Annotated in this window: 47 protein-coding genes (2 of these 47 cut by a window edge); 25 read left to right on the forward strand and 22 right to left on the reverse strand. The window is 72.7% G+C overall.

Annotated elements, in window-relative coordinates:
• From AB0M36_RS23125 to AB0M36_RS23165, 9 genes are all read right to left on the reverse strand, one after another.
• On the reverse strand, positions 1 to 368 hold the 5' portion of the coding sequence (locus tag AB0M36_RS23125) for a DUF1772 domain-containing protein (RefSeq protein WP_364160726.1). The gene continues 103 nt to the left of window position 1, outside the view; the window shows 368 of its 471 coding nt (coding positions 1-368); it begins with the start codon at positions 366 to 368; the stop codon falls past the left edge of the window.
• A gap of 3 nt (positions 369 to 371) precedes the next feature.
• Positions 372 to 830: an SRPBCC family protein gene (locus AB0M36_RS23130; RefSeq protein WP_364160728.1), complete on the reverse strand. Its 459-nt coding sequence runs from the start codon at positions 828 to 830 to the stop codon at positions 372 to 374.
• A 1-nt stretch (position 831) separates the two neighbouring features.
• Positions 832 to 1,095, reverse strand: coding sequence for an acyl carrier protein (locus tag AB0M36_RS23135; RefSeq protein WP_364160730.1), 264 nt, complete (start codon positions 1,093 to 1,095; stop codon positions 832 to 834).
• A gap of 25 nt (positions 1,096 to 1,120) precedes the next feature.
• Positions 1,121 to 2,365, reverse strand: coding sequence for a ketosynthase chain-length factor (locus tag AB0M36_RS23140; RefSeq protein ID WP_364160732.1), 1,245 nt, complete (start codon positions 2,363 to 2,365; stop codon positions 1,121 to 1,123).
• 55 nt (positions 2,366 to 2,420) lie between these two features.
• A complete protein-coding gene (locus AB0M36_RS23145) occupies positions 2,421 to 3,674 on the reverse strand; it encodes a beta-ketoacyl-[acyl-carrier-protein] synthase family protein (RefSeq protein ID WP_364160734.1) in 1,254 nt (417 codons plus the stop codon).
• On the reverse strand, positions 3,671 to 4,099 hold the full coding sequence (locus AB0M36_RS23150) for a cupin domain-containing protein (RefSeq protein ID WP_364160735.1): 429 nt from the start codon (positions 4,097 to 4,099) through the stop codon (positions 3,671 to 3,673). The genes AB0M36_RS23145 and AB0M36_RS23150 overlap by 4 nt, the downstream gene beginning before the upstream one ends.
• Positions 4,096 to 4,431, reverse strand: a complete 336-nt coding sequence (locus AB0M36_RS23155; RefSeq protein WP_364160736.1) for a TcmI family type II polyketide cyclase — start codon at positions 4,429 to 4,431, stop codon at positions 4,096 to 4,098. Before AB0M36_RS23155 ends, AB0M36_RS23150 begins: the two co-directional genes overlap by 4 nt.
• Before the next feature lie 29 nt (positions 4,432 to 4,460).
• On the reverse strand, positions 4,461 to 5,198 hold the full coding sequence (locus AB0M36_RS23160; RefSeq protein WP_364160738.1) for an SDR family NAD(P)-dependent oxidoreductase: 738 nt from the start codon (positions 5,196 to 5,198) through the stop codon (positions 4,461 to 4,463).
• Positions 5,199 to 5,353: 155 nt separating this feature from the next.
• A complete protein-coding gene (locus tag AB0M36_RS23165; protein ID WP_364160740.1) occupies positions 5,354 to 7,228 on the reverse strand; it encodes an AfsR/SARP family transcriptional regulator in 1,875 nt (624 codons plus the stop codon).
• Positions 7,229 to 7,934: 706 nt separating this feature from the next.
• Between AB0M36_RS23165 and asnB the strand changes: the two genes are divergently transcribed.
• The 5 genes from asnB (at position 7,935) to AB0M36_RS23190 (ending at position 16,859) form a co-directional block, all read left to right on the forward strand.
• Positions 7,935 to 9,803 (forward strand): asparagine synthase (glutamine-hydrolyzing), encoded by a 1,869-nt coding sequence (asnB, locus tag AB0M36_RS23170; RefSeq protein WP_364160742.1) that lies wholly within the window; start codon positions 7,935 to 7,937, stop codon positions 9,801 to 9,803.
• A 64-nt stretch (positions 9,804 to 9,867) separates the two neighbouring features.
• The gene (locus AB0M36_RS23175; protein ID WP_364160744.1) at positions 9,868 to 11,934 is read left to right on the forward strand and encodes a multicopper oxidase domain-containing protein; all 2,067 of its coding nucleotides are present in this window, start codon (positions 9,868 to 9,870) and stop codon (positions 11,932 to 11,934) included.
• Between the two features lie 4 nt (positions 11,935 to 11,938).
• Positions 11,939 to 13,414 carry an MFS transporter gene (locus AB0M36_RS23180; RefSeq protein ID WP_364160746.1) on the forward strand — a complete coding sequence of 492 codons (1,476 nt, stop codon included), beginning with the start codon at positions 11,939 to 11,941 and terminating at the stop codon, positions 13,412 to 13,414.
• 48 nt (positions 13,415 to 13,462) lie between these two features.
• Positions 13,463 to 15,034 carry a multicopper oxidase family protein gene (locus AB0M36_RS23185; protein WP_364160748.1) on the forward strand — a complete coding sequence of 524 codons (1,572 nt, stop codon included), beginning with the start codon at positions 13,463 to 13,465 and terminating at the stop codon, positions 15,032 to 15,034.
• Between the two features lie 343 nt (positions 15,035 to 15,377).
• Positions 15,378 to 16,859: a multicopper oxidase domain-containing protein gene (locus AB0M36_RS23190; protein WP_364160750.1), complete on the forward strand. Its 1,482-nt coding sequence runs from the start codon at positions 15,378 to 15,380 to the stop codon at positions 16,857 to 16,859.
• Positions 16,860 to 16,903: 44 nt separating this feature from the next.
• Here AB0M36_RS23190 and AB0M36_RS23195 read toward each other — a convergent pair whose 3' ends face one another.
• From AB0M36_RS23195 to AB0M36_RS23205, 3 genes are read right to left on the reverse strand one after another with little or no spacing between them, the layout of a single operon-like run.
• Positions 16,904 to 18,121 (reverse strand): cytochrome P450, encoded by a 1,218-nt coding sequence (locus tag AB0M36_RS23195; protein WP_364160752.1) that lies wholly within the window; start codon positions 18,119 to 18,121, stop codon positions 16,904 to 16,906.
• A gap of 27 nt (positions 18,122 to 18,148) precedes the next feature.
• Entirely contained in the window at positions 18,149 to 18,592 is a 444-nt protein-coding gene (locus AB0M36_RS23200; RefSeq protein WP_364160754.1) for a DUF1772 domain-containing protein, read from the reverse strand.
• A 3-nt stretch (positions 18,593 to 18,595) separates the two neighbouring features.
• Positions 18,596 to 18,976: a SchA/CurD-like domain-containing protein gene (locus tag AB0M36_RS23205; RefSeq protein ID WP_364160756.1), complete on the reverse strand. Its 381-nt coding sequence runs from the start codon at positions 18,974 to 18,976 to the stop codon at positions 18,596 to 18,598.
• Between the two features lie 211 nt (positions 18,977 to 19,187).
• On the opposite strand from AB0M36_RS23205, the gene AB0M36_RS23210 reads away from it, so the two are divergent.
• The gene (locus AB0M36_RS23210) at positions 19,188 to 20,066 is read left to right on the forward strand and encodes a DUF6410 domain-containing protein (protein WP_364160758.1); all 879 of its coding nucleotides are present in this window, start codon (positions 19,188 to 19,190) and stop codon (positions 20,064 to 20,066) included.
• On the opposite strand, the gene AB0M36_RS23215 is transcribed toward AB0M36_RS23210, so the two are convergent.
• Positions 20,044 to 21,129 carry a hypothetical protein gene (locus tag AB0M36_RS23215; protein WP_364160760.1) on the reverse strand — a complete coding sequence of 362 codons (1,086 nt, stop codon included), beginning with the start codon at positions 21,127 to 21,129 and terminating at the stop codon, positions 20,044 to 20,046. The two genes, AB0M36_RS23210 and AB0M36_RS23215, sit on opposite strands and share 23 nt — an antisense overlap.
• Before the next feature lie 761 nt (positions 21,130 to 21,890).
• Here AB0M36_RS23215 and AB0M36_RS23220 point away from each other — a divergent pair.
• From AB0M36_RS23220 to ptsP, 19 genes are all read left to right on the forward strand, one after another.
• Positions 21,891 to 23,033, forward strand: a complete 1,143-nt coding sequence (locus AB0M36_RS23220; protein ID WP_364160762.1) for a hypothetical protein — start codon at positions 21,891 to 21,893, stop codon at positions 23,031 to 23,033.
• Entirely contained in the window at positions 23,030 to 24,148 is a 1,119-nt protein-coding gene (locus tag AB0M36_RS23225; RefSeq protein WP_364160764.1) for a caspase family protein, read from the forward strand. The genes AB0M36_RS23220 and AB0M36_RS23225 overlap by 4 nt, the downstream gene beginning before the upstream one ends.
• Positions 24,141 to 25,574, forward strand: a complete 1,434-nt coding sequence (locus AB0M36_RS23230; RefSeq protein WP_364160766.1) for a hypothetical protein — start codon at positions 24,141 to 24,143, stop codon at positions 25,572 to 25,574. The genes AB0M36_RS23225 and AB0M36_RS23230 overlap by 8 nt, the downstream gene beginning before the upstream one ends.
• Entirely contained in the window at positions 25,564 to 26,625 is a 1,062-nt protein-coding gene (locus AB0M36_RS23235; RefSeq protein WP_364160768.1) for a MoxR family ATPase, read from the forward strand. The genes AB0M36_RS23230 and AB0M36_RS23235 overlap by 11 nt, the downstream gene beginning before the upstream one ends.
• Positions 26,618 to 28,879, forward strand: a complete 2,262-nt coding sequence (locus AB0M36_RS23240; RefSeq protein WP_364160770.1) for an SAV_2336 N-terminal domain-related protein — start codon at positions 26,618 to 26,620, stop codon at positions 28,877 to 28,879. The genes AB0M36_RS23235 and AB0M36_RS23240 overlap by 8 nt, the downstream gene beginning before the upstream one ends.
• Entirely contained in the window at positions 28,876 to 31,146 is a 2,271-nt protein-coding gene (locus AB0M36_RS23245) for a vWA domain-containing protein (RefSeq protein WP_364160772.1), read from the forward strand. Before AB0M36_RS23240 ends, AB0M36_RS23245 begins: the two co-directional genes overlap by 4 nt.
• Positions 31,147 to 31,171: 25 nt before the next feature.
• The gene (locus AB0M36_RS23250; protein WP_364160774.1) at positions 31,172 to 34,294 is read left to right on the forward strand and encodes a tubulin-like doman-containing protein; all 3,123 of its coding nucleotides are present in this window, start codon (positions 31,172 to 31,174) and stop codon (positions 34,292 to 34,294) included.
• Positions 34,291 to 36,564, forward strand: coding sequence for a hypothetical protein (locus AB0M36_RS23255; protein WP_364160776.1), 2,274 nt, complete (start codon positions 34,291 to 34,293; stop codon positions 36,562 to 36,564). The genes AB0M36_RS23250 and AB0M36_RS23255 overlap by 4 nt, the downstream gene beginning before the upstream one ends.
• On the forward strand, positions 36,557 to 37,576 hold the full coding sequence (locus tag AB0M36_RS23260; RefSeq protein ID WP_364160778.1) for a hypothetical protein: 1,020 nt from the start codon (positions 36,557 to 36,559) through the stop codon (positions 37,574 to 37,576). The genes AB0M36_RS23255 and AB0M36_RS23260 overlap by 8 nt, the downstream gene beginning before the upstream one ends.
• On the forward strand, positions 37,573 to 38,625 hold the full coding sequence (locus AB0M36_RS23265) for a hypothetical protein (protein WP_364160780.1): 1,053 nt from the start codon (positions 37,573 to 37,575) through the stop codon (positions 38,623 to 38,625). The genes AB0M36_RS23260 and AB0M36_RS23265 overlap by 4 nt, the downstream gene beginning before the upstream one ends.
• Entirely contained in the window at positions 38,625 to 40,187 is a 1,563-nt protein-coding gene (locus AB0M36_RS23270) for a hypothetical protein (RefSeq protein ID WP_364160782.1), read from the forward strand. Before AB0M36_RS23265 ends, AB0M36_RS23270 begins: the two co-directional genes overlap by 1 nt.
• 66 nt (positions 40,188 to 40,253) lie before the next feature.
• On the forward strand, positions 40,254 to 40,784 hold the full coding sequence (locus AB0M36_RS23275; RefSeq protein WP_364160784.1) for a SigE family RNA polymerase sigma factor: 531 nt from the start codon (positions 40,254 to 40,256) through the stop codon (positions 40,782 to 40,784).
• The gene (locus AB0M36_RS23280) at positions 40,781 to 41,572 is read left to right on the forward strand and encodes a hypothetical protein (protein ID WP_364160786.1); all 792 of its coding nucleotides are present in this window, start codon (positions 40,781 to 40,783) and stop codon (positions 41,570 to 41,572) included. Before AB0M36_RS23275 ends, AB0M36_RS23280 begins: the two co-directional genes overlap by 4 nt.
• An 84-nt stretch (positions 41,573 to 41,656) precedes the next feature.
• Positions 41,657 to 41,869: a hypothetical protein gene (locus AB0M36_RS23285; protein ID WP_364160788.1), complete on the forward strand. Its 213-nt coding sequence runs from the start codon at positions 41,657 to 41,659 to the stop codon at positions 41,867 to 41,869.
• Complete coding sequence (locus AB0M36_RS23290) at positions 41,869 to 42,090, forward strand: type II toxin-antitoxin system HicA family toxin (protein WP_364160790.1); 222 nt, start codon at positions 41,869 to 41,871, stop codon at positions 42,088 to 42,090. The genes AB0M36_RS23285 and AB0M36_RS23290 overlap by 1 nt, the downstream gene beginning before the upstream one ends.
• A gap of 127 nt (positions 42,091 to 42,217) precedes the next feature.
• Positions 42,218 to 42,841, forward strand: coding sequence for a VTT domain-containing protein (locus tag AB0M36_RS23295; RefSeq protein WP_364160792.1), 624 nt, complete (start codon positions 42,218 to 42,220; stop codon positions 42,839 to 42,841).
• 86 nt (positions 42,842 to 42,927) lie between these two features.
• Positions 42,928 to 43,926 carry a dihydroxyacetone kinase subunit DhaK gene (dhaK, locus tag AB0M36_RS23300; protein ID WP_364160794.1) on the forward strand — a complete coding sequence of 333 codons (999 nt, stop codon included), beginning with the start codon at positions 42,928 to 42,930 and terminating at the stop codon, positions 43,924 to 43,926.
• Between the two features lie 5 nt (positions 43,927 to 43,931).
• Positions 43,932 to 44,576: a dihydroxyacetone kinase subunit DhaL gene (gene dhaL, locus AB0M36_RS23305; RefSeq protein ID WP_364160796.1), complete on the forward strand. Its 645-nt coding sequence runs from the start codon at positions 43,932 to 43,934 to the stop codon at positions 44,574 to 44,576.
• A gap of 5 nt (positions 44,577 to 44,581) precedes the next feature.
• Positions 44,582 to 47,089: a phosphoenolpyruvate--protein phosphotransferase gene (ptsP, locus tag AB0M36_RS23310; RefSeq protein WP_364160798.1), complete on the forward strand. Its 2,508-nt coding sequence runs from the start codon at positions 44,582 to 44,584 to the stop codon at positions 47,087 to 47,089.
• On the opposite strand, the gene AB0M36_RS23315 is transcribed toward ptsP, so the two are convergent.
• The 9 genes from AB0M36_RS23315 to AB0M36_RS23355 all read right to left on the reverse strand — a co-directional run.
• On the reverse strand, positions 47,082 to 48,416 hold the full coding sequence (locus tag AB0M36_RS23315) for an MFS transporter (protein WP_364160801.1): 1,335 nt from the start codon (positions 48,414 to 48,416) through the stop codon (positions 47,082 to 47,084). The two genes, ptsP and AB0M36_RS23315, sit on opposite strands and share 8 nt — an antisense overlap.
• On the reverse strand, positions 48,413 to 49,255 hold the full coding sequence (locus AB0M36_RS23320) for a formyltransferase family protein (RefSeq protein WP_364160804.1): 843 nt from the start codon (positions 49,253 to 49,255) through the stop codon (positions 48,413 to 48,415). The genes AB0M36_RS23315 and AB0M36_RS23320 overlap by 4 nt, the downstream gene beginning before the upstream one ends.
• Positions 49,252 to 50,253, reverse strand: coding sequence for a hypothetical protein (locus tag AB0M36_RS23325; protein WP_364160806.1), 1,002 nt, complete (start codon positions 50,251 to 50,253; stop codon positions 49,252 to 49,254). Before AB0M36_RS23325 ends, AB0M36_RS23320 begins: the two co-directional genes overlap by 4 nt.
• On the reverse strand, positions 50,250 to 51,446 hold the full coding sequence (sbnB, locus tag AB0M36_RS23330) for a 2,3-diaminopropionate biosynthesis protein SbnB (protein WP_364160808.1): 1,197 nt from the start codon (positions 51,444 to 51,446) through the stop codon (positions 50,250 to 50,252). The genes AB0M36_RS23325 and sbnB overlap by 4 nt, the downstream gene beginning before the upstream one ends.
• 124 nt (positions 51,447 to 51,570) lie before the next feature.
• Entirely contained in the window at positions 51,571 to 52,119 is a 549-nt protein-coding gene (locus tag AB0M36_RS23335; protein ID WP_364160810.1) for a GNAT family protein, read from the reverse strand.
• A 114-nt stretch (positions 52,120 to 52,233) separates the two neighbouring features.
• Positions 52,234 to 54,147 carry a RiPP maturation radical SAM C-methyltransferase gene (locus AB0M36_RS23340; RefSeq protein ID WP_364160812.1) on the reverse strand — a complete coding sequence of 638 codons (1,914 nt, stop codon included), beginning with the start codon at positions 54,145 to 54,147 and terminating at the stop codon, positions 52,234 to 52,236.
• Between the two features lie 10 nt (positions 54,148 to 54,157).
• Entirely contained in the window at positions 54,158 to 54,451 is a 294-nt protein-coding gene (locus tag AB0M36_RS23345) for a hypothetical protein (RefSeq protein ID WP_364160814.1), read from the reverse strand.
• A 100-nt stretch (positions 54,452 to 54,551) separates the two neighbouring features.
• On the reverse strand, positions 54,552 to 57,458 hold the full coding sequence (locus AB0M36_RS23350; protein ID WP_364160816.1) for a BTAD domain-containing putative transcriptional regulator: 2,907 nt from the start codon (positions 57,456 to 57,458) through the stop codon (positions 54,552 to 54,554).
• Positions 57,459 to 57,621: 163 nt separating this feature from the next.
• Positions 57,622 to 57,671 carry the 3' end of an MAB_1171c family putative transporter gene (locus tag AB0M36_RS23355; protein WP_364160818.1) on the reverse strand. It continues 1,141 nt past the right edge of the window, so 50 of the gene's 1,191 nt are visible here — the last part of the coding sequence; its start codon lies off the right edge, out of view; the stop codon is at positions 57,622 to 57,624.

Genomic DNA, 57,671 nt, shown 5'->3' on the forward strand with positions numbered 1-57,671 from the left:
TAGTCGAAGCCGGACGGCAGGTGGTCGGGGTCGAGCTCCCGTACCCATCGGTTGATGGGCACGTTCTTGGTCAGTGAGATGTAGACGGTGCCGCCGGCCAGCGCCGCTCCCACCAGGTGCGGCGCCCAGGCGCCGGGAGTGGGCGCCGCCACGGCCAGGACGACGCCGCCGAGTGCCGTGGTCATCAGGCAGATCGGCATGAACGGGTCGTACCTGGTGGAGAAGAACGCGTGGGCGTGCACGTACCTGTCCAGCGGCAGCGCCGCCATCAGCGGGAATCCCCCGAGCTGGGTGCCCAGCAGGACCCCGGCGGCGAGGCCGTTGGCGAGGAGCACCAGCGGCAGGAGTACGGCGACGAGAGCGGACATCGCTCAGACCCGGGCCCTGGCAGCCGCCTCGACCTTGTCCTTGATGAGGCGCATCTGCGTGGCCGTGTTGCGGTTGAGCCGCTCGGTCATGGCGGCGTCGTCGATCGGCGCCACCGGCTTCATCTCGAAGTCCTGGACCCAGCGCATCCGCACACCCTCGGGCGTCTCGGTGTACTCCCAGAACAGCGACATGTACTTGAACACGCCGGTCTCCACCCGCTGGGCGCGGACCGTCCGGCAGGGGCGGTCGAGCGTACGCTCGGAGACCCAGTCCCAGACCTTGCCGTTCTCGTCGGGATGCAGGGCCAGCCGGAACCGGAAGGTGTCGCCGTCGCGGTGCAGCACCTCGGCCACCGAGTACTCGCTGAAGAGCTCGGTCCAGCGGGAGATGTCGTTGGTCATGTCCCAGACCAGATCGAGGGGCGCGTCGATGACGACGGCGTTGTCGGTGTGGCCGGACATGTCAGGCCACCGCCGCGACGAGCCGGGAGTTGACGTAGTCCACCGCGGCGCGCGGGCTGGACATGTCCTCGGTCACGGCCTCGTCGGGGATCTGCATGCCGTAGCGGCGCTGGATCTGGCTGGCCAGCTCCAGCAGGGCGAGGGAGTCGAACCCCAGGTCGGCGAAGGGTACGTCGAGGTGGTCGCCGTCGAAGTAGACGTCGTCCTCGACGCCGACGCTGGCGCTCATGATCTCGCGCAGCTCGGCGACGTCGAACGTGGACATCGGGTGGTTCCTTTCGGTCGGAGTGTCAGATGTCGCCGGCCGGGCGGTCGCCGCGGCCGAGAACCATGGCCGAGGTGAAACCGCCGTAGCCGCGGGCGACCACGAGGGCGGTGCGCAGCGGACGCTCCCGGGGGGCGTCCCGCACCAGGTCGAGCGGGCAGTCGGAGCGCAGGCGGGTCGGTCCGACGGTGTGCGGCACGACGCCGTCGCGCAGCGCCAGCAGCGCGGTGGCGACGTCCAGGGCGGCGCCTCCGCCGTAGAGCCGGCCGGTGAGGGTCTTCGGCGCGGTGACCGGCACCGCGTGGGTGCCGAAGACCTCGGCCAGCGCCTCGGCCTCGACCCGGTCGAGGTGCGGGTCGGCGGCGGCGTCGGCGAAGACGACGTCGATGTCGTCGGGGACGCACCGCGCGTCGTCCAGCGCCCGGCGGATCGTGCCCGCCAGCACCGGGCGCCGGCCGGTCCGCGCGGACTGGTCGAATCCGGCGGCGTATCCGAGCACCCGGCCGTACGCGCGGCCCTGGGTGTCCGGGCCCGGCCGTTCGGCGACCAGGATCGCGCCGCCCTCGCCGGGCACGTACCCGGCGGCCTCGACGTCGAAGGGCAGGTACGCCCGGTCGGCGTCCTCGGCGCTCGACAGGTGGCCGTTCGCCAACTGGGCGACGAGCCCGTACGGGCACAGCGAACTGTCCGTCCCCCCGGTCACGACGAGCCGGCTCTGTCCCCGCAGCAGCCGCCGGGCCTGGCCGACGGCGTCGAGCCCGCCGGCCTGCTCGGTGCAGACCACCCCGCACGGCCCCCGCATGCCGTGCCGGATGGAGACCTGCCCGGTCGTCGCCGCGTAGAACCAGGCGATCGACTGGTAGGCGCCCACCCACGAGGGCCCGTTCTGGTAGAGGCGTTCCATCTCGTGCTGACCGAATTCGGTGCCGCCGGACGAGCTGGCCGTCACCACCGCCATCTCGTACTCGGGCAGCGAGGCGAGATCGACGGCCGAGTCGGCGACCGCGGCATCGGCCGCCGCCAGCGCGAGGTGGGTCCAGCGGTCCGTCTGCGGCACCAGCCGGGCGGGCACCTGGCCCTTCGCGGTGAAGCCGGCCACCTCGCCCGCCAGGCGTACGGGGTAACCCGACGGGTCGAACCGGGTGATCCGGCCGATCCCCGTCTTGCCGGCCAGCACGGCCTGCCAGTGTTCCTCGGTCCCGACGCCCGTGGGCGCGATGACGCCCATGCCGGTGATGACGGCCGCGGCGCCGGCGGTAGAGGTATTCATGCGCTTCACCTTCCTTGCTCGGGCTCGGACGCCTCTCGAACCCCACTCGACGCTTTCATGGGCGGGTCAGAACCATGGCGCTCTGGAAGCCGCCGAACCCGCTGCCGACGCTGAGCACGGCGTCGAGGCGGTGTTCGCGCGCCACCAGGGGCACGTAGTCCAGGTCGCATTCGGGATCGGGGTGGTGCAGGTTCGCCGTCGGCGGCACCACCTGGCGGTCCAGGGCCAGGGCGCAGGCCGCGACCTCGATCGCCCCGATGGCGCCCAGGGAGTGCCCGACCATGCTCTTGATCGAGCTGACCGGCACCTCGTACGCCCGCTGCTTGAGGGCCCGTTTGAAGGCGGCGGTCTCGTGCCGGTCGTTCTGCTTGGTCCCCGAGCCGTGCGCGTTGATGTAGTCCACATCGGACGCATTGAGCTCGGCGCCGTCGAGGGCGACCCGGATGGCCTCGGCCATCTCCCGGCCGTCGGGCTTGAGGCCGGTCATGTGGAAGGCGTTGCTGCGGGCGCCGAAGCCGGACAGCCGGGCGTAGATGCGCGCCCCCCGCCGCCGTGCCGCCTCCTCGTCCTCGAGGACGAGCACGGCGCAGCCCTCACCGAGCACGAACCCGTCGCGCCTGGCGTCGAAGGGCCGCGAGGCGTGCGCGGCGTCGTCGTTGTTCGGCGACGTCGCGGTGATCGCGTCGAAGCAGGCCGAGGTGATCGGTGACAGCGGCGCATCGGTGGCGCCGGCCAGCACCACGTCGGCGGAGCCCTCCTCGATGAGCTGCATGCCGTGCCCGACGGCGTCCAGCCCGGACGTGCAACCGGTCGAGATGAGCGCCACGGTGCCCTCGGCGGCGACCTCGTAGGCGACCTCGGCGGCGAGCGTGCTCGGCACCATGTAGCCGTAGAGATGCGGTACGCCGTGCGAGTGGTCGACGAGCCACTCGCGGCCGCCGTTGGAGAGCACCTCGTATTCCTGTTCGAGCCCCATGGTGCAGCCGACCGCGCTGCCGATGCTGACGCCGACCCGGCCGGGGTCGAAGCCCGCCAGGTCGACGCCGCTGTCGGCGAGCGCCTCGCGGGTGCTGACCACGGCGAACTGGGCGCCCCGGTCCATCCGGCGAACCTCCCGCGCGGACAGTCCGGCGGCCCGCGGGTCGAAGTCCACCTCGGCCGCGATCTGCGAGCGGAAGGCCGAGGCGTCGAACATGCTGATCCTGCGGGTGGCGGTGCGGCCGGCGCTCAGCAGGTCCCAGAACGCCTCCCGCCCGACGCCGCCCGGCGCGACCGCACCGATCCCCGTGACGACGGCGCGACGCTTCACCGCCCGCCTCCGACCTGCGGATTGGGCTCGTGCGGCGCGGTCGGTGCCTCGGTGTCGACGTGGCCGAGCTCGGGCCGCGGCGCCAGCGGGGACAGGTGGAAGACGACGTGCGCCTCCCGCTCGCCGACGTTGACCAGGCGGTGCCGGGCGTTGATCGGCACGAGCAGCGAGTCGCCCGGGGCGAGCCGGATCGGCCGGTCGTCGACCGTCATCTCCAGCGAGCCGGCGACGACATGCAGAAACTCCTCCGAGTACGGGTGGTAGTGCTCGGTGACGTGCTCCCCTGCCGCGAGGTGCAGGGTGCCGCCGAATCCGGAGGTGCACCCCACGGTCTTGGGGCTGAGCGTCACCCGGATGTCGCCGCCGCGGCGGGTATTCGGGGCGGCCTCGGACACGTTGACTCTGAGCTGCTGGGTGGTGGTCACTGCACTCGTCCTTCCTGGGCCGTCCACACGTAGAACGGCGAGGCCATGGCGTCCTTGGGTTCCTTCCAGTTCGGGTCGTACGGCCACACGAACTCGGTCAGCCGCTGGTTGATGTCGGCGTAGAGCGGGTGGCTGCGCGCCCGGTACAGGTTCTTGGTGATGTCCTCGTCCGCCTCCACGAGGTGGAAATACAGGTCGTGGAAGGAGAAGAGGGTCCGCCGGGACACCCCGACCAGGTGCGGCAGGTCGGTGGCGTCGGACTCGGCGAAGGTCTCGGCGATGCCGGAGGTGTCGCCTGACTTGAGTCGCGCGACGATGAGGGTGCGATGCACGGTGACTCTCCTAAGGGATGACGAAGTGGTCAGATGCCGCCGTCGACGGGCAGTTCCACGCCGGTGACCAGGCGCGAGGTGTCCCCCGCGAGGAAGAGGATCGCCCCCGCGACGTCCCGCGGCGTGGCGAGCCGGCCCAGTGCGGTGGCGGCGAGCAGGTGCTGCAGCACGGGCGGCGGCAGTTCCTCCTCGGGCGCCTCGGCGGTGACCCCGGGCGCGACGGTGTTGACCCGGATCCCGCGCGGGCCGAGTTCCTTGGCGAGGCTGCGGGTCAGGCCGAGCAGCGCCGCCTTGGCGGCGGTGTAGTGCGCGCTCATCGGCCGGCCCCGCAACGCGACCGAGGCGCCGACGTTCACCACCGAGGCGCCGTCCGCGAGGACCTCGAGGGCCGCCTGGATGACCCGGTAGGCGGCCGTGACGTTGTGGTCGAATACCCGGTTCCACTCGGCGTCGTCCAGCGCGGCGAACGGCACCCGGCCGTCCACGCCGACGTTGTTGACGAGCACGTCGAGGCCGCCGAGATGTTCCTGGCAGGTACGCACGAGCCGCGCCACATCCTCGCGGTCCGTCACGTCCGCCGTGACGACGAGATTGCCGCCGCCGAGCGTCTTGAGCTCGTGGGCGAGGCTGTCGGCGTCGTCGCCGACGCGGTGATGGCAGGCGACCACGCGGGCGCCGGCCCGGGCGAACGCCAGCGTCGTCGCGCGCCCGATCCCCCGGCTTCCGCCGGTGATCAGCACCCGTTTGCCGGTCAGACCCTGGTCCACGTCCTACCTCCTTGTGCTACCGGCCGGCGGCAACGCCCGCGGCTCTACGACGATGGTGGCGACGGCCGATCACGGCCCGCTCGAACTGGGGTTGAGTCCGTTCATGGACCGGGCCGCCCATGGGGGCGGCCCGGTCACTCGGTGCGGTCTCCGGCTCAGCCGGGGGCCAGCACCGCGGTGGCCACGGCCGGGCCGGTGGGCGGCACACCGGCGGCCGGGGCCCAGGAGAAGTTCCGGCGGAAGGGCCGCTGCACCCGGTAGTGGAAGTCGCCGCAGTCCCCGGCGGCGACCTCGACCAGCCCGAACTCCACGAGTTCCTCCACCACCGTCTCGGTGCGGTACTCATCGGCCTCCAGCAGCGTCGCCACGTCGCTGAGCGCCAGCGCCCGTTCGGAGCCCACCAGCGTCGTGAACGCCGCCTGCAGGTCGGTGGTCAGCAGCCGGTACGTGAGCCGTACGCTGCGCGAGGTTCCCGGGCCGCAGTGCTGGTCGGCGACGGCCGACCGAACCCGTTCGACCTGCCGGTGCACGGGCCAGTGCGGCTTGAGCTCGAGTTGCGTGACGGCCTCCCGCAGCGCCGCCGGCAGTCCCTCGCACAGGTCGATGAGCTCGTGGACGGCGGCCAGTTGCGGGCGGACCCGCTGCTCACCGAGGACGGAGGTGAGCAGTCGCAACGCCTCGCCGCGATCGAACGGCCGCAGGTTGACAGTCGAGGAGACCGACGGGTGGGAGAAGCGGCGCCGGGCCGCGATCACCGTCGCGCACCGGGGTCCGGTGGGCAGCAGGTGCTGGAGTTGCTCGGCCCCGACCACGTCGTCGAGGACGACCAGCACCCGCCGCCCGGCGGACCAGCTCCGGAAGAGGCTGGACCGTTCGGCCAGCGACTCCGGCAGCCGGGAACCGGTGTACCCCGCGGAGCGCAGGAATCCGCCCAGCGCCTCGGCCGGGTCGACGGGTCGGCCCGTGTCGTCGGTCAGCCGGGCGTACAGCCGGCCGTCGGGGTAATCGTCGCGGAGCCGGTGTGCCAGGTGGACGCAGAGGGTGGACTTGCCCACGCCGGGGGCGCCCACCACCACGACCGCCGGCGGCGCGCCGCGCTCCTGCCGGGCGAGGACCCGCGTGATCTGGGCCGTCTCCGCCGTGCGGCCGACGAAGTCGCCGACGTCCGGTGGGAGCAGGTCGGGTTGCTCCGAGGTCGGACGGGTTCCGCCGCCGATCACCGGGTCGGCGTCGCCGAGCACCGGCGGCTCGATGGTGGGATCGGCGAGCAGCACCGCCTGGTGGACCCGCTGCAGTTCCTGCATCGGTTCCAGGCCGAGCTCCTCGGCGAGGGTCGAGCGGGCCTTCTGGTAGACCCGCAGCGCGTCGAAGCGCCGGCCGGCCCGGTAGAGCGACAGCATGAGGCGTGCCTGCAGGCTCTCGTCGGTCGGGCGCTGCGCCACCATCCCGGTCAGCTCGCCGATGATGTCGTGGTGCCGGCACAGCCTCAGGTCGGCGTCGATGCGTTGCAGGGTGAGCCCGCGGCGCTGTTCCTCCAGCCAGACCGTCATGGCGCGCAGCAGCGACCCGGAGGTGACGTCGACGAGCGCCGGCCCGCGCCAGAGCGCGAGTGCCGCCCGGATGGTGTCGGCCGCGGTCTCGACCGAGCCCGCCTCGAGCTGGGTACGGGCCCGCTCCGCGAGGCGCAGGAACTCGGCGGAGTCGACGGCGCCCTCGTCGAGGCTGAGGATGTATCCGTTCGACGACCGGTGCAGGGTGGGCGGCGCGGCGTCGTAGTGGTCGGCCGGGCCCCGGCCGCCGAGGCCGAGTTGGTACAGCTTGCGAAGGTGGTAGACGTACGTCTGCAGGGTCGTCGTGGCGCTGGACGGCGGCCGCTCCTCCCACAGCTCTTCGATGATCTGGTCGGTGCTCACCACCGTGTTGGCGTTCATCGCCAGCAGCGCGAGGACCTGGCGCAGCTTGGGTGCCGACGGCACCAGCGGCTGGCCGGCGCGCACGACCTGGAAGGCGCCGAGGACGTTCACCCGCATGACGGCCACCCCCCTCGGTGCGTTGCGGAGCGGGTCGTCGGCGACTGCGGGACTGCATGCTGAGAAGCTCGGTGCAATTCCACGTGGATTGTTCCCCCATCTCTCCAACCCATGGTGGCTAATGTCAAGCACCATGCCGTGAATTACGGGGAAGACCGTGGATCGCACCGATCCAATTTCCCTCGAATCACTCTGGAGTCGAGATGGGCCGTCGCGAGCGGGTCCGACATTGACGGATGAGCGCCGGCGTGCCGCAGCATTACCTAGCAGGCGATACAACACCGGCGAGTGTTCTGTGACACATACGCCGCCGGCTCCGGCGCCCGTGATACTGCTTATTTCCCGACCGTACGCGATCGCGCAGACACCCGCCACCGCAGCGGGTTCCCCAGTAGGGGGCACCGCCGAGCGGGGCCGACGACATACATCTGAGGATGTATAAGAAGGTTTCCGGGCCGCATTCCGCAGACCCAAGATACGTCGGGAGAACGATGTGTCGGCGCGGCCGCATATCGCACAATCATGCGCGTGCCGTTTCTTTGTCGCGCACCGATAAGGCGCGCCGGCCACAAAGGACTGATCGACGGGCGCCTTCCAGGCGTCGCCGAGTGAGATTCGACCGCCGCCGCAGACGATCGGGGCTCGAAGAAATTTTCGGCGCCCGCACACCGGACGCGCCGTATCCGTCACCGAGAGGGTGTAGTCGATGTCAGGTTTGGTGGGCTGGGTGGACTTCTCCCCCCGTGATCTCGAGCGGGAATGGGCGGTGCTGTCCGCGATGGCGGGCGCGTTGGCCACCCGCGGGCCGGACGGGCAGCACGTGTGGACCCGGCGCGACGTCGGGCTCGGGTTCCGGGCCCTGTCCATCGGCGCCACGCCCGCGCCGCCGCAGCCGCACGTGCGATCCACTCCGGACGGCCAGGTGGCCGTGTGCGTCTCCGGCACGCCCGTCGGCCTCGGCGCGCTCGCCGCGTGGCTGCGCGGACGTGGCCGGGGCGTGCCCGCGAACGCCGGACCCGCCGAGCTCGTCGCCGCGGCGTACCAGGAGGACGGTCCGGCCGCCGTCGTGCGACTGACCGGGGCCTTCGCCATCGCGATCTGGGACGGCCGCCGCGACGAGCTCGTCCTCATCCGCGACCGGTTCGGCAACCAGCCCCTGTACTACTGGCTCACCGACACCGGCCTGGTCTTCGGCTCCGAGCGCAAGGCCCTGTTCGCACACCCCGAGACGGAGGCCGCCGTCGACCTCGACGGCATGCGCGAGCTCTTCTCGTACGCGGGCACGGCGGGACACGGCATCTTCGCCGGCGTCCAGCAGGTCGAGGCCGCCGAGACCCTGCGCTTCGGCCGGTCCGGCCTGCGCCGCGAGAAGTACTGGCGGCTCACCACCGCCGAGCACACCGACGACCTCGACACCACCATCGGCACCGTCCGGGAGCTGCTGTCGACCAGCGTCGCCGACCAGCTCGGCGACGCCGACGGGGTCGGCATCATGCTCTCCGGCGGCGTCGACTCCTCCGCCGTCACCGCGCTCGCCGGCGACGCCCTGAAGCGCCGCGGCGGTGGAAAGCTGCGGACCTTCACCGTCACGTTCGCCGAGCACGCCGACAACTTCACCCCCGACGAGGTCTGGGCGACCCCGGACGCACCGTTCGTGCGCGACATGGTGGCCCACGTCGGCGCGGAGCACACCGACGTCGTCCTCGACACCGCCGACATCCTCGACCCGGCGGTGCGCGAGGCGACGCTGGTGGCCAAGGACGTCCCGAGCCCGCTCGGCAACATGAACACCTCCCTGCACCTGCTCGACCGGGAGGTCAGCAAACACGTCCGGGCGGCGCTGCTGGGCGAGATCGCGGACGCGGTGTTCGGCGGATTCTCCTGGGTGCACAACCCGCAGCTGGCGGCCGCGCGAACGATGCCGTGGATCGCGATGGCGCACTACGGCGGCGGCAGGCACGGCATGGGCGGCGACCTGCTGCACCCGGACCTGCTCGACAAGCTTCAGCTCAACGACTACTGCGCCGCGGCGTGGGAGAGCTCGGTCGCCCAGGTCGAGCACCTGGACGGCGAGAGCGACCTCGACCGGCGGATGCGGCGAATCAACTACCTGCACCTGACCCGCTGGCTGGAGACGCTGCTGTCCCACGACGAGTCCATCGGCATGTCGACGGGCCTGGAGGTCCGCATGCCGTTCTGCGACGACCGGCTCGTCCAGTACGTCTACAACGTGCCGTGGGCGCAGAAGTCCTTCGACGGCCAGGAGAAGAGCCTGCTGCGCGCCGCGGTCGCCGACCTGCTGCCGGAGTCGGTGCGGACGCGGCCGAAGAGCCCGTACCCGGTGACGCAGGACCCGGCCTACGGCGCCTGGCTGATGGGCCAGCTCGGCACGCTGGTCGTCGATCCGACGTCGCCGGCCGCGGCCCTGGTCGACGAGAAGGCCATCGCCGCGCTGCGCACCGACCACTCGGTGCTCGACAGCGGGCCGCGGGCGTGGGTCGCCCGGGCCAACGTCGAGATGGTGCTCGGCCTGGACGCCTGGTTGCGCCGCTACCGCGTACGCGTCGAGGTCTGACGCTCCCCTGACAACGCAGAGCCGGCACCGCACAGAGCCGGCTCGCAAGGAAAGGACAGTTCCGATGTTCGAGGCCTTGGTGAGCACCGACACCATCGTCGGCGCCGTGCTCATCGTCGGGTGGGCGTGGGCTTCCTGGCGTCTCGGGCGCCTGACACGGCGGACCGAGCGGAAGAAGATCGCGTCGGGCGGCACGTGGACGGCGGTGCTCCTGTTGATCGCGGGCGTCGCGGCGTTGGCGAAGGCCTCGCTCATCGCGCTGTTCCTCACGTACGGCTGGGAGTTCGGCGCCAACTATGTGGTGTTCGCCGTACCCATGGTGATCGTCCCGGCCGTCCTCGCGTTCGTGTGGACACTGCCGGCCGTGCTGAGGTTGCGCCGCGCGGCCCGCGGCGCGGACGACGCGACGCCGCCCTCGGTGGAGCGCACCGCGCTCACCGACCTGAGGGTGGCGTTGCCCGCGCGCCTGACCGCCGTCGGCGGCGCGTTCGCGCTCTGGCTGGGCTTCTTCAAGCAGCCGGTGCCGGGCCTCGGCGACGACATCGCCCTCTACTACAGCCTGTTCCTGCTGGCCGCGGCGTGGCAGGTGGTCAAGCTACGCCGCGCGGCGGCGCAGCTCGCCGCCGGCCTACGGCCGGCGTTCGGCGTCCGCGCCGCGCGGACCGGCGCCGCCGTGGTGGCGTTCGCCGCCGCCGCGATCCTCGGGATTGTCTGGTCGGCCAGCTCGAGCAAGCTGCCTGGCAGTTACAACATGGCCGACCACGGGCACGCCACGGCTGCCGGCGCGGGGCACGGAGGTGTCACCCACGTCGCGCACGACAAACCGACCGCGAATTCCATCACGGCGCTGACCGGACCCCGCGACGGCAAGCCCGACAAGAAGTTCACGCTCACCGCGCGCAAGGCGAAGCTCACCCTGCCGGGCGGGGCGACGATCGACGGCTGGACCTACAACGGCACGGTGCCGGGTCCGCTGCTGCGGGCCACCCAGAACGAGCTCGTCGAGGTCGAACTGATCAATCAGGACGTCGACGCCGGGGTGTCGCTGCACTGGCACGGCATCGACGTGCCCAACGCCGAGGACGGGGTCCCCGGGCTCACCCAGGACGCCGTCCCGCCCGGCGGTCGGCACACCTACCGCTTCCGGCCGCCGGACGCCGGCTCGTACTGGTACCACTCGCACCAGGTCTCCTCGGAGCAGGTCCGTGCCGGCCTCTACGGGGCCTTCATCATCGATCCGCCCCCGGGCCCGGAATCGTCGGTCACCGACGTTCCCGTCGTGGTGCATACGTTCGCGGGCCAGATCCAGACCATCAACGGGATCGACCGGCTCGAGCGCTCGACGATCGCGCCGGGCACCAGGGTGCGGTTGCGACTGATCAACACCGACAGCAACTCGCGCAAGTTCGCGCTGACCGGCACGCCGTGGCGGCTGGTGGGCATCGACGGCTCGCGCGTCAATGGCCCGGGCGAGGTCACCGGGAAACTCCTCGAGCTGGGCGGTGGCGGACGCTACGACGTGGAGTTCACGATGCCGGCCGCGCCGGTGCGGCTGGCCACCTCGTTCTTCCCGGACAAGGGGCTGCTGTTCACGCCGGACGGTTCCGGCGACCGCGAGGCCGACTTCACGGGCGACGAACTCGACACCAACAGCTACGGTACGCCCGCCCCGACGCCGTTCGGGCGCGACACCAAGCCCACGCGGACCGTCAACTGGGTGATGGACAACCACTTCGGCTTCTTCGACGGCGGCTTCCACATGGTCTTCACCGTCAACGGCAAGCTCTTCCCGGACGTCGGTTCGACCGTGGTGCGCGAGGGCGACATCGTGAAGGTGCGGTTCGTCAACCGCAGCTTCCTCGACCATCCCATGCACCTGCATGGCCACCACGTGCTCGTGCTCTCCCGCAACGACAAGCCCGCGTCCGGAAGCCCGCAGTGGCTCGACACCGTCCTCGTGCGACCCGGCGAGACCTACGAGGTCATGTTCCGGGCGGACAACCCCGGCCTCTGGATGGACCACTGCCACAACCTGGATCACGCCGCGATCGGCATGGTGATGCACCTGGCCTACGAGGGCTGGACGACGCCCTTCGAGGCCGGCACCGACACCCCGAACCAGCCGGAGTGATCCGGTGACCACCGCACCCGCACGTCACAGGGGCGGACTCCCGGGCCCACCCGGCCCGGGACCGGCCGCACCCCGCAAGCCCTGGCTGGTCCTGTCCGCCGTGCTGGCGGGCAGCTTCCTGCACACCTTCGACATGATGGTGATCAGCGTCGCGGTGCCGTCCGTCCAGGAGAGCCTGGGCGCCGGTACGGCGGCGACGCAGTGGATGCTCGCCGGCTACACCCTGCCGTTCGCCCTGCTGCTCATCACCTTCGGCCGGCTCGGCGACGCGGTCGGTCGGCGCCGCATGATCCTGCTCGGCTCGCTCAGCTTCTCGGCCGCCTCGGCGCTGTGCGCGGTGGCGACCGACCCGGCCGTGCTGATCGCCGGCCGGGTGTGGCAGGGCGCCTCGGCGGCGGCGCTGACCCCTCAGGTCCTGCCGGTCATCGTGCTGCTCTTCGACGGCAAGCGGCGCGGCGCCGCCCTCGGCGCCCAGGCCGGCGTGATCGCCCTCGCCACGGTCTCCGGCCCGCTGCTGGGCGGGTTACTGCTCGCCGCCGATCTCGGCGGGCTGGGCTGGCGCACCATCTTCCTGCTCAACCTGCCGGTCGGCCTCTTCACCGTCGTCGCGGTCCTGCGCTGGTTCCCCCGCGGCGACGTCTCGGCGAAGCGGCCGCAACTCGACGTCGGCAGCGTGGCGATGTCGACGCTCGGCCTGCTGTTGCTGATCTTCCCGCTGGTCCAGGGACGCGAGCTGGGCTGGCCCGCCTGGGTTTTCGCGCTGGTCGCGCTCGCCGTGCCGGTGCTCGCCCTGACCGCGCGCCGGCAGCGGGAGCGGGCCCGCAACCGACGCCTCCCGCTGATCGCGACGAGCCTGTTCCGCCAGCGCAGCTTCGTCGTGGGCGGCATGGCCAACTTCCTGCTGATCGGCGGTGTGGCGTCGTTCTTTCTCGTGTTCGTCGTCTACCTGCAATCCGGACTCGGGTACGCACCGGGCCGGATCGGCGCCACCACCGCCGCGTGGGCGGTCGCGGCCGCGATCGCCTCCGGCGCGACGGTGCCGCTCGCCCGCAGGGTGGGCCGTCCGATGCTGGTGGCGGGCGCGGCGCTGATGGCGGCGGCGATGGCCCTGCTCTGCCTGACGCTCTGGCTGCGCGGCGCGGACACCGCGACCTGGATCATCGCCGGCTGCCTGGCCCTGGGCGGCCTGGGCCAGGGCATGGTGAGCCCGCCGCTCTACAACCTGACCCTCACCGACGTCCCGAGGGCGGACGTCGGCTCCGCCTCGGGCGTGTTCGGGATGCTCACCCAGGTCGGCGGCGCGCTCGGGGTGGCGGTCGTCGGCGCGATCTTCTACGGCCTTCTCGGCGGCACGGATTCCGCACCCCACTACACCCGGGTGATGGCGCTGACCCTGGTCTGCCACGTGGCCTGCTTCCTGGCCGTGTCGCTGATCCTGCGGCGCTTCCCGCCCCGGCCCGCCGCTTCCCGCTCCAGCTGATCCGACACGTCCATACAGGGGAGGACACTCTTGTCACCGAGCAGAAGAATGATCATCGGCGGACTGGCCGGCGGCGCGGCGGCCGCGGCGCTGCCGTTCGTCGCGTTCCGCGAGCAACCCGGCGCCCGCACCACCGCCACGCCGGATCCCGGCTTCACCCGGATAGCGAACCTGGCGGCCCTGCCCGCGCAGTTCTCGCTGCCACTGAAATTCCCGCCCGTGCTGCGTCCCACACGCACGGACGCCACCACCGACTACTACAGCGTCACCGCCCGGGAGGCCAACCTCACCATCCTGCCCGGAATGAGCACCCGCGTCTTCAGTTACGAGGGCAGCTTCCCGGGGCCGACGATCGAGGCGCGCAGCAACCGGCGGGTCGTCGTCACCACCACCAATCAGCTCCCGGTGCCGACGGTCACGCACCTGCACGGCGGCCACACCCCGGCGGAGAGCGACGGCTACGCCACCGACCTGATCCTGCCGGTGGGCGGCTGGCCGGTCGCGCCCGCCCACGCGGCCGGGCATGCCGGGCACGCCGCCACCATGGCCGGGGTCGTGACCCAGGGGACGCGCGACTACACCTATCCGAACAAGCAGCGGGCGGCCACCCTCTGGTATCACGACCACCGGATGGACTTCACCGGCCCGCAGGTGTGGCGCGGGCTGGCCGGCTTCTACCTCATCCGCGACAGCGTCGACGACGCGCTGCCGCTGCCCGACGGCGACCGCGAACTCCCACTGATGATCATGGACCGGTCGTTCGACGCGAACGGACAGTTCACCTATCCGTCGGCGGACCCGACGCTGCACAACCCCGGCCTGACGGTCAACCCGAACGGCGTCCAGGGCGACGTCATCCTGGTCAACGGGGTGCCGTGGCCGTTCCACGAGGTCAAGCAGGCGAAGTACCGGCTGCGGCTGCTCAACGCCTCCAACTCGCGCCGCTACCGGGTCTCGCTCAGCCCGAGCCCCTCGGGCGGCGCCAAGCCGTTCACCCAGATCGGCAGCGACGGCGGCCTGCTCGCCGCACCCCAGCAGATGTCGTCGATCTACATGGTGCCGGGCGAGCGCTTCGACGTCATCGTCGACTTCAGCAAGTACGCCGCGGGCACGAACGTGGTCATGACGAACTCGCTCGGTGACAGCACCACCAACAAGGTCATGCAGTTCCGGGTGACCGGACCCGCCTCCGACAGCTCGTCGATCCCGGCCCAGCTCTCCACGGTGGAACGGCTCAACCCGGCGCAGGCCGTGCGGACGCGGACCTTCACGTTCCTCAACACCAGCCGCAACGGCAAGGAGGTCCATGTCATCAACGACCAGCTGTTCTCGACCAACTACATCATGGCCGACCCCCGGATCAACACTCTGGAGATCTGGGAGTTCCGGTCCTCGACCCACCACCCCGTGCACGTGCACCTCAACCCGTTCCAGGTGTTCGAGCGCGAGGGCGGCCTGGAGCCGGAGGACGCCGGCTGGAAGGACACCGTCCGGCTGACGCCCGGCGACACGGTCCGGGTCGTCACCCGCTTCGACGACTACACCGGCAAGTACATGCTGCACTGCCACAACCTGGAGCACGAGGACATGGCGATGATGGCCAACTTCCAGGTCTCCTGACCCGCCCTCCACGCCAAGCGTGCGATGCCGGTTGCCCGGCACCGCACGCTTGGCGTCTTTTCGGGGGGCGCGGTAAGGACATTGATCGGCGTGCCGATGTTCCATCATCATCTCGAGCATTTTCACCACCCGCATCCGGCGACGGATTCAGTTCCCGATACATCTGCGGTAGCTACCATTATCAGCAAAATACATCTCCAGATGTACGGCCCCGGTGTCAACGCCTCTGGCCAGGCATTTTGTTGCTTCGTCCAGCACACTCGGATACGTCGGAAGAATGACATCGACACCTAGGGGAATCACCGGATAGCCCCCGACCGGCGACCGTGAAACAATTTCTTCCGTGAAGCGTAGAAGTGTCTTTTCCCTGGCCGCACTCACCGGCGTGAGCGCCGTTCTGGGCGCCTGTTCCTCCGAGCAGCAGTCGCCCGGCGGGGCTTCCGCCTTCACCAACCGGCTGCGGATCCCGCCGCTGGCCAAGCCCGAGACCGGCAAGGACGGTGTGAAGACGTTCGCCCTGGCGCTGGAGGCCGGCGGCCGCTCCGAATTCCTGCCGGGCAAGTCCACCGACACCTGGGGCATCAACGGCGCCTACCTCGGCCCGACCGTGCGCGCGGCGCGAGGCGACAAGGTGCGGATGAAGGTCACCAACCGCCTGCCCGAGACCAGCACGCTGCACTGGCACGGCATGCGCCTGCCGGCCAGGATGGACGGTGGGCCGCACCAGATGATCGAGCCGGGCACCACCTGGACGCCCGAGTGGACCATCGACCAGGCGGGCATGACCTCGTGGTTCCACCCGCACCTGCACGAGAAGACCGCCATGCACGTCTATCGCGGGCTGGCCGGCCTGTTCCTCATCGACGACCCGTCGGACCCGCGACTGCCCGACAGGTACGGCGTCGACGACGTGCCGCTCATCATCCAGGACAAGACCTTCTCCTCCGACGGCCAGTTCTCCACCGGCCGGGTCGACGAGGGCACCTACGGCCTGCTGGGCGACACCATCCTCGTCAACGGCACCTACGACCCGTTCCTCGACGTGACGACCGAGCTCGTGCGGTTCCGCCTCCTCAACGCGTCCAACGCCCGCGTCTACCGGGTGGGCTTCGCCGACAACCGCCAGTTCCACGTGGTCGGCAACGACGCCGGCCCGCTGGAGAAGCCGGTCGCGGTCGACCGCGTCAAGATCAGCCCCGGTGAGCGGTACGAGATCGTCGTCCGCTTCGCCGCGGGCGAGACCGTCGTCATGGACAGCAAGGGCGAGGACGAGAAGTCGGCCAACGACATCGAGGAAGAGGACTTCCGACTTCTCAAGATCGTGGCGACGGCGAAACCGGCCGCCTCCCCCGCGCTACCGGCGACGCTCGGCGGCACCGCCACCGTGGCGCCCGCGGCCGGCGTCCGGGTCCGCACGTTCTCCCTGTCCGGCTCCGAGATCAACGACAAGGACATGGACATGAACCGCATCGACGAGGTCGTCCCCGCCGGTGCCCTGGAGATCTGGGAGATCGACAACACCACGTTCGCGCACAACTTCCACATCCACGAGGTGGCGTTCCGCGTCCTCGACGTCGACGGCGTGGCGCCCGCGGCGTACCAGGCCGGTCCGAAGGACACGGTGTTCGTGCCCAAGAAGGCCAAGGTGCGGCTGGCGGTCCAGTTTGGCGGCTATACCGATCCGCTCTCGCCGTACATGTTCCACTGCCACATCCTGCGCCACGAGGACAAGGGCATGATGGGCCAGTTCGTCATCGTCACACCGGGCACGGAGGAGCAAGTGCCGCGCGTGCTCGCCGCGATGGCCGGACACCACCATGGCTGACGCGACGGCGGGTCGGCGGTGCCGGCCCGCCGTCGCGGCCAGGCTCAGGGGCGTAGCCGCACCGGGAGGGTGGCGAGGCCCCGGATCACCAGGTTGTCACGGTATTCGAGGTCGTCCTCGGCGACCGTGAGCCGCATCCGCGGTGCCCGCCGCAGCAACTCGGTGAAGGCGATGCGCCCCTCCAGCCGGGCCAGCGGCGCCCCGAGGCAGAAGTGGATGCCGCCGTCGAACGACACGTGTTTGTTGTCCGTACGCCCGAGGTCGAGCTCGTCGGGACGGTCGAAGGCCTCCGGGTCGCGGTTGGCCGCACCCCGCATCAGCACGACCTGATCGCCCTGCCTGATGTGGTGACCGTCCAGCTCCACGTCCTCCAGCGCGGTGCGCCGGGTCAGCTGAGTCGGCGGATCGAAGCGCAGCAGCTCCTCGACCGCGCCGCGCGCCAGCTCCGGACGGGCGGCGAGCCGGTCCCGCTCCCTCGGGAAGCGCATCAGGGCGAGGGCGCCGTTGCCGATCAGGTCCATCGTGGTCTCGTGGCCGGCCACATAGAGCAGGATGCAGGTGGTGAGCAGCTCCGCCTCGGTCAGGGCCGAACCGGACTCCCGCACCGCCGCCAGGCCGCTCAGCAGGTCGTCCTGCGGGCGCTGGCGACGCTCCTCGAGCAGACCCCGGAAGTAGTCGTCGAACCGGGCGAAGGCGTTCGCCCGCACCTTCATCTCCTCCGGCGTGTGATGGAAGTCGGGGTCCACGCCGCGCGCCACGATGTGCGAGAGATCTTTCACGGACTCCATGTCGGCCCGGGGCACGCCGAGCAGCTCGCTGATCACCATGACCGGCACGGAGTAGGCGAAGGCGTCCATGAGGTCGACGTCGTTGCGCTGTTCGGCCTCGTCGAGCAGGTCGGAGACGATCCGCGCGATGCGCGGCTCCAGGCCGTCGATCATCCTCGGCGTGAACGCCTTGTTGACCAGCGACCGCAGCCGGGTGTGCTCCGGCGGGTCGAGCATGATGAACGGCCGGCTGCGGCCGGCGACCGGGCGCCGGAACGTGTTCCGCTGCAACAGGTGCGTCCCGTGACCGAACCGCTTGTCGCGGAAGACGCCGACCACGTCGCGGTGCCGGCTGATCAGCCAGTGGCCCAGCGGATTGCGATACACCGGCGCCCGCTCGCGCAGCCGCCGCAGCCACGGGTACGGGTCCGCGCGATGGGCCCGGTCGAAGGGGTCGAAGTCGATCGTCTCGGTACGCCCGGCGGTTTCCGTCACGGTGCTTCTCCTTTGGCGTGGGGGATGTCAGCCGGCGGTGATCGCCGCGGCGTTCGCCACCAGCGCGCCGACCGCGCAGGCGGTCCGCAGCAGGTGCCACTTGCGCCACAGCGGCCGGGGGTCGGCCCAGTCCGCCGGCAGCCGGTCCGGATCGAGGGTCCGCAGTTGCTTGTTGATCGGCACGTTGGCGAAGTGCGACACCACCGATACCGCCACGAGCAGGGCCGCGGCGGTGGAGTAGAGCGGCGTCGGCGCCACGACGGCCAGCACGAGGTCGGCGAGCGTCGTGCTGATCACGAGGATCGGCATCGTCGGGTCCCAGTTGCGCCCCAGCAGCTTGTGGGCGTAGATGTAGCGTCCCGGCGGCATCGCGATCAGCGCGGGCAAGGTGCTCAGCGCGACGGCGAAGAGCACGCCCGCCACGATCCCGTTGCCCACCAGGACGGCGACCTGCAGTGCTTGCGCCAGCACGGCTCAGCCGGCCGTGCTCAGGCGGGTCTGACCGAGGTGGCTGACGCACCGCATGACGCTGGCGGTGAACGTGCGCACGAACCCCTCCGGCGTGGCCGTGTCCCGCGGCCTGGCCAGATAGGGAACGATCCTGCGTTCGAACTCGCGGACGCCGGGCTGCTCGGCCATGAACCACGCCACGCTCTCGATGTCGCCCTCGAACTCGATGAAGCGCACCATCGTGTCCTCCTTGAGGAACACGGCGGTGCCGACGATGCGCGCCACCTCGGCGCCGCCGTCGTCGCGCACCGACGACGAGGCCGGACGCCGGTAGTCCGTGAAGATCTCGGCGATCTCGTCCTCGAAGCCCGCCTTGATGTCGTACCTGATCGCGGCAATAGGCATGCCAGTCGCTCCCGAAGGTGAAGGTGTGCGGATCTGCGTGCACGCTCACAGGCGCGCGTCGACGAGGGCTGGAAATCCGCTCGAGCACCCCGCCGCGATCCGCCGTCGAGCCCGCCTCGACGGATGTTCCAGCCGGCCGGAGCAGCCTGCGGGCGAGAAGACAGCGATTCGCTCAGGCGCTGCTCGTGGTGGCGCCGGAAGGGTAGAAGCCGTGCGTGAAACCAAGTTCACCGCGCAGCCACCACGCGTCGTCGGTCGCGACGCGGGACCGGGCGGGCGGACGTTCCGCGTCCTGGCCGGCACCACCGGGCTCCTGCCGGTCATCGTCAAACTGGACAGCGTCGGCGCTGTCCTGGCCGGACTCGCCTGGCTGGTGGTGGTCGCGGCGATCTTCGTCGGCGTCGTGGCCCTGCTGCGGCCGTGGCTCGACGGCAGTCGGGAACGGGTGCTGAGCCCGTGGACGGGCAGCGCGATCCTGCTCCTGCCTTTGATGGCGTACCCGTTCGGTCTGATCCCGGAGGGACCGGCGGTCGGCGTCCGGCTGTTCACCGACGGCTCGGTGCTGCTCGCCGGCCTGATCGGTTACGGCGGCCTGGAGATGGCGGCGCTGGCCACCCTGGTGCTGCGCACCCGTCCGCGGCTCTACAGCCAGTACAACGTCATCGACCTCGTCGAGAACGCGCCGACGCGCGCCCGCAACCGCCCACTCGCGCGGGCCGCCTCGACCCTCGGCGTCCTCGCCTTCTCCTGGTACTGGATCGTGCCCAACCTCGTGGTCAAGGGCAGCCCGCTCGAGGGCGCCAAGGAGACGACCGAACGACTCAACGGCGTGGTGGCCCTGGTCATCGTCGGGGTCGCGGTGCTCCTCGCGGCGGCGAGGGTCAGCATCGCGACGGGACGCACCGCCTGGGCACTGGTCGCCCTTCTGGTCTTCTTCGCCGCCGGCGCCGCCGTCGGCGCGATGCCCGACGCGTTGTACTCCGCCATCATCGTGGCCGGCGTCGCCGTCGCGGTGGCGGCCGTCGTGCGGCCCCGCGCGTCGCGGCCGAGCCGGCGGCGACCCGGCCTCAGCACGCCGGAACGCGTGTGACCTCAGCCCGAGGTGGGTGGCGCCCCACCCACCTCGGGCCTCGGCGCGTCAGATCCGGGCGGGCGCGAGGTTCTCCCTGAGGATGGTCATGACCGTGGTGACGATGCGGTCGACCGTACGCGAGTCCGCCAGCGCCCCGGAGAGCCCGCCGAGCGGATCGGCCACGTCGTAGGGCGAACGGTCCAGAGTGCCGGTGAAGGCCCCGCCGAAGACGGCCCGGATCACGTCGACCACGATGGCCTCCGCCCGCTCCCCCCCGCGTCACCCGGGTGTCGATCGCCCGGACGGCCTCGGCGGCGAGGCGCAGCAGTTCCGCGTCGATCCGATCGTGGGGCCCGGCCAGCACCAGCGGCCGCGCGGAGCCACCCGCCTCGTCCCCCACCGGCGCGGCCGCGACCGGGGCCCGCTTGGCGCCGAGGGGACGCTCGACGTACGACTCGTACCAGTCCGGCCTGCGCCGCATGACGGCCAGCACGGTCTCGACCTCCCGCGCCACCGTGCGCGGCTCGCTGGCCGGCCAGTCGCCGGTGCGTACGCCGCGCTGCTGCGCCCAGGCCTCCAGCGGCCACGTGCCGGACCCCGCCGTGGCGCTGACGCCGACCCAGACGAGGATCTCGGTCGCCAGCACCACCAGCCAGGGGTCGTGCCCCAGCCCGGCGGCGATCCAGCCGGGCAGGCGGGGCCGTTGCAGGGCACCACGACGGCCCCGCAGCCGGCGGTGGGCGTCCACGGTGGCGGCCGTCAGCCGGCCCGAGACCCACGCCTCGAGCTGCAGGACCGGGCGGTCGGCGTGGGCGAGCAGATCCTCGACGACCGCCTCGACGTCGTCGTGGAACCGGTCCAGGCACTCGTCGGCGAGGCGGTCCACTCCCACGGCGCAGGCGGTGTGGCCCCGAGACTGCTCGGCGCGCCGCGTCAGCCGGAAGAACACGATCGGCCAGACGACCTCGTACGCGGCGCCGGTCAAGGCCGACCGCTCCGCGGCGCGGGCGGTGGCGGCGGCGGCCGCCAGGCGTCCCTCGCGGGCGAGCTCCCGCAACCGGCGCACCCGCTCGTCGGTCATCGCGCCGGGACTCCCGCCGGCGGCCCGTGAGCAAGCCGACGACACCCGCGCGCCGGGTGAGGAATACGACGTCACTCGATGAATCTTGCGCCGCCGGAATGCGGATCCTCCAGGGGGTGCGCCGGGTTGCACCGGTTCGGCGTGTCATTGCGGACAATGGGCCGAAGGCGGCACGGACGATCATCGGCCGGAAACGGCGACATACGGATTCTGTTCGCCGACCGAATGGCCGATGCCCACGGTTGCCGACAGCGCGGACCGGCACCGTCGGAAATCGCGTCGGCGCTGGTCGACGCCGATATGACGGGCCGCTCGGCCGAATCCGCGCGCCGAGGGCCCGGCGATGATCGCGCCACGCCTGTCCGTCAGTACCGCGTGCCGAAACGATCCCGCGCGCGCGAAAGGACGAACCCGATGACGTCACCGCGATCCCAGCGACCGGCAGCCGGCCTGACCAGCCGGACGACCTGCCGTCCACCGTCCGGACCCGACGGTCGGGCTACCCCTTGCGGGTGAGTGTCACGGCGGCTTGTGCGTCGTGCTTTCACGACCGTCAACGAGGCCGGGACGGCCACAAAAGGGCAGCCCACAAGGCAGGTCGGCGCGTTGACGGCGACCGATCCGCCAGTTACCGGCGTCCCTCGGCAGATACAAGATTCACTTTCGACTGACTTGCACCGCCGACGGCTTTGCTAGAAGTGTGCTCCGCGCGGGAGTGAGCGTATGGCGAGACGAACAATTCGGGGCGGGTAGGCGAGGAAATGCCTTCTATCGTGTTCGTGCACGGCATCGGGGTACGCGACGACGAGTACCGGGCCGTCTGGCCACATCTGTCCGGGCGCCTGGGTGAGCTCTTCCCCGGGACCCCCGCGACGTTCTGTTTCTGGGGCGGCGAGCACGGCGCCCGGCTCGACGACGACGTCCCGCCGGCGCCGGACCCGAGGGCCGAGCTCTGGGCCGCCTCCCTCGCCGACCCGTGGTGGGAGCTGGCCACCCTCGCCGAGAAGGCGGCGCAGGAACCCGCCCGACCGCGTCCCGTCCACCTGCCACCGGCCGGACCGGCGCTGCGCGCGCGGCTGCTGGCGCTGGCCGCCGCACCCGGGATCGCCGGCCCCGACCTCGGACCGCACCTCGCCGCGGCGGTCGAGGAATTGCTGGCGGCGACGGTCGTGCGGGAGTGCCTGAGCCGCGCCGAGGCGATCGGCGCGGAGCTGCCGTCCGCGCTGGCGCGGGCCCTCGTCGTCCTCGCCGTCGCCCGGGCCGGCACGGCGGGTCCGGCGGTGCTGGCGCCGGGCACGCTCGACGTGGCCGAGGCCGCGCTGGTCACCGCGCTCGGCGGTCAGCCCATGGCGGTGCCCGGCTGGATGCGCCGGCTGGCGGGACGGCTCATCCGGCCCCACCTCGAGGCCGGCCTGCGCCCGTTGTCCTGGGCGCTCGCGGCGGCCCGGGAGCCGCTGACCCGGGGCGTGACCCCGTACCTGGGCGACATCATGGTCTATCTGGCCCGCGGCGAGCGGATCCGGGACGCGATCGCCGCCGGCATCGCCGAGCGGCCGGAGCCGGTGGACGTGATCGCGCACAGCCTCGGCGGTATCGCCTGCTTCGATCTGCTCGTGCGCGGCCGGCTGCCAGGAGTCCGGAGCCTGGTGACGGTCGGCAGCCAGATCTCCTATCTGTACGGCATCGACGCCCTGCCCGCCCTGCGCCGGGGAACTCCGCCTCCCCCGCTGCCGACCTGGGTGAACGTCTACGACCGCCACGACGCCCTCGGCTTCCCGGCGCGGCCCGCCTTTCCCCAGGCCGACGACCGGCGCCTCGACAGCGGACTGCCCTTCCCGCTGGCGCATTCGGCCTACTTCCGCAATCCCGCCTTCTACGCGCTGCTCGAGGAGGTGATCGGATGACCGGGCTGGCGAGCGGGCGGGCCGTCCTGGTCGGCATCGAAACGTACGACTTCGGGGTGGGCGGCGACCTCGACGGTCCGGCGAGCGACGCCGTCCGGATGGCGGAGTTCCTCGTCCGGGCCGGCCTGCCGGCGGACCGCGTCGACCTGCTCATCGCGCCGGCCGAGGGCGGCGAGGACCGGTTCGCCGCCGCCGTCGTGCCGCCCCGGATCGTCAACCTCGACAACGGCAGGATCCGCGGCCGCGACACCCGCGGCGGCGACGTGCTGTACCGGTTCTTCAACGACGAGCTCCGGCGGCACCGCGCCGACGTCCTCGTCGTCTACTGGGCCGGGCACGGCTTCGAATACGACAACCGGCAGTGGTTGTGCTACCCGGGCGCCTCCGCCACGAACATGCAGGGGCTCGACTTCGACGGCGAGCTGCTGCCCACGATGGCCGGCGCCGAGTATCCCTTCGCCGAGCAGTACTACTTCGTCGACGCGTGCCGCACGGCGTACGACCGGTTGCAGCTGCCGGCCGGACCGATCGGCCGGAAATTCGCCCCGGCGGGCGGCGACGGCGGCCACCGGCAGCACTCCCTGCTGGCGTCGGTGTCGGGCGCGACGACGGCCAACCTGCCGGCGCGGTCGACCGGCGCCTTCAGCCAGGCCCTGCGCGAGGCCCTGGCCGCCGAGCCCGCGTGGCCGTGGCGCACCGACGAGATCCTGCGCCGGATCGCCGGCGCGACAGGCCTTCCACCGGTCACCGTGACGAGCACCGGGCCGGGCGGTCACCGCACGCGGGTCGCGCTGGGCAGCGAGGCCTCCCCCGCCGTCGGGCCGGCCCTCACCCCGGGCCCGCCCGACCCGGTGGAGATCGCCGACCTGCTGGCCCGGGTGCCCCGGATGACCGACCCCGACCGGATCCGTCGGGTCGCCGTGGAGCTGGAGATGCTTCAGCCCGGCCTGCGCCTCGGCACCGCCGAGAGCCCGGAGGACCTGGTGTGGGCCCTGCACCGCGCCTCCGCCGGCCTCCGTCCGCTGCTCGAGCTGATCCGCGTGCGCGCGGACTACTTCCCGGACTTCCCGCAGACCCGGAGTCTGCGCCTGACGTTGGAGGCGCACTGTGCCTGATGAGACCCCCCGGCACAGCTACGAACAGAGGGCCTACGCGGGTCAGCTGCTCTCCCGGGTGTCCGGCATGGACCGGGACCGGGTCAGGGCGATCGCCCAGGACCTGACGGAGCTCTACAGCGACCTCCGATTCGACGCACCGAACACGCCGGAGGAGCTGACGCTGCGACTCGGCGCCGGCCGGCGCGGCCTGGACCCGCTGCGTGACCTGATCGGGATGCGCGAGGACTACTTCCCGAACAACTCGGCGACCCGGGATCTCATCGAATATCTCCAGATGCTCTGCGGCGCCGCGCCGACGATCGGTGGCACGCCGGTGATCCTGCGCCGGATCCGCGAGGCGCAGACCCGGCCGGGCGGCGGGACGGGCATGGACAGCCTCTGGCTGATCCGCGAGGCCTTCTTCGCCACCCTGGACAAGTGGTTCTCCGGCGGGCACCCGATCTCGCAGGAGCCGCCGCCGGACCGGTTCCCGGCCGTCATCGACTACCTGCTGCGCCACGGCTCCGAGGAACTGGGCATCAAGATGGTGCTGGAGTTCATCGCCCGGCTCGCCTCCCTCAGCGGGGCCGAGGAGGCCGAGGCGCTGCGGGAATGCCTGGGGCGGCTGGTGGCGGGCCTGCCGGCGTACGAGGCGGAGCTCTCCGAGCTGGAGCAGTTGATGAAGCTCTACACCATCGACGCGCTGCGGCGCACGCACGTGCTCGTCCGCGTCGAGCGCGACATCGACTGCGATCCTGAGGATCCCGTCGCGGACCAGCTGCTCACCGTCACCATCTGGAGCTACAAGGACGACCGGCACGGCAACGAGCCACCGCCCCATCCTCGCGGCCGGCTCTCGGAGCCCCGGTGCACCCGGACGATCAGCGGTGCCGCGCTGGCGGCGGAGGTCCGCGCCCAGATGCCCCGGGCGGCCGACGACCGCACCGTCGTCGAGCTGATGGCGGACGACACGACGTTCGCCTCGGGGGTGCTCGACGACGTGATCGCCGAGCTGGGCGGCGAGTTCGCCGTGGTGGTCCGCCCCCGCGCCGCGAGCGCCGTGCACGCCACCTGGTTCGCGAACTGGCAGTCGGTGCTCAAGGAGACCGACTTCGTCCCGGCCGTCTACGACGACGCCGCTTTCGCCCCGGCACCGACGTGCAGCGCGCTGGTCGTCGCCACGCACCGGCGGCCGAAACGGATCTCCGAGGCGCTGCTCGGCGTCAACGTTCCCATCGCGGCGTGGCGGCGGCACGGCGGCGCCATCGACGACGAGGCGGAGTCCTGCGTGCGGGCGAGCTTCGCCACTCCCGAGTTGTTCCAACGGGACCGCCGCGACGACTTGCTCCCGCCGGACGCCGTGCTGATGTGGCACAACCCCCACTGGTTTCCCGACGGGCGCACCCTGCGATGGCGGCAGGCGGAGGTTCCGCATGAGCACTGAGACGATCTTCACCGGCACCGGGGTCCGCATCGCCAACGGCCCCGACATACCGCCGCCGCCGTCGTGGCGGGCCTTCGGCCGCGGGACCGGCGATCCCCGCGACGAGGATCTGTCCACCGACGATCTCGACGCCCTGCCCGACCCGCCGCCCGAGGAGCAGGAGGGCGGGCTCGCCCCGATGCGCGACGAGCGCGCGATCTGGATGATGAACGCCGCGATCCTGCTGCGCCGCCCGCTGCTGGTGACCGGCCCGCCCGGCGCCGGCAAGACCACCCTCGCCCGGATGGTGGCCGCCGAGCTCGGCCTCGGGCGCGTGCTGCGGTGGCCGATCACCAGCAGCACCCGCCTTACCGACGGGCTCTACCACTACGACGCGATCGGCTGGGTCCAGGACCAGAACCACGCCGGCCGGCACCGCGGCGCGGATCTCGCGCAGGCCCGGCGCATCGGGCGCTATCTGCGGCTGGGGCCGGTCGGCACCGCCCTGCTGCCGTGGCGGCGGCCGCGGGTGCTGCTGATCGACGAGATCGACAAGGCCGACATCGACCTGCCCAACGACCTGCTGCACGTCTTCGAGGAGGGGCAGTTCGAGATTCCCGAGCTGTTCCGCCTCGACGACGACGTCCGGGCCGAGATCGACGTCTACACCGACGACCGTGGCCGGCGCGACGACGGCGGCCGGCGGCGCATCCCCCGGCGCACCGTCCACGACGGCGTCGTGCGCTGTTACGAGTTCCCCATCGTGGTGCTCACCAGCAACGGCGAACGCAACTTCCCGCCCGCGTTCCTGCGCCGGTGCCTGCGACTCAAGCTCGGCGTCCCGCAGGAGGAGCAGCTCAACGACATCATCCGCCGGCGGATCCCGGACGCGACCGACGACGAGGTCCGGGGCGCGGCCGTCGAGAGGTTCCTCACCGCCGTACGCCAGGAGCAGACGGTCGCCGTCGACCAGCTCCTCAACGCCGTCTACATCCTCACGGCGCCGGGACGCACCGACACCGGGCGCCAGGCGGAGATCCTCGACCGGCTCATGGCGAAGCTCGATGAGTAGCACGCTGCTGACGCCGGTGGTGCGGGCCGTCGGCGAGCTGCTGAGCAGCGCCGATCTGGGCTGGGAGCCCTCCGCGGACGACATCTGCGACGCGCTGTGGCTCGCCCGCCATCTGCCCGCCGGGCGGTTGGCGTCCCGAACGGCGCCCGGGGAGCCGCCGGCGGCGCGGACGCCGGAGGGCCGCGCCGCGCTGCCGGCCGCGTCGGGCGCACCCGCGCAGGACACGACGTTCGACGAGGTCTTCCCCCAGGACCGGTCGGGCAACAGCACCCTGCACCGGGCGGGCCAGCCGCTGGCGCTGCCGCCGGTGCGCCCGCTGCCCGACTCGTTGGCGATCGGCCGGGCGTTGCGCCCGCTGCGCATCCGCCGGCCGTCGCGCACCCGGCACACCGTCGACGAGGCGGCGACCGCGGAGCAGGCGGCGCGCAGCGGGGTGTGGCAGCCGATCCTGCGGCCGCGCCAGGAACGCTGGCCGGACGCGGCGCTGGTCGTCGACGGCGCTCCCTCCATGGCGATCTGGCGGGAGGACCTGCGGGGCCTCTACGCGCTCCTCGGCCAGCTGGGCGCGTTCCGGCAGCTGCGGCCCTGGCGGCTGATCCCGGGTGACGGCCGCCCGCAGGTCTGCGCGCGACTGGTGGCCCGGCCCGGGCTGCCGGGACGCGGCAGCGACGCCGTCGCCACCCTGCACGATCCGGGTGGTCGGCGGCTGATCCTGGTCGTCACCGACGGCGTGCACCCGGGCTGGGGCGACGGCACCTACCACCGCACGCTGCGCGAGCTGGGCACCGGCAATCCCGTGGTGGTCGTCAGCGTGTTGCCGCACTGGCTGTGGCCGCCCGGCGGCATGCGGGTCACGCCGGGCCGGGTGAAGGTCGACGCGCCGATGCAGGCCAACTCCCGCTGGCGGTATCGCGCGGTCAGCGACATGCCGAGCATGGACCGCAACGACTGCCCGATCCCGGTGCTCGACCTGTCGCCCCGGCGCTTCGGCAAGGGCGTCGGCATGCTGGCCGGGGACGCGGCGTGGACCAGGGCCCGACTGCTGCACGAGGGCGGCGCGGAGGCCGCCGACGCCCCGGAGTCCCTGCCCGCCTCCGGTGAGCTGCCGGCCTTCTTCGCCTCACGGATGGCCCCCGGCGCCTACCAGCTGCTCACCGCGCTCGCCTGCATCCCCGACTTCCTGGCCATGGGGGTCGTGCGGGCGGTGCAGAACCGCCTCCTGCCGAGGACGGGCATGGCCGAACTGGCCGAGGTGCTGCTCTGCGGCGTCTTCGAGCCGCCGGAACACACCTTCGCCGAGACCGGCGACCTGTTCCGGTTCCGGTGCGCCGCCCACGCGGAGGCCCTCGCCGCGGCGGCCGGTCCGGTGCAGGCCGCGACGGTGCGACGGATCCTCGGCGAGGTGCTCGGCGACGCCACCGCGGGCAACGAACCGGCGACCGCCGGGCGGGAGCGGGCCGACGCCATGCTGCTGCCCACGGCCAATGTGGCGGCCAGCCGGGTGCCCGCCAGCTCCGATGGGCCCCGGCACCGCACGGGAGCGGACAAGCTGATCCTGCGCGACGTCGTGTGCCATCTGGCCGCGCAGAGCCGGGCGCGGGCGGTGGACATCCTGACCGAGCGTGACCTCGACGCCGCCGGGCTGCGGCTGCTCGACGTCGCCGATCTGCGCCGCGCGGACGACCAGGGAACCACCCGGCTCGCCGAGCTGCGCCAGGACGCGGCGGCGACCGCGGTCCACCTCGACAACGCCGATCTGATCGCCCGGCTGCCCCGGCTGCGCACCGCCGTCGTCGCCATGATCAGCGGCAGCGCGCAGGGCCGGGGCCCGCAGATCATCATCCTGAGTCGACGCCCCAACACCACCGCGGGCGTGGGCGTGCTGCGCACCCTCGCCGGGCTGCTACCGCTGCACCTGGTGGCGCTGCTCGGCGACGGGCAACAGCCGTCGTACAGCTACTCGCGGGAATACCAGGAGCTGCTCCGGGAGAACGAGCCGGTGCGGTTCTTCCGGCTGACGATCGCGGGGCTGGGACAGGTGCCGGTCGCCTTCGAGGATCGGCTCTGGCGGCAGGTGAGCGGCTCGACGCTGCTGGAACGGGTCCCCCGCAACCTTTTCCTCGATACCGCGTCGGCGCTGTCGGGCGAGGTCCGCCGGCGTCGCCGCGGCCGGGTCGGGCTGAACCCGCACGTTCCGGTCGACGCGGTGGATCTGCCGGATGACTTCGACGCGTTTCTGAGGAGCACGTTGTGACCGCCACCCGCATCCTTGTCCGCCGGCTGGCCGCCGTGATGACCGCCGGCGTCTTCGGTCTGACACCGGTGGCGTGGGCCGCCCCCGTGTCCGCCGCGCCCGGCGACGGGCAGCCGACGCCCGTCAAGGTCGTCGTGCTCGTCGACGAGTCCGGATCGCTGCGGCCCGAGGGGGTCGCCGCCGAACGGGACGCCGCGAAGATCATCACTTCCAGCGAGTTCTCGTCGTCGTCCCAGCTCGGCGTCGTCGGTTTCGCCAGCGACAACGGGCAGGGCCAGGGACCGGTCGACGTGGTCTGTCCGATGGGCCGGGCGGACACCGGCCCGGCGCGCGAGCGGTACACGACGTGCATCGACCGGCTGCGGATCCGGGCGGCCGGGCAGGACGACGGCACGGACTTCCCCAGCGCCGTACGCCAGGGGCTGGAGCTGCTCGGCGACGCCGATGACGACGTACCGAAGATCATGTTCCTGTTGACCGACGGCGTGCTGGACGTCTCCGGCAGCGACCGCTACGGCAAGGTCCCCGACCTGCGCAACCAGGCCGCCCAGAAGGAGCTCGACGCCCTGCTCGTCGAGGCGCGCGAGCGCCGGGTCCAGGTGTGGCCGCTCGGCTTCGGCGCCTCGGCGAACCGGGACAAGCTCGAGGCGTTCGCCCGTGCCGGCGGCCAACAGCTGTGCAACGCGGCCGCGCGCCGCCCGGAGGCGACGGTCGTCGACGACCCGGCCGACATCGTCGCGGCGTTGCAGGCCGCCTTCGCGGCGGCGAGATGCGCCGCCCTCACCCCGGAGACCCGGGCACCGCTGCCGTCCGGGGAGACCACCGAGCTCAAGGCCGAGATTCCGGCGATCGCGACCTACGGCTCGCTGACCGTCCTCAAGCGGGACCCCCGGGTCGAGGTCGCCTACCGCGATCCGGCCGGGAAGACGGTGCTCAAGAACAGCGCCTCCGGCGTCAGCACCTTCGAGGTGAGCGGCGAACGCAGCACCGTCGAGGTGCTGCGCATCGCCAATCCCGTCCCGGGCACCTGGACGATCGCCCTCACCTCGCCGCCGCAGACGCCGGACCAGCAGGTGAGCGCGCGGGTGCTGTGGCAGGGCGTGGTGCAGGCCTCGGTGGTGGTGGATCCACCCCAGCCGGTCCCCGGGCAGCCGGTCACCGCCTCGGTGACCATCTTCACCGCGACCGGCGCGGTCGACGCGCGGTCGCTGGCCGGCCTGACCGTCGGCGTGCAGATGACCGGCGACGGCATCGCCACCGGAGTGTCCATCTCCGTGCGCGACGACGGCAAGGACGGCGACCGGACGGCCGGCGACGGACAGTTCTCCGGCCGGACCACGGTGCCGACCTCGGCCACCGGCACGTTGTCGTTCAGCGGCGAGGTGTCCGGTGCCGGCATCGTCACCGACCGGCGGGCGGCGACCACCCGCGTGCAGCGCTCCGACGCGCCGTTGTACGCGGCGGTGCGCCTGCCCTCCGGCTCCCGGGTCGGGCCGGGCGAATCCGTGCGGGGCAGCGTCGGCTTCGTCAACAGGTCCGGCGCGGCCGCCGACGTACGCCTGATCCCGGACGGCCTGGACGACGGCACCCTGGCCACCATCAGCCCGGCGACCATGACGGTGCCGGCCGGCGCCGGCACCTCGGAGCAGAAGTTCACACTGACCTTCGCCGCTGGCACCCGCCGCGGACCGGCCCAGGTGACCGTCAAGGTGGTCGACGCGAAGGACGCCGCGACGGTCTACGGCAACGCCGCCGCGGCGTACGACGTCGCACCCCCGCCACGGACCTGGTTCTGGATCGCCGTGGCGGCCGGTGCGGTGTTCGGCGCGGCGCTGCTGGCGTGGCTGCTGACCGTCGCCCGCCGGCGGGCCGCCGAACGCAACGTCCGGCCGCTCGCCGTCGTGCTCTACCGCGCCGGGCAGCAGGCCCAACTGCTCAACGCTCCCGACCGCCGCGCCAGGGAATTCCGCTTCGCGGTCCGCGAGGACGGTGGCGACCTGCGCCGCCTCGACCTGGCCGCCGCGGGCGAGCCGGCCTACGCCCTGGCCCGCCGCAGCAGCGGGGCGTACGTGCTCCGCTCGCCGGACGGCGCCGAAACCGCGCTGACCGCGGCGCAGCGCTTCGACCTGCCGGACGGCGTGCACCAGATCGGCGTCAGCGACGCCGCGCGGCGAGCGCCGCGGCAACGGCCCGCCGCGAGCGCCGCGACGACGAGCGCGACGACCCGCGACAACCCGAGTGACGACGACGACTCGCTGGTGTGGTGACGACCGCCGATTTAGGAGTGATCCCATGAAGATCTATCAGCCGATGCTCTACGTCGGGCTGGGCGGTAGCGGTTGCCTTATCGGCGCCGAGCTGGAACGGCGTCTGCGCGAGGAGCTGTGCGGGCCGGACGGCACCGACCTGCAGGACGTGATGACCGGGGAGAACTTCCAGCCCTACCAGCTCCCGGCCTGCCTGCAGTTCGTCTACGGCGACCTCAACGACGCCGAACTCGCCCGCATACCCCGGCAGGTGGTGCCCAGCGAGGAGCACCGGGGCATCGTCGACCGCACCCAGCAGCGCATCCGCGACCTGGTGCCGTCGCATCCGACGTACCCGGAGGTCGCCCGGAGCCTGCGCACCAACGCGTACCCGTTCGTCGAGCAGTGGTTGCCCGGCGCGGCCGGCGAGCCGAGGATCGGCCCGCTGCCGCGCGGCGCGGGGCAGTTGCCGACCGTCGGCCGGGCCTCCCTGTTCGAGACGCTGCGCCACGGCGTCGGGCCGGTCAGCGAGCCACTGCGCGAGGCCATCGGCCGGATCAGCAAGTCCGGGTCGCAGATCAGCCAGCTCAAGGGCACGGTCGGCAACACCTGCGACGTGTTCGTGGCGTTCTCCGTCGCCGGCGGCACCGGCTGCGGGATCTTCTACGACTTCATGCACCTGATCGGGCACACCCTGCACCAGAGCGGATTCCGGCCGCAGATCTATCCCCTGGTGCTGATGCCCTCCGCGTTCGAGGAGGGGCTCGGCGGCGGGCGCCGGGCGATGCTGAACTCGGGTCGGGCGCTGCTGGACCTCTTCCGGTTGGTCGACGACCAGAACGGCCAGGCCGCCGGCACCCAGCTCGACGACTTCGGCACCACCGGGTCGCTCGGCGTGCGCTATCCGACGCTCGGCGAGGTCCGGCTGCGCCCCTCGACGGTGCAGACCGCCTTCCTGTTCAGCCGCCCGCCCGGCGTCGAGCCGGACGACCTGCACCGCTCGGTCGTCTCGCTCGTGCTCTCCCTGATCGCCACCGACTCCGACGAGGCCGACGATCACGTCGGCGGCGCCGGGCGGCTCTACCAGTCGTTCGCCGACGAGTTCATCAACAAGGGCGTCGAGCGTGAGGTCATCGCCGCCTCCGGGGTCGGCAACCGGGGCGTGTCCACCGCCCTGGTGGCGTCGATGACCGTGCCCGTCGACGAGCTCGCCGACATCGTCGCGTCGCGGCTGCTGTCCGAGGCGGTCCACGAACTCGCCACGCCCCCGCCGGGCCGGGCGGAGAGCAACCGGACCCACATCGAGCAGTTCTTCGCGATGTCCCATCTGGACCCGCTGCGGGTCTGCCCGCCGGTCGAGTTCACCGAGGTACGCCCCGAGCGCGGCCACGAGGCCATCATGAGCGCCCTGCGCACCCGCTCGCGCACCATGGCGAGCGGGCTGGACGCCCTCGACCAGCAGCTGAGCCTGCAGATGCCGGCGCTGGTCCAGCGCTTCGACCCGCGCCGGGCCGCCCAGCATCTCGTCGGCGAGATGGACGTCTTCCGGCTGCACCGGGTCTTCGCCGGCGACGCCTCGCTCAGCGACCGGGCCGACCGCCTGGGCTTCGCCGGGCTGCTGGAGAGCCGCCGCAGCGAGCCCGCGGCGCCGGAGGGCATCGAGGTCAAGCCCCCGCTGCCCGCCATCGAGACGCGGCTGCTGCGGCGGCTCAAGTGGACCGATCCGGAGGTGCAGCACAGCCTCGAACGGCAGGACGCCTGGTATCGGTGGCGCACCCGCCGGGCCTGGCACGCCGCCTGGGCCGAGCAGACCCCGGTGTGGGAACGGCAGCTCGGCGCGGTGCGGCGCGAGCTGACCCAGGTCATCCAGCAGCTCACCGAGTACGCCCAGCGCAACGACATCATCAGCTTCACGCAGCGGGCGAAGGACCTCTACCGCACCCGCACGGGCGTGTCCTACCTGCTCCCGCCGCAGGGCGGCGACATGGAGCCGTTCTATCAGGCGACGATGCGCCGGTTCGTCAGCTACTACGTCGCGCAGGGCCGGCTGCTGCCCACCGCCACCACCGGCGACGTCCTGCGGGAGGTCATCGGCGCCGAGGGCTGGCGGCAGATGCTGGTCAAGAGCACCCAGCACGGCGCCGACACCGCCGTCGCCCATCTCGGCGATCGCCTCAAACAGGCGGTCAAGCGGCTCTTCCGCTACCAGACGGTCGAGGAACAACCGCTGCTGCCCGCGCTGAACGACCTGCTCAGCGCGGCCGCCGACAAGCACGGCGAGCCGATCGCCGGCGAGGACCTGGCCCAGTTCCGGCACAAGATCGCCGGCCTGGTCCCGGGAGGATTCTCACCGCAGGGCAACGGCCAACTCAAGATCCTCATCGCGTACGCCGGAAGCAGCCGCGACCCCGAGGTGGAGAACTTCCTGGCGAACCGCCTCAACCTGCCGCGCGAATCCGGCGCGGTCTACGACTTCCGCGCGGTCGACGCGGAGTCGGTGGTCGTCGTGCTGGTCCGCACGTCGATGAGCGTCACCGAGGTCCCGGAGCTGCGCAACACCCTGCGGCAGTGGTCCGACGCCGTACGCCACGAGGAGCCGCAGGACTTCCTCAAGTGGCGCCAGCGGCTGGGCGAGGACCCGGGCTATCTCATGACCACCCGCGAGCACCGGGTCCGCATCATGCACCGATTCCTCTGCGCGCTGTGGAACGGGCAGGTCACCGTGCTCGACGGGGAGGACCCCTCGCCCCGGTTGATCCGGGTCGGGCTCGGCCACCAGCAGTCGATCTCGATGACGCTGGAGCTGAGCCCGTTCGAGTCCTCCTCGTCCTGGAGCAGCCTGCTGCGGGCGTACGAGGAGTGGACGGTCGCCGACGACGACGTCATCCGGCAGGACTTCAGCGTGCAGCTGATGGCGACCCGCCCGGACGGCCTGGAGAGCGCGCCACGGCACCCCAGCCCGCTCTACACCGTGCTGCGGCAGATCTCCGACGACGAGCTCAAGATCCTCGACGCGATCGAGGCCCGCATCCCGCGCGGGAACCGCAGCCTGCGGATGCGGCGGGAGTTCTTCGGTGACATCCTGCCCGCCGCCCTCGACATGACCTTCGAGGCGGTCTCCAACCCGGTGCGATCCACCCTGCGCGAACTCGAGGAGACCGTCGGATGAGCACGATCCCCCGCCAGTCGGCCGGACGGTGGGACGCCGACCACGTGGTCCGCCACGATCTGCGGCCGCCGGACGCCGTCCGTACGTTCGTCGACCACCACCTGTGGGATCAGCCGGGCACCCGCGCCCTGGTGATCGTGCGCGGCGCCGACCTGGACGACATGCGCGAGACGCTATTCGACATCGCGGCGGCCCGGCGGATGGCGGTCGTGTGCCTGGTGATCGGGGAGCCGCCGGACGGGATCACCCATCCGGCGCTGGTCCTGCCCGGCGTGCTGGGCTCCTCCGGGGTCGGCACGCTGTGGGTCAGCGACGCCGAGGGCCGGGGCTGCGGCTGGTGGATCGACTCCGCGCAGCCGATGCCGTCGTCGGAGTCCCTGCTGCGCCAGGCCGACCGATCCGCACTGGACCTGCTCGACGACTGCCTGCAGGTCCCCGACGTTTTCGACGGGGTGCTGCGCGAGCTCGAACAGATGGCGGACCACGTGGCCAGCCCGGGACTGCTCGCCTTCGGCGGGCGGCTCGCGGCCTCGGCGTTGCTGGCGGCGCGGCTGCGCGCCGCGCGTACGGTGTCGCAGGGCGGTCCCGCGGCCGTCCAGCGGGAGCCGCTGCTCGAGACGATCATGCCCAGCGCCGCGCCGGGCGGACCCAACCTCGACGCGCTGCTCACCCCGGGCATGGAGCCGGCGCGGATGCGCCGGGCGGCGCGCGAGGCCGCCGAGGACGCGGCCGCGCTCTCCGAGGGTCTGAGCTTGCGCCTGCTCCTGTCCGGCCGGTCCGCCGGGCATCCGGGCATCGTGGCGGGGCACGCCCGGGCCGTGATCCAGCAGTTCCACCGCACCATCGGCCGGCTGCTGAACAGCGGGCACCACCCGGGAGAGGACCTCGACGAGCCCGCGCGGGAACGGATCCTGGCGCACGGTGTGGCGCTGGAGGCCCTCCCGCCGGTGCCCACGAGTCTGCTGCTCTCCGAGCTGCGCGCCCAGACGGAGCGGCGGCTGCGCACGTCGTCCATCGAGGCCACCCAGCTCTGGCTGCGGCTGCTCGCCGACGCGGCGACGCCCCGAGGCAGCGGCGACTACCTGCGCGCGCTGGCCGCCATCGACGCCGCGGCCCAACCGCTGCCGGAATTCCCGCTGCGAGCGGCACCGGCGTGGCTGCTCGGGCTGCTCGGCCTCGCCGCGGGCGTCGGCGCCCTGGCCGGGCCGCCGGGAGCCGCCGTCGCCGTCGTGGCGTTGCTCGGCGTGCTGCTGATGCTGGCGCGCCGGCCCACGCCCGACGCCACGGCGGGAATCGGTGCCGCGATGGGGACGCTGCTGCGGGCGTACCTGCCGGTCGTGGGGGTCGGGCTGATCGCGGGCACCGCCGTCGCCCGTACCGTCGCGATCCCCTCGTCCGTCACGACCGGGGTGGCCGTCGCCGCCGGATTCGCGGTGGTGGTAGCGGTGTTCTCGTGGTGGAACGCCGCCGCCCGTGCCTGGCCGGCCCTCATCGACGCCGAGGCCCCGCTGCGGACGCTGCGGGACCTGGACGTCCTGCTGCACCGGGTCATCGTGGAGGAGTGGCACCGGGCGCCGGCGCGGGCATACCTGGCCGACACGGCCGTGGCGGTGGCCGTCGCGCTGGAGCGAGTCGCGGCCGTCCTCAAGGAACAGTCCGCGGCGCTGAGCGGCGGACCGTCCCCGGAAGGGTTCGACGAGGTGCCGGACCCCGGCCTCGACGAACTGCTGACCACCGACCTGCGCGACGCGGTCGAGGCATCCCTGTTCGGGGTGTGGACCCAGGCCCGCACCGGGGCGCCCACCGGCGCGTGGGACGCCGCGGGCGAGCGGATGCGCGAACACCTCGAGGAGTACGACCGCCACCTCGCCCTGCACGACGTGCACGATCCTCCGCCGTTCGCCCGCGCCGGCCGGACGCGGTCCCGCGCGCACGGCAGCTGGATTCCGCCGCAGCACCTGGCCGACCTGCTGGAGACAGCCGCCGACGGCCCGCTGGTCCAGCTGTGCCGGACCCGGCACACGAACCTGCTGTCGCTCAACCGGATCCGCGCGGTGCGGTTCGCGCCGGCGTCCGTCCAGGCGGACGTGGCGGCCGAGCTGGCGCAGCGCGGCCGCAGCCCGCTGCTGTCCGACCTGTGCTGGACCCATTCCGGATCGCTCGCCGGGCTGGTGCGGCTCGTCGCGCCGCGCACCGGGGTGGTGGAGATGGCCTGGCACCGCGAGGAGGGTCCGCTCGGCTGGACGACCGAGGAGGTGCCCGATGCCTGAGCCGGGGCGGACCGGCGTGGTACGCCTCGAGTTCCACACGCCCCAGGGCACCTCCGGCACGGTGATCGCGGAGGGAGGCCCCTGGACCGCTCCCGGACCCGGCCTCGCCGAACGGCCGCTGTACGCCTCGGACGGCAGCACGCTGATGGTGCAGCGGGCGGTCACGGCCGACGGCGGCCGCATCGACGGCACGGCGCACCGGATGCTGCAGAACGAGATCCGGGCCGCGCTGCGGGTCGGTCGCCGGCACGGCGCGGCACACCCCGACTGCCTGCCCCGGCTTGTCGGATACGACCTGGACGCCGAGTCGCCGTACCTGCTGTGCCCGCCGGTCGCCGGGCGCCCGGTGGCCGGGCTCGCCGGGCAGCTGCTGCTGGGACAGCGGCACGGCTTCCAGACGGCGCTGTTCCGGGCCCTGGTGCTGCTGTCCGAGGCGGAGGTCGTCCACGCGGGCCTGCGGCCCGAGGTCGTGCACTGGGACGGGCGGCAGGTCCGCCTGACCGGCTTCGGTCGGTCGGCGGCGGTCGGCGAGTCCTACCGCGAGGACGTCGCCTCCCTGTGGATGCCACCGGCCGCGGTCCGGGACGCGGTCGCGGATCCGCACGACGACGTGTGGGCGGCCGGGCTGGTCGTCGCCCACGTGGTCACCGGCCTGCCGGTCGAGCAGCTGGCGGGAGGTGCGGGCGTACCCGCGGAGAGCGCCCTGGCGAGCCTGCTGGACGGCGTCTTCCGCGCCGACCCACGACGGCGGCCGGGTGCGGCGCAGATCCTGCGGCGCCTCGGAGACCAGAGCCGCGCCGAGGCCGCCGCGCTCGACGACGCGGCCCTCGACGCCGGCCGCGCCGCGTTCGACGCCGAGCGCGCCAAGAAGGCCGGCCCTCCCGCGCCCGCTCCGGCGGCGGAACCACCGAGCGCGCCGGGAGACCCCGGCCGGCTAAGTCCGGCGCTGTTACTCGCCCTGGGCGTGGTCCTCATCGGGCTGACCCTGATCGGCTGGAGGGTATTCGGATGAACGTCACGCCCGCCGGGGCCGCGACCGGGGTGGTCCGGTGCCCGATCTGTTTGGACGTATTCCGGTGGGACCCGGCCGACGACGGTCTGTTCGCCTTCTCGGAGGAGGCCGGATACGTACCGCTGAGGATCCCGGCCGACGCCTCGCCGGAGAAGCGCGCCGGCGCGCGGCGGCTGGCGCATCTGCGCTGTCCCAACCCCTCCGGCGACCGCCCGGCACACTTCCTGCCGCTGCTCTACACCGCCTACCGGCCGCCGATCGTGATCGGCCTGGTGGGTGCCTCGCTGTCCGGCAAGACGCACCTGCTGGCCGCGATGATGGGCGAGATCGAGAACGACCGGTTGGCGGCGTTCGACCTCAAGGCCGACGCGCTCGACCCGGTGCGGCACCGCACGTTCATGCGCCAGTACACGCGGCCGCTGCTGGAGAAGGGCCGGCGGTTGCCCGGCACCGTCGAGGGCGTGGCCGACTTCGCCGACGCGCTGCTGATCAGCTCGGCGACCGGCACCTGGCCGGTGGCATTCTTCGACATCGGCGGCGAGGACCTGAGCCGGCTGCGGGACAACACCCGGTTCCTCAACGGCGTGACCGCGCTGATGTTCGTGGTGGACGCCGAGACGGTCGGCGCGGGCGGGAACGCCAGGGACGACACCTACCGGGCGGTGCTGGGCATGCTCCATCCGGGAAGCGGCCACCTCGACGTGCCGGCGGCCGTCGTGCTCAACAAGGCCGACCTGATCCGCTTCGAGCCGCCGGTCGACGCGTGGATCCACCGGCCGCCGGCGGACCGGCTCGACGCCGGGACCGTGCTGGCGGAGAGCCGGGACGTGTACGCGTACCTGCATCGCGCCGGGGCGACGGCGCTGTTGCAGCCGTACCGCTACTGCCGCCGCTGCACCCTGCACTTCGCGTCGGCGACCGGTGCGCGGGCCCGTGACGGCGAGTTTCCCCACGGCGTACGGCCGATGCGGGTGCTGGAGCCGCTGGTGGCGCTGCTGGCCATGAGCGGTGTCTTCGGCGCGGCGGCCGCGAGGCAGGTGGGAAGCTGATGCCCAACGAGGCGAACGACCGCGTCTTCCAGATCCTGTACTCCTGGACCGAGCACAACCTGCTCGGCGAGCGGGGCTACGGCCCCATCGCCTCGTCCCTGGAGACCGACACCGACCTGCGGACGGTCGACTCCGGCCTGTCCAAGTACGTCCGCAGCGCCGACACCCACGACACGTCGCGGCCGGAGTGGAGCATGTGCTTCATCCGTACGGTGAACTGGGCCGCGATCCTGCACCGCGCCCGCAACGAGCAGTTCGACCGGCACGACGTCGGCCACGCCCTCATCGGCCATCCCGCGTCCTTCGGACCCACCCTCGCCCTGGCGCTGGCCCACTGGCCCGGCTGGCTGACCGACCACGCCGACGGGCAGCGGGTGCCGATCCTGACGGGCCGTGAGCTGATGGAGTTCCTGGCGGCGCGGACCGACACCCTGGACGAGCGCTGCGCCGCCCACGCCGTGCCGATGACGACGACCCTGTCGGCCCGCCTGGCCGCGTACACCGGCAAGCTCGGCGTCATCGTGCCCGACCAGGTCTCACCGGACGACACGGCGAGCATGCTGTGGGGCTGCCAGCGGGTGTTCTCGGCGCTGACCGAGGGGCTCGGCACGGCGGTCCGCGTTCTCGACACCTTCACCACGTACGCGCCGGGGCTGACCGACGTGGCCTACGAGGCCCTGAACCTGGTCTGCGCGCCGGGCCCGGGATCACCCGGCTCCTTCGAGCTGGTGCGGACGGTGGCGCGGCCCTACGCCAATCCGGCCCGGCACGACGCGGTGGCGGCCATGCTCGCGGAGACGTATTTCGACGGCGGCGCGGCACGGCTGCGCGACTTCCTGAGCTCGCACGGCGTCTACGCGGAGAGCGCGCTGGCGGCCCGCATGGAGCTGCTCACCCGGCTTGCCCAGCGCCGGGCCGTACCGGTCCCGGAGCCGCCGGTGGAGCACGGAGAACCCCAAGCGCGGGAGGAACCGCCGGTGATCCGCCCGGAACCCGCGCCGCCCCGGCCCGGACCACCCACCCCCCGACCCGCTCCCGGCCCGATCCCCGCTCCCCCGGGCGGCGAAGCGCTGGAGCGCGTCATCGACCTCGCGGCGCGGGACCCGCAGGACCTCGCCAACGGGCTGCACGAGTTCCGATTCTTCGCGGAACAGCTCGACGAGGAGGACCGGGAGCGGCTCCGCCGGCACCTGACGGCGTGCTGTTTCCACGCCGGGCGGCTGCGCCGGCTGCCCCACGAGCGCCGCCACGAGGTCCTCGCGGCGCTGGTGGCGGCGGCGATCGGCCCGGAACCCGAGAGCCTCGACGGGCCGGACTGGCGGTCGCTGCTCGACGTCTCCGCGCCGGACGAGGTTGTGCTCGCGATCTGTGACTACGCCGCCACGCACGAGGTGTGGACGCCGCTGCTGGCGTGGCTGGAGCTGCGCTACCTGCGCCGTACCGGATATCCCGGCGCCGGCGGGTGGCGCCGGCCGGTCCAGGCCCTGTCCCCCGCGCTCGGCGTGATGCTGCTCGTCGGCCTGACCATCGGGATCGCCCTGGGCGCCTGGATCACCACCTGAGTTGCCGCCTCGGGCGGGGACCTCTACCGTCATCGCGCTACGTCGTCGCGGGCCGGTGGAGGTGGAATGTCCGACAACGCCTCGGCCTTCCACGCCTTCTTCGAGCGCCACCACGCCGAGCTGTCGCGGCTCGCGTACCTGATGACGGGCGAGGCGTCGGCCGCCGACGACCTGGCCGCCGACGCGCTGACCGAGGTGTGGCGGCACTGGCCCCGGGTGGCGGCGGCCGACGATCCGGCCGCGTACGCCCGCGGGATCGTGACAAACCTGACCCGCCACTGGGTGCGCCGCCGGGTCCGCGAACGGCACGGACTGCTCGGCCTGACCCTGCTCGGCGCCACCCGCCGCGACCCGGAACCGGACGTTCCCGCGGTGGTGGACGTGCGCCGCGCGCTGCGCAAGCTGCCCCACCGCCGCCGCGCCTGCGTGGTGCTGCGATATTCGTTCGACCTGTCGGAGAGCGAGGTCGCGAAGACGCTGGGCATCTCCGTCGGCGCGGTGAAGAGCCAGACCTCCCGGGGCGCGCGGCAACTGGCGGAACTGCTCGGCGGCACGGGCGAAACGGCACGCTACGGCGGTTGGGAGGCGGCGCGATGAACGACAGGTTGTCCGAGGACGAGCTGCGTACCCTGCTGGGCCGCGCGGCCGACGAGCACCGCCCGGACCGGACCGCGATGCTCAACCGGATCGCGCTGCAGCGCGCAGACGTCCCCGGTGCCGCCCGACGCCCCCGCCAGGCCGCGCGGATGGCGGGCGCCGCGCTGGCCGTGGTGGCCGTGCTCGGCGTCGGCGGGGTGGCGCGCTGGGCGCTGGCCGGCGACGGCGATCGCGACGCTACGCCCGCAGCTTCCGCGCCCGCATCCCCGCCCGTTTCCTTGCCCGTTTCCCCGTCGGCGCCCGCGCCGAGCACCGCGGCGCCGTCCGTCAAGCCCCCCACCAAGCGCCCGGTCAGCACCACTACGCCGCCGCCACGGTCGACGCCGGCGGGCACCACGCGCGTGGAACAGGGATCGTTGTGGTCCGACGGGTCGGTCCGCACCAGCGGAGACGCCGCCGCCGACAGCGAGATCACCCTCAAGCTGGGCGAACCGGTCACGGCGCTGACGGTCACCGTACGGGTGAGGCGAACGCCCGGCTTCAGCGACCGGGGCGCGGTCCACGACGTCACCACCGCGCGCGTCGACAGCCAGATCATCCAGGAGACCGACGCTCTGACCTACCGCTTCACGCTGGCCCCGGGCGCCACCCTGGGCAAGGGCACGCACGTCTTCACCGCCCGGTACGGCCACGAAGCCGGCGGCCGCAACGCCGGCGACGACGCCTACCGGGCGACCGCCACCACCGCCGACGGCGAGAAGCTAACCGTCTACGGCGACTTCTTCTAAGGCGGGAACAGGTCGCGCTGATGCCGGCGAGGAGCCGTCACTGAGCCGACACCGGAGTCCCCGGTCCCGCGCTATGGTCACCCCATGCCTGAAAGTCGCACCGTCACAGTGCCGGTCGTCGTCGAGCGCGACGAGGACGGTGTCTGGTGCGCGCACGCCCAACTGCGTCCAGGGCTGGGAGCGCACGGCGAGGGCGACACCGAGGAAGCAGCGCTGGACGATCTCCGTCAGGCGCTCGTCGGCCTCATCGAGGAGTTCGGCGTTCCTCGGGAGCTGTCGATCACCGTGGCAGCCTGATGCCGCCGCCGCTCCCCTCCGTCTCGGGAGCCCGCATTGTTCGCGCACTGGAGCGGCACGGCTTCAAGGTCGCCAGGATCAGCGGCGGCCATCGCATCATGCGTCACCCTGATGGGCGCGGCACGACAGTCCCGGTCCACGGCAATCGGGATGTCGCCAAGGGAACTTTGCGCGGCATCCTCGGCGATATCGGCATGACGATCGAGCATCTCGCTCCCTAAGGACCATTCCGGTCTGGGCAGGCCCGGTTCGTGTCTGGGCGTGCCCGGTTCGTGTCGGGGACGTCTCAGGGGCGTATGGGGGGATGGCCTGATGGTGCGGCCGGGCCGCGCTGACCAGGCTGAGGGGGTGATCCCCGACCTGCAGAACGCCGCGTCCGCCTTCGTCGACTGGCTCGGCACCCTCGACCAGTGGGCGGTCCTGCTCGTCACCGCCCTGTCCGGCGCCGTCGAGACCACGTTTCTGCTCGGCCTGTTCATTCCCGGCGAGTCGGTGGTGACGCTGGCCGGCTCGCTGCCTCAGGGGCCCGGCGGGTTCGCCCTGGCCGTCGCCGCCGGTACGGCCGGGGCGATGGCGGGTCAGATCGCCGGCTACGCCGTGGGCCGGATCCTCGGGCCCCGGCTGCGCGACACCCGGCTCGGCCGGCGGATCGGCGCGCAGCGGTGGGAACGGGCCGAGGCCTACCTGCGGGACAGGGGCGCGGCCGCGCTGGTGGCCATGCGGTTCGTCGCGGTGATCCACGCGGTGGTGCCGATCGTCGCGGGCACCGTGCGGATGCCCTTCGGCCGGTTCGTCGGCTGGTCGACCCTGGGCACGGCCATCTGGGTCAGCTCCTTCGCGGCGATGGGTGCGCTCAGCGCCGGGGCCGGCTCCTCCCAGGGAACCGGCGTGGTCCTCACCGCCATCGGCGCCACCTGCCTGGGCATCGTTCCGTTCGCCGGCCGCCTCGTGCGGCGTGCCGCCCTCGCCTGACGAAAGGTCCGAAGACGGGGCGCCGTCACCGGCGTAGCTTGTGGGAAGCAGGTCGTCCCGCCAGCCTTTCCGGTGAGGAGCCATCGATGAACAAGCTCATCAACGACCCCGCGACCATCGTCAGCGACGCCCTCCGCGGCATCGCCGCCGCCCATCCCGAACTGCACGTCGATCACGAGCAGCAGATCGTCCGCCGCGGCGACGCGCCGGTGCGCGGCAAGGTCGGGCTGGTCTCCGGCGGCGGTTCGGGGCACGAGCCGCTGCACGCCGGATTCGTGGGCCCCGGCATGCTCGACGCCGCCTGCGCCGGCGAGGTCTTCACCTCGCCCGTACCCGATCAGATCGTGGCCGCCACCACCGCGGTCGACGGCGGCGCCGGGGTGTTGCACGTGGTCAAGAACTACACCGGCGACGTCATGAACTTCGAGATGGCGGCCGAGATCGCCGAGGCCGAGACCGGCGTCGCGGTGGTCGCGGTGGTCACCGACGACGACGTGGCCGTGCGCGACAGCCTCTACACGGCCGGGCGCCGCGGGGTGGGCGTCACCGTCCTGCTGGAGAAGATCGCCGGTGCCGCCGCCGACCAGGGCCGGCCGCTGGCCGAGGTCGCCGACGTGGCCCGCAAGGTCAACGCGAACGGCCGCAGCATGGGCGTCGCGCTCACCTCCTGCACGGTCCCGGCCGCCGGCAAGCCGACCTTCGACCTGCCCGACGGCCAGATGGAGCTGGGCATCGGCATCCACGGCGAGCCCGGCCGCCGCCGGGTGGCCACCGCCCCGGCGTCGGAGATCGCCGAGATGCTGCTCACCCCGATCCTGGCCGACCTGGACTTCACCGGCGATTCGGTGATCGCCTTCGTCAACGGCATGGGCGCCACCCCGCAGCTCGAGCTCTACCTGATGTACCACGAGGTGGCGGAGATCCTGGGCAAGGCGGGCGTCACCGTCGCGCGCTCGCTCGTCGGCTCGTACATCACCAGCCTCGACATGGCCGGGTGCTCGGTGACGCTGCTGCGGGCCGACGACGACCTCCTGCGGCTGTGGGACGCGCCGGTGCGTACCCCGGCGCTGCGCTGGGGAGCCTGAGCGCCATGACCGACACCGTGGACACCGCGGCGCTCACGGCCTGGCTCCAGGAGTTCGCCGGCCTGATCTCGGCGGGCAAGGACCTGCTGACCCGGCTCGACTCGGCGATCGGCGACGCCGACCACGGCGTCAACATGGACCGTGGCATGACCGCGGTGCTCGCGGCGACCCGCGACGAGACCGCCGCCACCCCCGCCGACCTGCTCAAACGCACCGGCATGACGCTGGTCAGCCGGGTCGGTGGCGCCAGCGGCCCGCTGTACGGCACGGCATTCCTGCGCATGGCGGCCGCCGCCGGAGACGCCGCCACCCTCGACGCCCGAGGCTTCGCCAAGGTCCTGCGAGCGGGCCTCGACGGCGTGGTCGCGCGGGGCAAGGCCCAGGCCGGCGACAAGACGATGTACGACGCGCTGGCCCCGGCCGTGGACGCGCTCGACACCGCCCTGGACGCCGGACAGCCGCTGCGTGAGGCGCTGCGCACCGCCGTGCGGGCCGCCGAGGAAGGCCGCGACGCCACGACGGGAATGATCGCCCGCAAGGGTCGCGCCAGCTACCTCGGCGAGCGGAGCGTCGGACACCAGGACCCGGGCGCCACGTCGGTGACGCTGCTGCTGACGGCCGCAGCGACGGCGCTCACCGGCGAAGACTGATCCTGGTGGTCGGTCTCGTGGTCGTCTGCCACAGTCGAGCCCTGGCCCGGGCCGCGGTGGCCCTCGCGCGGGAGATGGTGCCGGACGACCCGGTGCCGATCGAGATCGCGGCCGGCCTGGACGAGACGACCTTCGGCACGGACGCGGTCGCCGTCACGGGAGCCGTCGCCGCCGCCGACCAGGGAGACGGCGTGGTCGTACTCATGGATCTGGGCAGCGCCGTGCTCTCCGCCGAGCTCGCCCTGGACCTGCTCGACGACGACCAGCGAGCCCGGGTCGTGCTCTGCGCCGCGCCCCTCGTCGAGGGGCTCGTCGCCGCCGCGGTCGTCGCGGCCTCCGGAGCCGGGCGTCGGGAGGTCGCCGGCGAAGCCACGCAAGCGCTGGCGGCCAAGCTGTCCCACCTGTCCACCACCGACACCGGGCCCCCGCCCGCCGACGAGTTCGCGGTGCCCGCCACGGACGACGGAGCGTCGAGCACCGTCACGGTGACCAACCGCCACGGTCTGCACGCCCGTCCCGCCGCGCGGCTCGTGGCGGCGGTCCGGGCCTTCGACGCCCAGGTGGAGGTGCGCAACCACAGCACCGGGTCGCCTTGGGCACCGGCTGCCAGCCTTTCGCGGGTCGCGACGCTCGCCGTCCTCGAGGGACAACGGCTGGACATCCGGGCCTCGGGTCCGCAGGCGCGGGAGGCCGTCGACCGGGTGGTGGCGCTCGCCGCCCGGGCCTTCGGCGAGACCGGTGACACCGATGCGGCGCCGGGGCCGTCGCCGTCGCGACCCGGCGCGCGCATGCCGGACCCGTCGGCCGCCGGGATGACGATCGGACAGCCGGCCTCCCCCGGCGTCGCGATCGGGCCCGCGCGACAGGTCCGCGACGCCATCCCCGACATCCCCGCCGTCGCGTCGCGCGGTCCGGACGAGGAATGGCGTCGGATCGAGGAGGCACTGGTCACGGTCCGGCGCGACCTGCAACGGCTCCGGGAGGGTACGGCCCGTGACGCCGGCGGGCGCCACGCGGCGATCTTCGACGCGCATCTGCTGCTGCTCGACGACGCGGATCTGCTCGCCGACGTCCGGTCGCGGACCGCGCGAGGCTCCCCCGCTCCGCAGTCCTGGCACGCCGCCGCGGAGCGCGTCGCCACCGACATCGAGACGCTGGCCGACCCTTATCTGCGGGCCCGGGCCGCCGACGTCCGCGCGGTGGACCGCCAGATGCTCCACGCCCTACTAGGCGCTCCCAGCGCACCTCGCCCTCCAGATACGACGCCGCCGGGCGCTGGCGCGGCGGAGCAGGCCGAGGTGGTGATCGCCGCCGACCTTGCTCCGGGTGACGCGGCCGGGCTCGATCCCGGCCGGGTAGCCGGCGTCCTGCTCGCCCTCGGCAGCCCCACGGCGCACGGAGCGATTCTCGCGCGTACCCGCGGCATCCCGGTGGTCGCCGCCCTGGGCCCGGCCGTGCTCGAAATTACGGCGGGCACACCGGTCGCGATGGACGGCGGCACCGGTGAGGTGGCGGTGGCGCCGGACGATGCGGTGCTGGCCTCGTTCCGGCAGCGCGCCGCCGTGGAAGCCACGCGCCGCGCCCGCGCGGAAGCCCACGCGTCGGCGCCGGCGGTGACCCGGGACCGCACGACCATCGCCGTGGGTGCCAACGTCGGCTCGGTCGCGGACGCCCACGCCGCCGCGGCGCACGGCGCCGACCTGGCCGGGCTCATCCGCACCGAGTTCCTGTTCCTCGGCCGCGACAGCGCACCGGATGTCGACGAACAGGAGGCCGCCTACCGGGAGATCGCGGACGCTCTCGGCGGGCGCCGGATCACCGTACGCACGCTGGACGTCGGCGGAGACAAGCCGCTTGCCTACCTCCCGGCCGCCGGCGAGGAGAACCCGTTCCTGGGCGTCCGCGGCATCCGGCATTCGCTCGCGCATCCCGCGCTGCTCGCGGACCAACTACTGGCGATCGCCCGACTGGCCCGCGAGGTGCCGGTGAGCGTCATGTTCCCCATGGTCAGCACGGTCGCCGAGCTGATCCGCGCCCGCCGGATGCTCGACGACGCGCTCGACCGGACCGGCGGCACCCCGCCCGGCCCGCAGGTCGGCCTCATGATGGAGGTTCCGGCCGCCGCCCTCAAGGCCCCGACGTTCGCGCCGCACGCCGATTTCTTCAGCATCGGCACCAACGACCTCACCCAGTACGCGCTTGCCGCCGAGCGCGGCAACCCCGCCCTCGCGGCCCTCGCCGACGGCCTGGACCCGGGCGTGCTGCGACTGATCGACGCGGTGTGCCGCGGCGCCGGCAGCCGCGTCACCGTCTCGGTCTGCGGCGAACTGGCCTCCGACGAGGCGGCGATCCCTCTGCTGGCAGGCCTCGGCGTCCGCGAGCTGAGCGTGGCGCCGCGAGCAGTGCCCACGGTCAAGGAGATCGTCCGAGCCATCGACCTCAACCACGCCGCCCGCCTCTCGGCACGCGCACTGTCACTCATGGACGCCGAGTCCGTCCGCGCCCTCAGGTGATCCGCGGCCTGGCCGTGGAGCGGACAGTCCGCACCGGCGAGAGCGCCAGCAGCAGTGGCGGGAGCAGCAGGCCCGCGCTGGCGATCAGCATGGTTTCGCGTAGGCCGACCCACTCGCCCAGCGCGCCCCCGAGGAGGGCGCCGAGCGGCATGGTGGACCAGGCCAGAAGGCGCATCGGGACGGCGGCCCGGACGAGCAGGCGGTCGGGGGCGAGTGCCCGGCGCAGGCTGATCACGGCCACGGTGAACGCGGGGCAACCGAATGCGAAGATCGGGTAGGCGAGGCTGACCCAGGCCAGCCGGATCTGCGGCGGGCCGCTGGCGAGTGCCAACAGCAGGGCGCCGGCCGCGGTGACGCCGGCGCTGAGCACGAGTGCCGGGCCGAGCCCGACGCTCCGGGCGAGGCCGAGGCCGGACGCCGCGCCGAGCAGGGCTCCGACGCCGCTGATGCCGAGCATGATTCCGATCATCGCGGGGCTCAGTTGCAGCGTACGGACCAGGTACAGCAGCACGATGGCCAGCAGCGCGTGGGTGAACAGGTGGGACGTGGCCGACGCGATCGCGGTCCACCGCAGCATCGGGTGGCGCCGCACGACGGTGAGTCCGGTGCGGAACTGTGGCCACACCGGTGGGCGGCCGGCGGACGGCACCGGTTTCGCCTCGTGCACCCGGACGCCGGCCAGCAGCGCCGCCGCGATGAGGGAACATATTCCGTCGGCCAGCAGCGCCAGCGGGGCGGTGAGCGTCTGGATCAGGGCGCCGCCCGCCGAGGGGCCGGCCATGCCGGTGAAGGTGCGACTCATCTCGAACCGGCCGGTCGCCTCGGCCAGGCCTCGGGGTCCGGCCAGCACGGGCAGCAGCGCCTGGGAGGCGGTGCCGGAGAACAGGGCCAGCGTGCCGACGATGAACGCCACCGCGTACAGCTGCTCGATGGTGAGCAGGCCCAGCGCCGCCGCCACCGGCACCGAGGCCAGCGCCGTGGCGCGGGCCAGGGCGGTGTGGATCAGCACCGGACGGCGCGGTACGCGGGTCACCCAGCCGACGGCGTGCGGGCCGAACACCAGGTAGGGCAGGCGGCCGGCGGCGGCGAGCAGCCCCGCCTGCCACGCGTGGGCGTCCAGGATCAGGACGGCGGCGAGCGGGATCGCCAGGAAACCCACCTGGCCGCCCGCCATCGACACCGTCTGCCCGGTCCAGAAGGTCAGGAAGGGACGGTCGTGACGCAGGCGCCGCGGCGGCCACGCACCCGTCGATGCCTGGGTGAAGCCCGCCCCGCCAGCCGCTGCGGGGATATCCGCCCCGGCAGCGGCCGCGGGCACGGAGGTCATCGCATCGATCCTTCGAGAGTCGTCGCTCCCTCGAGGGTCGAAACTCGCCGGTCCCCGGTGACGGGACGCTCCGGTCCGGCGGTCCGCAGGCACCGGCGCAGGAAATAGCGCAGGTCGTGGGCCGGTCCACGGTCGCGGATCCCATAGGTACGCCCGGCCGCCGGCTGCGCGTACGACGGCAGCTCGCCCCCGCGTTCGAGGATCTCCAGCCAGCCGGCGAGCCGGTGGATGGCGAGCAGGTCGGCGCGGCAGTGCAGGTGCTCCGGCAGTTCGTCGCCGCGCACCTGCGGGCGAACCACCTCGATCAGTTCCCCGGTGCCGATGCCCGGGTCCGCCCGGTGGATGGTCGAGCCGACCCGGTCGAAGCGCCGGTCGTACACGGCGAAGAAGAAGCCGTGGTCACCCCGGTAGTAGGGCAGGAATCCCCCGTGCAGGTTGATGACGAGCGGGCCGGCGGCGGCGAGCGTCGCCTTCGACAGCGCGGAGCATCCGATGATCACCACCACGTCGACGAAGACCGCCCGGAGCGCGTCCACGACGGCGTCGTCGTTGACCGAGCGCACCCGGAGGCGCCGGGGGCCTGGGTCCGCCCACAGCTCGGGTGAGTGCGCGAAGTACTGCCGTCGGTAGCTGTCCTTGCCGGTGACCAGCCGGCGGAGGCGGTGGTAGAGGTGGTAGATCCAGTCCCGGTAGCGGCCCCGGCGGCGCAGCGCGGCGGTCCTGGCCGCCTCCGGCTCGACCACCACCAGCGCGAGGTCGAAGCGGCCGGCGAGCAGCGACTCGAGGTAGCGGTGCTGGTGGTCGTCGGCGCGAATGAGCGCCAGACGCAGCGGTGTCACAGGGCACCGCCCGGCACCGCCGAGGTCCTCGATGGCCAGCCCGCCAGCCGCTCCACGGCCGAGCGCGCCCCCCACGACGCGCTCGAACGGTCATCCGCCACGGTGACGACCGCGCCATCCGCTCCCGGGCGCACGGAGACCAGGCCGGGCAGGTCGACCCAGGCGGCGTCCGCCCTGGCCGGGGCGCCCCGGAGATCCGCGCGGCGCAGGCAGGCGTGCCGGCGCGCGTGGTGGGCGGCGCGGTGGTGAGGCGGTGGGAGCGCGGCTGAGACGGCGGACCGCACCGCGCCGAGGATCACGTCGTGTCCGGTGGCGAGCTCGATGACCGAGGCGACGCACCCGTCGATCCGGCCCGGCGCCAGGCTTTCGACGGACAGCCGGCGGCCGACGGCGCGCAGGATCACCTCTGCGGGGCCGCGGGTCAGGCCCGCCGTGGCGAGCGCCGAGCGGGCGTGGGCCCGCAGTCTTCGAGCGGTCCAGCCTCGGGCGCTGCCGGGACAATCGAAGTCGCGGCCGTGTCCGTCGACGGTGACGTCCTCGACGATGCCGATGACCTCACCGTCCTGCGCCTGGACGACGTAGCGGGACTCCGCCTCGGCCGTCTGCGGTGCGACCTCGGTCCGCCGGCCGGCGACGAAGCCGGCGGACCGGGCCACCGCACCCGGATCGGGATTCCGGGCGCCAAGCAGCGCCGCCACCCGGGCCGTCGTGTCCGACAGGCCGGGGCCGTCGCCGACCAGGAACGCCGGGGCGATCGCCCGACTTCCGGCGGGGGCGAACGCGGTGGCGATGCTGGCGGGGTCGAGGCCGGACGCCGGACGCAGCGACCAGCCGTCGGCGGCCAGGCGGGCGAGGCAGCGCTCGTCGGTGCTGACCGCGAGGGTACGAAGGCCGAGTGCGCGACCGGCCCGCACCGTACGCCGGGCGCACGAGCTCGCGTCGCCGTTGATCGTCCACTCACCCGCGATGAGGCCGAGCCAGCCGATGGGCGCGCTCATGCCGGCACCGCCCCGGTGAGCTGCCCCGAGCCGAGCTGCCCCGAGCCGTGTCCGGGCGCCGGATCCGCCTCGCCGGGCGAGACGGTCGCGGCCCGGCCCTCAGCGGCCCGGCCGTCGTCGGCCCGGCCCTCGTCGGCATGAGGGTTGGGGACGTCGGTACGGTCGGGAAAAAAATCGGCACGGCCGGCAAGGAACTCGTCAGGGCCGGGCAGGAAGTCGTCGATGCGGATGCCCAGATTCGCCTTCAGCGCGCGATCCCGGGCGAACCGGGCCACGGCGAGATCGAGGATGCCGAGCCCGGACGGCGAGAAGATGGTGACACGCCGGGGATCGCGGATGTCCGTCTCCCCCGCCTGCAGCAGGTCGCCGAGGTTCGCCGTGATGAAGGACCGGTTCCCGGACAGCCGTTCGGCCCGCTCGAGCGAGGTGTCCGCCCGGCAGACGTGGTCGGCGTCGTCGACGACGTTGACCGCCGCCAGCACACCTTCCGGCGTCACGTCACGCAGCGAGGTGTGCAGGATCAGCGTGCCCGGCCGCAGCGTCCGCGAGTCGAGGTAGGGCGTCGTCGCGGTCGTGGCGATCGCCACCAGGCCGGCGGCGGCCAGCGCCCGGCCGCGGTCCGGCTCGAACCGGACCCGCATCGACGGCAGCTCCCGTGCGACCCGCGCCGCGAACGCCCCTGCTCGCTCGCGCCGCAGGTCGTGCACGGTGACCTCGCGGAGATCCGGATGCACCACATGCAGGAATCGCAGTGTCTCGAAGTTGACGACGCCGCACCCCACCAGCGTGACTCCGGCCGCGTCCTGTCCCGTGCCGAGCGCCGACGCGGCGAGTGCGGCGCTCGCCGCCGTGCGCCGGGCCGAGATCAGCGATCCCTCGAGCAGCGCTTCCGGGCGGCCCGTGGAGGTCGAGTTCAGGATGATCGCGGCCGACGCGCGCTCCCCGCCGCGCGTGATGTTGTCCGGAAAGGACGCGATCCACGTGACACCGGCCGAGGGGCCGGCACCGCCGAGAAAGGCGGGGAGCGCGATCGCGCCGTCGCGGGGCTGGTCGGGCAGGCGAAGAAAGGCCGAGTGCGGCACGGCCGTGGCGCCCTGCGAATGCAGGACGTAAGCCCGGCGTACGGCGTCGAGGATGCTGACCTCGTGGCCGTCGAGGACGGATCTCAAGTCCTGATGGGTCAGTACGAGCACGGTGTCCCCCGTTGCCGCTGCCGGCACGCCCTGCGGCGTGACTTGCGGGGTTCATCGTGCGCGAGGGGGGTGGAACGAGCGCTGGAACGCCGACTGGAATCCCCGCTGACCGGCCCCTGGAACGTCAGTCGCCGCCGGCGCGAAGGTCGGGCCGTAGCAGGCCGTACATGAGCATGTCGCGCCATTCGCCCTCGCGGAATCTCGCGCCGCGCAGCACGCCCTCGCGGCGGAATCCTACCCGTTCCAGCGCCAACTGCTCGGCGATGTTGTCGGCGTCGGTCTGCGCCTCCAGGCGGAAGGCGAGGGTGCAGTCGAGCAGGTGCCGCACGATCTCCCGCTGTGCCGCGGTGCCCAGGCCGCGCCCCCGGTACTCCGGCAGCAGCGCGAGGCCGATCTCGTAGCAGCCGCCGGGTGGACCGCCTCGGTCCTTCGCCTCCCAGCTCGCGATGCCCAGGACGGTGTCCGGGCCCAGCTCCGGGTCGTCGCCGACGACCGCGAGAGCCGACGAGTCGGCGCCGACGTACCCGTCCTTCTCCCAGCGACGACGCCGGGCCCGGGGGTCGCGGAAGCCGGCCCAGACGTAGCGCCCGGTGACGCTCGGATCCGAGCCCAGCCGTTCGAGAAAGGGCAGGTCCTGTTCGGAGAATGGCCGTAGGGCCACGTGATCGTCCATTGACACCTCAGGGATTCGGTCGCGGGTCACAGCATCATCGGCCATCGCACCGGCGCGGGGGAACCACGGGAACGGTGCGATGCGCCGCCGATCAGGGGCGCGGGGGTGGGTGCCTCACCGCGTCGCCCCCGCCGGCAGAGCCAGGGCGAGGGCCGCGGAGCCGTCGAGGAACATCAGACCACGCTCGGCGAAGCCGGCGAACGCCTCCTGGACGGCGTCGAGCGGCAGCCGCCCGCCGAGGCGATCCCGCACGGCCGCGGCCCCGATCGGGCGGTCGACGCAGGCGAGGTAGATCTCGGCGAGGTCTCCCTCGAACGTGTAGGTGCCCTCGGCCCCGGGGTGCCGTCCGTCGTAGATTTGCAGGAAGCCGGGCGCGGAGAAGTAGGTGAGCGTCGGCGGGTCGGTGCGCTCCCAGGCCGCCTGCCAGTCCTCGACCGCCGTCCGCAGCCCGGCGTACGCCTCGCCGGGCAGCGGGTCGGCGAGCTCGTACTCGAAGAAGTAGGCAAGCCTGCCGAGGTCGTATTCCGCCGGGTAGACGTAGCGGTAGCCACGTTCGGGCCGGCGCGTGCGTACCCCGGAGTCCGGATCCGTGAAGAGCGGGCTGAACCGCTCCAGCCAGACCCGCCCAGCGCCCACCGGGGGCCGCAAGTGCACCAGGTGCGGCACGACCGCGGCCTGCTCGCGATAGTCCTCGGCGGATTCGCCGGGGAAGCCCCACAGGATGTTCCAGGAGATCGTGATGCCGTAATACTGACCCCAGCGCAGAACGTTGACGTTCTGCCCGGCACGGACGCCCTTGCGCATCAGCGCGAGCACCCGGGTGCTGAGCGACTCGATGCCGGGTTGCAGGTGGGTCACGCCGCCCTGGCGCAGCAGTTTCAGCTGCTCGCGGCTCAGGTTGGCCTTGACCTCGTAGAAGATGTCGTACGTCGTGCCGGCGGCGGCCAGCTCGGGGAACAGCCCGGTGAGGTACGAGGTGTCCACGATGTTGTCGACGGCCTCGAAGCGGAAGCTGCGGTAGCGCCGCGCCTGCGCGGCCAGCTCGGCGGACACCCGCGGCGCCGACTTGGCGCGGAAGCTCATGGTCGAGCCGTTGAGCCCGCAGAACGTGCAGTGGTGCTTCGCGCCCCACCAGCACCCGCGGGCCGACTCGAACGGGATGCGGATGGTGCGAAGTCCGGCACGCGGCTGTAACTCCAGCGCCTCCGCGCGGGTGAAGTATTCGTCGTAGTCCGGCAGCGGCGACTCGTCGAGGCGGCCGTACGGCGCTCGGCCGGGGGTCGCCGACACGCCGTCGGGGGTGCGGCGGGCGACGCCGGGCACCGCGCCCGCATCGGCGCCGGTGGCCAGGGCCGCCAGCAGCTCGGGCAGGGCGACGTCGCCCTCGCCGATCACGACATAGTCGATGCAGTCGACGCGGCGGACGAATTCGAGTCCCATCTCGTCCTCGAAGTTGGCGCCGCCGAAGATCGTGACGAGCCGCGGGAAACTCTGCTTCAGCCGCCGGGCCAGCGCGAAGGACGCCGCGTTCTGCTGGAACGTGCAGGTGAACCCGACGACGCGGGCGTCGTCCCAGGCGAAGCCGCTCACCAGGGCGTCGAGATAAGCCGGGACGTCGTGCTCGCGCATGCGCAGCAGCAGCTTGCGGCTGTCGTCCGCGCTGAGGCCCGGCAGATCGACCTCGGCCGCGAAGTCGTCGAGCAAAACGCCGTCCGGATCCGGCGCCGCGTCGCCGAAGGCGGCGTGGGAGAAGAGCCAGTCGCCGATCATCAGCCCCCGGTCCTCGCACAGCGAGTGATAGGTGTCGGCGCCGATGCGGGCGGCGAAGTCGAGGTTGGCGTGCAGCGTGCGTACGTCGTAGCCGTGGCCGGCCGCGACGGCTTTGAGCAGTCCGAGCTGGATGGAGGGCCGGTCGGCCATCATGAACGGCATGGAGACGAGCACGAGGGGCCACGCGGCGCGCTGCACCGCGCTCGGACCGTCGGCCGCCGGTCCGAGCGGGCGCAGCGCGATCGGCTCACGCCTCATGGATGTCGGGCTAACTCGGATCACAGATGATCGGCATGAGATCCGTACGCACCGGTGTCACGGCACCGGCGGTGAACGACATCTGGAACTGTTCGCGGATGGTGGTCACCGGCTCGTCGGCCGCGGCACGCGGTGCGTGACAGGCGCTGACGGGCGTGCCGACCTCCACAACGGCAGGCGGCTCCGCGGCGGTCGCCGCGGAGGCGGCCACCGGGGTGCCGAGCAGGGCACCGATGGCGAGTCCTCCGATGATGGCACCCGACCCCCCGCGGGTCGATCTCGGTGCACCGGTCTTGTCGGACATCTCTTTCCTTTCGCTGGTCGCCTCGTCCCGGTCCCGGACGACGGCACCCGACCTGGACCTCTTCGCGCCAGCCTAGCGTTCAATTATTATCGTCGATGCCTCACTTTGTGTGCGGTCCGTGGGCCAGCAGATCGAGTTTGGACCGGACCGTGGCGGCCTCCGGATGGCCGAAGCCGTCGAAGATCCGCATCGCTCGCAGCCACACCTCGCGCGCGGCCTCCTGGTCGCCCGCCGCCCGGTGGGTGTCGCCGAGCCGCAACAGCGTCATCGCCACCTGGTAGCGGTCTCCGAGGTCGTGCCAGAGCGCGAGCGCCTGCTCGTAACAGGAGATCGCCTCGTCGTGATGGCCGAGATGGTGATGGGCATAGCCCAGGCTGTCCCAGGTGTCGGCGCGACCCGGCCAGTCGCCCGAGCCCTGGTGCACGACCAGCGACTGGTGGCAGTACTCCAGCGCCTGTTCGTGGTAGCCGAGCTGACTGTGATACCACCCCACCCAGTTCAGCGCGTCGGCCTCCCCGGCGGGATCACCGGCGAGCCGGAACAGCTCCAGCGCCTTGCGGGCCTGGTCGAGCGCCTGCTGGAAGTGGCACTGCCGCTCCAGCACCCGCCCGAAGTTGAGGTGGATCCGCGCCTGTCCGGGTAGGTCGCCCAGCTCGGCGAAGACCCGCAGGGCCTGCCGGGCGTGTATGCCGGCCTCGTCAAGGCGGCCGAGCTGGAGATGGGCGAGGTTGAGCAGGCGGTGCGCCTGGGCCTGGCCGCCGAGGTCGCCGAGCCGCCGGGCGGCCTTCAGAGCGGCGTCCATCGTCGCGGCCCAGTCGTGCCAGTGCCCCTGGTAGTTGAGGAAGGCGGTCATCGTCCACGCGAGGCCGTACACGTAGGAGTCGTGGCCGGCGCCGTTGGCCAGGATGATCGCGGCGAGCAGGTTCGGGTGCTCCGTGACGAACCAGGCCATCGCCCGGTCCGCGTCCGGGACCTGCGCCGTCGTCACCGCCGTGGCCGGCTCCCCGATCTCCAGCGACGCCCGGTACGGGTAGAGCAGCCGGTCGGCGGCGTGCGCGGTGTGCAGGTAGTGGTCGAACATCCGCACCAGGGCCGACTCGCGCTCGGCGGCGGCGTCGGGGGCGCGTGCCTGCTCGGCGGCATACGCCCGCAGCAGATCGTGGAAGCCGAACCGGCCGGGCGTGGACTCGTCGAGCAGGTGCGCGCCGCACAGCGCGGCGAGCAGGCGGCGCGCCTCGGTCACCGGCACGCCGGCCAGGCTGGCGGCCGCGGCGACCGAGATGTCCGGGCCCGGGTGCAGCCCCAACAGCCGGAACAGCCGGGCGGCCGGTGCGGTGAGCAGGTGGTACGACCAGGACAGCACGGCGCGCGCGTCGGTGGCCTCGTCCTCCCCGACGAACGCGTCCAGTCCGCCCCGGGCCTGGCCCAGATCGCCGGCGAGCGCGGCGAGGGAGAACCGGGGATGGGCCGCCGCCCGGGCGGCCACGATGGCCAGCGCCAGCGGCAGCCGGGCCGAGACGGAGATGATGTCGTCGACGGCCCCGGGCTCCGCCTCGACGCGGGACGGGCCGATCCGGCCGCGCAGCATCTGCCGTCCCTCGTCGGCGGTCAGCAGGTCCACCGGCACCGCGACGGCGCCGGCCGCGATCAGGCCGGACAGCCGGTTGCGGCTGGTGACCAGCACGAGACAGCCGGCCGATCCGGGCAGCAGCGGCATCACCTGGTCGGTGTCGCGGGCGTTGTCCAACACCACCATCGTCCGCCGGCCGGCGAGCAGGCTGCGATAGAGCGCCGCCTGCTGCTCCAGGGTGGCCGGCACCCGCCGCGCGGGCACGCCCAGGGCGTCCAGGAACCCGCGCAGCGCCTCGCCGGGCTCCACCGCGGACAGGTTCGGATCGAAGCCCCGCAGGTCCACGTAGAGCTGTCCGTGCGGGTAGCCGCCACTGACCTGGTGCGCCCAGTGCACCGCCAGCGATGTCTTGCCGACCCCGGCTGTCCCGGTGACCACCGCGATCACCATGCCGTCGCCGCCCTCCGCGACCAGCTCGTCCAGGCGGTGCAGCTCGGCGTCGCGGCCCACGAAGTGCGGGATCGCGTACGGCAGCTGCGCCGGGACCGGCATCGCCGGGCCGGGCTCCACCCCGGTGGCCTCGACGAGCGGCCGCGCGGGCGCTGCACCGGCCAACCCGGGATCGTTGGCGAGGATGCGTTGGTTGAGGTCCTGCAGGTCGGCGGACGGGTCGACGCCGAGCTCCTCCTTGAGATAGCGGGCCACCGCGTGGAACGCGGCCAGCGCCTCACCCTGGCGCCCGCTGCGATACAGCGCCGTCATCAGGGACCCGCGCAGGCGCTCCCGCATCGGGTACTCGACGACCAGGCGTTGCAGCTCGGCGACGAGGTCCTGGTCGTTGCCCATGGCCAGATCGATCTCGATGCGCTCCTCGAGCACGCTGATCCGCCGCTCCGCGAGCCTGTCCCGTTCGGCGTCCAGCAGCGGGCTGGTCAGCCCGTCGAAGGCCGGACCGCGCCACAGTTGCAGCGCGGCGTGCACCGCCTGCGCCGCCTCGGGCAGCTCCCCCGCCGCCCGGGCCGACCGGGCCCGGGCGATCTCGCGGTCGAAGACCTCGAGATCGAGACAGCCGGGCGGCAGGGACAGCCGGTATCCGATGTCCGTCCAGGCCAGCAGCCGCGACGGCGAGCCCGCCGAGCGCACCGGATCGAACGCGCGGCGCAGCCCGGAAATGTACTTGTGGACGAGGTTGACCGCGTAGGCGGGCGCGGCTTCGCCCCAGACCGCCTCGATCAACTGCTCGCGACGCAGCGGGCGGTTGGCGTGCAACGCCAGGACGCCGAGCACGACGCGCTGCTGCACCGGACCGAGGGAGAGACAGGTGTCGCCCTGCCAGGCCTGCATCGGGCCGAGCACCTCGACACGCAGCGCCGGGCCCGGCGTGTCGTCCGCCGCGGCTGAGGACGCACCCAGCCCGGTGTCGCCCGGCGTGTCCAATGCAGCCTCCCCTTGCAGAGACAGGGCCCACAGTCTACGGGCGTGCCGACGACATTCATCGACATCGGCGAATTCTGTCAGAAGCGCATCTATCGCCGATCCTCGCACCGGTTACGAAGAGGGCCACCGCGGCGAGATACGCCGGCTCACGAACGGTGCCGGACTACGACACCGGGCTGGGTGGGCTGCTCGTCTGCCGGTCGGCGAAGGCCT

The sequence above is a fragment of the Actinoplanes sp. NPDC051346 genome, from assembly GCF_040682215.1.
Taxonomy (GTDB): domain Bacteria; phylum Actinomycetota; class Actinomycetes; order Mycobacteriales; family Micromonosporaceae; genus Actinoplanes.

Excerpts from the sequence above, each read along its gene's own strand:
- AB0M36_RS23130 (WP_364160728.1), bottom strand. The coding sequence starts at position 830 with ATGTCCGGCCACACCGACAACGCCGTCGTCATCGACGCGCCCCTCGAT.
- AB0M36_RS23135 (WP_364160730.1), bottom strand. The coding sequence starts at position 1,095 with ATGTCCACGTTCGACGTCGCCGAGCTGCGCGAGATCATGAGCGCCAGC.
- AB0M36_RS23140 (WP_364160732.1), bottom strand. The coding sequence starts at position 2,365 with ATGAATACCTCTACCGCCGGCGCCGCGGCCGTCATCACCGGCATGGGC.
- AB0M36_RS23165 (WP_364160740.1), bottom strand. The coding sequence starts at position 7,228 with ATGCGGGTGAACGTCCTCGGCGCCTTCCAGGTCGTGCGCGCCGGCCAG.
- asnB (WP_364160742.1), top strand. The coding sequence starts at position 7,935 with ATGTCAGGTTTGGTGGGCTGGGTGGACTTCTCCCCCCGTGATCTCGAG.
- AB0M36_RS23175 (WP_364160744.1), top strand. The coding sequence starts at position 9,868 with ATGTTCGAGGCCTTGGTGAGCACCGACACCATCGTCGGCGCCGTGCTC.
- AB0M36_RS23185 (WP_364160748.1), top strand. The coding sequence starts at position 13,463 with ATGATCATCGGCGGACTGGCCGGCGGCGCGGCGGCCGCGGCGCTGCCG.
- AB0M36_RS23205 (WP_364160756.1), bottom strand. The coding sequence starts at position 18,976 with ATGCCTATTGCCGCGATCAGGTACGACATCAAGGCGGGCTTCGAGGAC.
- AB0M36_RS23215 (WP_364160760.1), bottom strand. The coding sequence starts at position 21,129 with ATGACCGACGAGCGGGTGCGCCGGTTGCGGGAGCTCGCCCGCGAGGGA.
- AB0M36_RS23220 (WP_364160762.1), top strand. The coding sequence starts at position 21,891 with ATGCCTTCTATCGTGTTCGTGCACGGCATCGGGGTACGCGACGACGAG.
- AB0M36_RS23225 (WP_364160764.1), top strand. The coding sequence starts at position 23,030 with ATGACCGGGCTGGCGAGCGGGCGGGCCGTCCTGGTCGGCATCGAAACG.
- AB0M36_RS23235 (WP_364160768.1), top strand. The coding sequence starts at position 25,564 with ATGAGCACTGAGACGATCTTCACCGGCACCGGGGTCCGCATCGCCAAC.
- AB0M36_RS23240 (WP_364160770.1), top strand. The coding sequence starts at position 26,618 with ATGAGTAGCACGCTGCTGACGCCGGTGGTGCGGGCCGTCGGCGAGCTG.
- AB0M36_RS23250 (WP_364160774.1), top strand. The coding sequence starts at position 31,172 with ATGAAGATCTATCAGCCGATGCTCTACGTCGGGCTGGGCGGTAGCGGT.
- AB0M36_RS23255 (WP_364160776.1), top strand. The coding sequence starts at position 34,291 with ATGAGCACGATCCCCCGCCAGTCGGCCGGACGGTGGGACGCCGACCAC.
- AB0M36_RS23260 (WP_364160778.1), top strand. The coding sequence starts at position 36,557 with ATGCCTGAGCCGGGGCGGACCGGCGTGGTACGCCTCGAGTTCCACACG.
- AB0M36_RS23265 (WP_364160780.1), top strand. The coding sequence starts at position 37,573 with ATGAACGTCACGCCCGCCGGGGCCGCGACCGGGGTGGTCCGGTGCCCG.
- AB0M36_RS23270 (WP_364160782.1), top strand. The coding sequence starts at position 38,625 with ATGCCCAACGAGGCGAACGACCGCGTCTTCCAGATCCTGTACTCCTGG.
- AB0M36_RS23275 (WP_364160784.1), top strand. The coding sequence starts at position 40,254 with ATGTCCGACAACGCCTCGGCCTTCCACGCCTTCTTCGAGCGCCACCAC.
- AB0M36_RS23280 (WP_364160786.1), top strand. The coding sequence starts at position 40,781 with ATGAACGACAGGTTGTCCGAGGACGAGCTGCGTACCCTGCTGGGCCGC.
- AB0M36_RS23285 (WP_364160788.1), top strand. The coding sequence starts at position 41,657 with ATGCCTGAAAGTCGCACCGTCACAGTGCCGGTCGTCGTCGAGCGCGAC.
- AB0M36_RS23290 (WP_364160790.1), top strand. The coding sequence starts at position 41,869 with ATGCCGCCGCCGCTCCCCTCCGTCTCGGGAGCCCGCATTGTTCGCGCA.
- dhaK (WP_364160794.1), top strand. The coding sequence starts at position 42,928 with ATGAACAAGCTCATCAACGACCCCGCGACCATCGTCAGCGACGCCCTC.
- dhaL (WP_364160796.1), top strand. The coding sequence starts at position 43,932 with ATGACCGACACCGTGGACACCGCGGCGCTCACGGCCTGGCTCCAGGAG.
- AB0M36_RS23315 (WP_364160801.1), bottom strand. The coding sequence starts at position 48,416 with ATGACCTCCGTGCCCGCGGCCGCTGCCGGGGCGGATATCCCCGCAGCG.
- AB0M36_RS23325 (WP_364160806.1), bottom strand. The coding sequence starts at position 50,253 with ATGAGCGCGCCCATCGGCTGGCTCGGCCTCATCGCGGGTGAGTGGACG.
- AB0M36_RS23335 (WP_364160810.1), bottom strand. The coding sequence starts at position 52,119 with ATGGACGATCACGTGGCCCTACGGCCATTCTCCGAACAGGACCTGCCC.
- AB0M36_RS23340 (WP_364160812.1), bottom strand. The coding sequence starts at position 54,147 with ATGAGGCGTGAGCCGATCGCGCTGCGCCCGCTCGGACCGGCGGCCGAC.
- AB0M36_RS23345 (WP_364160814.1), bottom strand. The coding sequence starts at position 54,451 with ATGTCCGACAAGACCGGTGCACCGAGATCGACCCGCGGGGGGTCGGGT.